The organism is Cryobacterium sp. Y62 (genome assembly GCF_002929785.1).
GTDB lineage: Bacteria > Actinomycetota > Actinomycetes > Actinomycetales > Microbacteriaceae > Cryobacterium.
In genome coordinates, this window is the sequence record NZ_PJJK01000109.1 from 57,672 (window position 1) to 101,170 (window position 43,499).

The 43,499-nt window shown below is 63.8% G+C and carries 41 protein-coding genes and 1 tRNA gene (1 of these 42 only partly in view); 18 read left to right on the forward strand and 24 right to left on the reverse strand.

What is annotated here, in order from left to right:
• The 3 genes from CXY71_RS11355 to CXY71_RS11365 all read left to right on the forward strand — a co-directional run.
• Positions 1-724: the 3' end of an SDR family oxidoreductase gene (locus CXY71_RS11355; RefSeq protein WP_104135715.1), read on the forward strand. It extends 818 nt beyond the left edge of the window; only the last 724 of its 1,542 coding nucleotides appear in the window; the start codon falls outside the window, past its left edge; the stop codon is at positions 722-724.
• Between the two features lie 150 nt (positions 725-874).
• Positions 875-1,615 carry a hypothetical protein gene (locus CXY71_RS11360; protein WP_104135716.1) on the forward strand — a complete coding sequence of 247 codons (741 nt, stop codon included), beginning with the start codon at positions 875-877 and terminating at the stop codon, positions 1,613-1,615.
• Positions 1,616-1,648: 33 nt separating this feature from the next.
• Entirely contained in the window at positions 1,649-3,007 is a 1,359-nt protein-coding gene (locus CXY71_RS11365) for an ATP-binding protein (RefSeq protein ID WP_104135717.1), read from the forward strand.
• Here CXY71_RS11365 and CXY71_RS11370 read toward each other — a convergent pair.
• Positions 2,990-4,000, reverse strand: coding sequence for a DUF2332 domain-containing protein (locus CXY71_RS11370; RefSeq protein WP_104135718.1), 1,011 nt, complete (start codon positions 3,998-4,000; stop codon positions 2,990-2,992). The two genes, CXY71_RS11365 and CXY71_RS11370, sit on opposite strands and share 18 nt — an antisense overlap.
• Positions 4,001-4,119: 119 nt before the next feature.
• On the opposite strand from CXY71_RS11370, the gene pepN reads away from it, so the two are divergent.
• The 4 genes from pepN (at position 4,120) to CXY71_RS11390 (ending at position 8,986) form a co-directional block, all read left to right on the forward strand.
• The gene (pepN, locus tag CXY71_RS11375) at positions 4,120-6,666 is read left to right on the forward strand and encodes an aminopeptidase N (RefSeq protein ID WP_104135719.1); all 2,547 of its coding nucleotides are present in this window, start codon (positions 4,120-4,122) and stop codon (positions 6,664-6,666) included.
• Positions 6,667-6,878: 212 nt separating this feature from the next.
• Positions 6,879-8,009 carry a mechanosensitive ion channel family protein gene (locus CXY71_RS11380; protein ID WP_104135720.1) on the forward strand — a complete coding sequence of 377 codons (1,131 nt, stop codon included), beginning with the start codon at positions 6,879-6,881 and terminating at the stop codon, positions 8,007-8,009.
• Between the two features lie 108 nt (positions 8,010-8,117).
• Positions 8,118-8,498, forward strand: a complete 381-nt coding sequence (locus CXY71_RS11385; RefSeq protein ID WP_104135758.1) for a globin — start codon at positions 8,118-8,120, stop codon at positions 8,496-8,498.
• A gap of 65 nt (positions 8,499-8,563) precedes the next feature.
• On the forward strand, positions 8,564-8,986 hold the full coding sequence (locus tag CXY71_RS11390; RefSeq protein WP_104135721.1) for a GNAT family acetyltransferase: 423 nt from the start codon (positions 8,564-8,566) through the stop codon (positions 8,984-8,986).
• Between the two features lie 81 nt (positions 8,987-9,067).
• Here the strand turns inward: CXY71_RS11390 and CXY71_RS11395 are convergent, their stop codons facing one another.
• The gene (locus CXY71_RS11395; RefSeq protein WP_158253068.1) at positions 9,068-9,562 is read right to left on the reverse strand and encodes a MarR family winged helix-turn-helix transcriptional regulator; all 495 of its coding nucleotides are present in this window, start codon (positions 9,560-9,562) and stop codon (positions 9,068-9,070) included.
• Between the two features lie 109 nt (positions 9,563-9,671).
• Between CXY71_RS11395 and CXY71_RS11400 the strand changes: the two genes are divergently transcribed.
• The 4 genes from CXY71_RS11400 (at position 9,672) to CXY71_RS22045 (ending at position 11,997) form a co-directional block, all read left to right on the forward strand.
• The gene (locus tag CXY71_RS11400) at positions 9,672-10,352 is read left to right on the forward strand and encodes an NADPH-dependent F420 reductase (protein ID WP_104135723.1); all 681 of its coding nucleotides are present in this window, start codon (positions 9,672-9,674) and stop codon (positions 10,350-10,352) included.
• 24 nt (positions 10,353-10,376) lie between these two features.
• On the forward strand, positions 10,377-11,420 hold the full coding sequence (locus CXY71_RS11405; protein ID WP_199184285.1) for an LLM class flavin-dependent oxidoreductase: 1,044 nt from the start codon (positions 10,377-10,379) through the stop codon (positions 11,418-11,420).
• A 158-nt stretch (positions 11,421-11,578) separates the two neighbouring features.
• Positions 11,579-11,707 (forward strand): DUF488 domain-containing protein, encoded by a 129-nt coding sequence (locus CXY71_RS22040; protein ID WP_233198265.1) that lies wholly within the window; start codon positions 11,579-11,581, stop codon positions 11,705-11,707.
• Between the two features lie 116 nt (positions 11,708-11,823).
• Positions 11,824-11,997 carry a hypothetical protein gene (locus CXY71_RS22045; RefSeq protein ID WP_233198264.1) on the forward strand — a complete coding sequence of 58 codons (174 nt, stop codon included), beginning with the start codon at positions 11,824-11,826 and terminating at the stop codon, positions 11,995-11,997.
• 24 nt (positions 11,998-12,021) lie between these two features.
• On the opposite strand, the gene CXY71_RS11415 is transcribed toward CXY71_RS22045, so the two are convergent.
• Positions 12,022-12,663, reverse strand: coding sequence for a DNA-3-methyladenine glycosylase (locus CXY71_RS11415; protein WP_233198263.1), 642 nt, complete (start codon positions 12,661-12,663; stop codon positions 12,022-12,024).
• A gap of 216 nt (positions 12,664-12,879) precedes the next feature.
• Here CXY71_RS11415 and CXY71_RS11420 point away from each other — a divergent pair, with 216 nt between their 5' ends.
• Positions 12,880-13,569: a hypothetical protein gene (locus tag CXY71_RS11420; protein WP_146072808.1), complete on the forward strand. Its 690-nt coding sequence runs from the start codon at positions 12,880-12,882 to the stop codon at positions 13,567-13,569.
• Between the two features lie 76 nt (positions 13,570-13,645).
• Here CXY71_RS11420 and CXY71_RS22465 read toward each other — a convergent pair whose 3' ends face one another.
• Positions 13,646-13,921 carry a hypothetical protein gene (locus tag CXY71_RS22465; RefSeq protein WP_104135726.1) on the reverse strand — a complete coding sequence of 92 codons (276 nt, stop codon included), beginning with the start codon at positions 13,919-13,921 and terminating at the stop codon, positions 13,646-13,648.
• A gap of 538 nt (positions 13,922-14,459) precedes the next feature.
• Between CXY71_RS22465 and CXY71_RS11435 the strand changes: the two genes are divergently transcribed.
• Positions 14,460-15,608 carry a hypothetical protein gene (locus tag CXY71_RS11435; protein WP_146072809.1) on the forward strand — a complete coding sequence of 383 codons (1,149 nt, stop codon included), beginning with the start codon at positions 14,460-14,462 and terminating at the stop codon, positions 15,606-15,608.
• Between the two features lie 45 nt (positions 15,609-15,653).
• On the opposite strand, the gene CXY71_RS11440 is transcribed toward CXY71_RS11435, so the two are convergent.
• The 6 genes from CXY71_RS11440 to gabT all read right to left on the reverse strand — a co-directional run bounded on the left by CXY71_RS11440 (position 15,654) and on the right by gabT (position 23,070).
• Complete coding sequence (locus CXY71_RS11440; RefSeq protein ID WP_104135729.1) at positions 15,654-16,301, reverse strand: FMN-dependent NADH-azoreductase; 648 nt, start codon at positions 16,299-16,301, stop codon at positions 15,654-15,656.
• Between the two features lie 89 nt (positions 16,302-16,390).
• On the reverse strand, positions 16,391-17,941 hold the full coding sequence (locus tag CXY71_RS11445) for an APC family permease (RefSeq protein ID WP_104135730.1): 1,551 nt from the start codon (positions 17,939-17,941) through the stop codon (positions 16,391-16,393).
• A gap of 6 nt (positions 17,942-17,947) precedes the next feature.
• On the reverse strand, positions 17,948-18,820 hold the full coding sequence (locus CXY71_RS11450) for a universal stress protein (protein WP_104135731.1): 873 nt from the start codon (positions 18,818-18,820) through the stop codon (positions 17,948-17,950).
• On the reverse strand, positions 18,817-20,178 hold the full coding sequence (locus CXY71_RS11455) for an NAD(P)/FAD-dependent oxidoreductase (RefSeq protein WP_104135732.1): 1,362 nt from the start codon (positions 20,176-20,178) through the stop codon (positions 18,817-18,819). The genes CXY71_RS11450 and CXY71_RS11455 overlap by 4 nt, the downstream gene beginning before the upstream one ends.
• 22 nt (positions 20,179-20,200) lie before the next feature.
• Positions 20,201-21,697 carry an NAD-dependent succinate-semialdehyde dehydrogenase gene (locus CXY71_RS11460; RefSeq protein ID WP_233204604.1) on the reverse strand — a complete coding sequence of 499 codons (1,497 nt, stop codon included), beginning with the start codon at positions 21,695-21,697 and terminating at the stop codon, positions 20,201-20,203.
• A 5-nt stretch (positions 21,698-21,702) separates the two neighbouring features.
• Positions 21,703-23,070: a 4-aminobutyrate--2-oxoglutarate transaminase gene (gene gabT, locus CXY71_RS11465; protein WP_104135733.1), complete on the reverse strand. Its 1,368-nt coding sequence runs from the start codon at positions 23,068-23,070 to the stop codon at positions 21,703-21,705.
• Positions 23,071-23,209: 139 nt separating this feature from the next.
• Between gabT and CXY71_RS11470 the strand changes: the two genes are divergently transcribed.
• Positions 23,210-24,763, forward strand: a complete 1,554-nt coding sequence (locus CXY71_RS11470; RefSeq protein ID WP_104135734.1) for a PucR family transcriptional regulator — start codon at positions 23,210-23,212, stop codon at positions 24,761-24,763.
• A 7-nt stretch (positions 24,764-24,770) separates the two neighbouring features.
• Here the strand turns inward: CXY71_RS11470 and CXY71_RS11475 are convergent, their stop codons facing one another.
• Positions 24,771-25,448 carry a hypothetical protein gene (locus CXY71_RS11475; RefSeq protein WP_104135735.1) on the reverse strand — a complete coding sequence of 226 codons (678 nt, stop codon included), beginning with the start codon at positions 25,446-25,448 and terminating at the stop codon, positions 24,771-24,773.
• Positions 25,449-25,516: 68 nt separating this feature from the next.
• Here CXY71_RS11475 and CXY71_RS11480 point away from each other — a divergent pair, with 68 nt between their 5' ends.
• Positions 25,517-26,392: an acyl-CoA thioesterase II gene (locus tag CXY71_RS11480; RefSeq protein WP_104135736.1), complete on the forward strand. Its 876-nt coding sequence runs from the start codon at positions 25,517-25,519 to the stop codon at positions 26,390-26,392.
• Between the two features lie 8 nt (positions 26,393-26,400).
• Here the strand turns inward: CXY71_RS11480 and CXY71_RS11485 are convergent, their stop codons facing one another.
• The 7 genes from CXY71_RS11485 to msrA form a co-directional block, all read right to left on the reverse strand.
• Positions 26,401-27,111, reverse strand: a complete 711-nt coding sequence (locus CXY71_RS11485; RefSeq protein ID WP_104135737.1) for a zf-HC2 domain-containing protein — start codon at positions 27,109-27,111, stop codon at positions 26,401-26,403.
• Positions 27,108-27,617 (reverse strand): sigma-70 family RNA polymerase sigma factor, encoded by a 510-nt coding sequence (locus CXY71_RS11490; protein ID WP_104135738.1) that lies wholly within the window; start codon positions 27,615-27,617, stop codon positions 27,108-27,110. Before CXY71_RS11490 ends, CXY71_RS11485 begins: the two co-directional genes overlap by 4 nt.
• 103 nt (positions 27,618-27,720) lie before the next feature.
• Entirely contained in the window at positions 27,721-28,191 is a 471-nt protein-coding gene (locus tag CXY71_RS11495; RefSeq protein WP_104135739.1) for a thioesterase family protein, read from the reverse strand.
• 11 nt (positions 28,192-28,202) lie between these two features.
• Positions 28,203-29,885, reverse strand: a complete 1,683-nt coding sequence (ettA, locus tag CXY71_RS11500; protein WP_104135761.1) for an energy-dependent translational throttle protein EttA — start codon at positions 29,883-29,885, stop codon at positions 28,203-28,205.
• A 5-nt stretch (positions 29,886-29,890) separates the two neighbouring features.
• The gene (locus CXY71_RS11505; protein WP_233198262.1) at positions 29,891-30,442 is read right to left on the reverse strand and encodes a hypothetical protein; all 552 of its coding nucleotides are present in this window, start codon (positions 30,440-30,442) and stop codon (positions 29,891-29,893) included.
• A 35-nt stretch (positions 30,443-30,477) separates the two neighbouring features.
• Positions 30,478-31,008, reverse strand: coding sequence for a single-stranded DNA-binding protein (locus CXY71_RS11510; RefSeq protein ID WP_104135740.1), 531 nt, complete (start codon positions 31,006-31,008; stop codon positions 30,478-30,480).
• A 207-nt stretch (positions 31,009-31,215) separates the two neighbouring features.
• Entirely contained in the window at positions 31,216-31,740 is a 525-nt protein-coding gene (msrA, locus tag CXY71_RS11515) for a peptide-methionine (S)-S-oxide reductase MsrA (protein ID WP_104135741.1), read from the reverse strand.
• A 140-nt stretch (positions 31,741-31,880) separates the two neighbouring features.
• Here msrA and CXY71_RS11520 point away from each other — a divergent pair, with 140 nt between their 5' ends.
• Both CXY71_RS11520 and CXY71_RS11525 read left to right on the forward strand, forming a co-directional pair.
• Entirely contained in the window at positions 31,881-32,111 is a 231-nt protein-coding gene (locus tag CXY71_RS11520) for a DNA mismatch repair protein (protein ID WP_104135742.1), read from the forward strand.
• Positions 32,112-32,210: 99 nt separating this feature from the next.
• Complete coding sequence (locus CXY71_RS11525; RefSeq protein ID WP_104135743.1) at positions 32,211-32,975, forward strand: hypothetical protein; 765 nt, start codon at positions 32,211-32,213, stop codon at positions 32,973-32,975.
• A gap of 80 nt (positions 32,976-33,055) precedes the next feature.
• Here the strand turns inward: CXY71_RS11525 and nadE are convergent, their stop codons facing one another.
• The 6 genes from nadE to CXY71_RS11565 all read right to left on the reverse strand — a co-directional run bounded on the left by nadE (position 33,056) and on the right by CXY71_RS11565 (position 39,451).
• The gene (gene nadE / locus CXY71_RS11530; protein WP_104135744.1) at positions 33,056-33,877 is read right to left on the reverse strand and encodes an ammonia-dependent NAD(+) synthetase; all 822 of its coding nucleotides are present in this window, start codon (positions 33,875-33,877) and stop codon (positions 33,056-33,058) included.
• 338 nt (positions 33,878-34,215) lie between these two features.
• Positions 34,216-34,291 (reverse strand) — tRNA-Arg (locus CXY71_RS11540).
• A 1,631-nt stretch (positions 34,292-35,922) separates the two neighbouring features.
• Positions 35,923-37,347, reverse strand: a complete 1,425-nt coding sequence (locus tag CXY71_RS11550; protein WP_146072811.1) for a choice-of-anchor G family protein — start codon at positions 37,345-37,347, stop codon at positions 35,923-35,925.
• Entirely contained in the window at positions 37,344-38,135 is a 792-nt protein-coding gene (locus CXY71_RS11555; RefSeq protein WP_104135748.1) for a hypothetical protein, read from the reverse strand. The genes CXY71_RS11550 and CXY71_RS11555 overlap by 4 nt, the downstream gene beginning before the upstream one ends.
• Positions 38,132-38,713 (reverse strand): signal peptidase I, encoded by a 582-nt coding sequence (locus tag CXY71_RS11560; RefSeq protein WP_104135749.1) that lies wholly within the window; start codon positions 38,711-38,713, stop codon positions 38,132-38,134. The genes CXY71_RS11555 and CXY71_RS11560 overlap by 4 nt, the downstream gene beginning before the upstream one ends.
• A gap of 24 nt (positions 38,714-38,737) precedes the next feature.
• On the reverse strand, positions 38,738-39,451 hold the full coding sequence (locus CXY71_RS11565; RefSeq protein WP_104135763.1) for a SipW-dependent-type signal peptide-containing protein: 714 nt from the start codon (positions 39,449-39,451) through the stop codon (positions 38,738-38,740).
• A gap of 451 nt (positions 39,452-39,902) precedes the next feature.
• Between CXY71_RS11565 and CXY71_RS11570 the strand changes: the two genes are divergently transcribed.
• Complete coding sequence (locus tag CXY71_RS11570) at positions 39,903-42,680, forward strand: LuxR family transcriptional regulator (RefSeq protein WP_158253069.1); 2,778 nt, start codon at positions 39,903-39,905, stop codon at positions 42,678-42,680.
• Positions 42,681-43,499: the final 819 nt, after the last annotated feature.

Genomic DNA, 43,499 nt, shown 5'->3' on the forward strand with positions numbered 1-43,499 from the left:
TGCTCCGCTGCCCGACGGCCCCCTGCCCGAGATCGTGTCGTTCGGCCACACCAACGATGCGCATCCGCTCGCCCTGGCTGCATCGGTCTCCGGGCATCCGCTGCTCGCGACGGCGGCCGGTGCCGGTGCCCTTACAGCGGATGATCTCACCCGGCTGGCACTCGCCGCCGGGTCTTCGTCGCTGGAGCGTCTCGCCGCTGGCACCGCCATTGACGCCGGCGGGCTTGTTCCCGACCTGCACGACGTGAACAGTTGGACAGCCAACGTCGAAGATGTGGATCCGCTCGAGATGCTCGAAGTGCAGTTGTGCAACACGACGGCACCATTTCTGCTGGTGAGCCGTCTGCGGGCCTCGCTCACAGCATCCGCGGCCCGACGTACTTATATTGTGAACGTGTCGGCGATGGAGGGCGTGTTTGGTCGCGGCTACAAGGGCCCCGGCCACCCGCATACCAATATGGCCAAAGCGGCCCTGAACATGCTCACCCGCACCAGCGCGAAGGAGATGCTGGAAGACGGCATTCTTATGACCAGCGTCGATACCGGCTGGATCACCGACGAACGCCCACACCCCACCAAGGTGCGCCTGGCCGAGGAGGGTTTTCACGCTCCGCTCGACCTGGTCGACGGCGCCGCCCGGGTGTACGACCCGATCGTGCGCGGCGAGGACGGCGAAGACGTCTACGGCGTCTTTCTGAAGGACTACAAGCCCGGCGCCTGGTAGCACCTGGCCGTCGACCACTGGGGTGTACCCCAGGCGGCCACATAGTTGGACCAACCCTTCCCTGACCGGATCGCGCCCATGGCGAGGACTCAAAGATGTCGAGTAAACCTCAGGTCATGCGGCAAAAATTGCCCCTGTGAGGCTGACCGCATGCTACACCGCCGTCTGATCACGCCGACCGTTTTTCTCGCTCTCGTCGCTCTCAGCGGATGCGCGGCCGGGCCCGTCGCAGGGCCGCCAAGGTCAGCGAGCGCGGGGCCGACAGAACTTGCCGCTACCACGGGTGTCTACACCTGTGACGATGTTGCCACCCTCGATACCGTGGCCGGCGCGTTGGCCCCCGCGGACGAAAGTATGCCGACCCCGGTGGCCGCGACGCAGCCGGGGATGGCCCTCACCGAGTATGCCGTGCCCAGCCACCTGGTCTGGCCGGCGGTAGACCTGGTCGAACGGGAACCCGCCTGCACCGGCGCGCTCAAGTCGCAGGGTAGTGCGATGGCACTTGGTGTCGACGCCCTCGACTACGAAATCTGCGATTCGTCGAGCATGGACCCGATCTGGTTCGACCGGTACGTGACACAGACCGCGAGGGTCTTCACCTGCTACGTTGACGCCGCTGGTGTCAACGGCACCTCGATCACGGTCGGCTATGACCTCGCCAGCATCGTCGACACGATGATCTCCACTCCCGACAGCCAGGCTGCCCTGCCGCAGATTGCGTTGGAAGGCGCCGTCGACGGCGAGCACGCCGTGCAGATCTGCACCGACACCTCGTCGTACTGCACCGTGATCTTTTCGCTCGGCCAGTCGGCGTACCAGGTCGAGTCACGTACCGACGCGGTCGCTGTCGCTGTCGCTGTCTCCGAAGCAATCATCGCCCAAGCCCGCTAGCCTCCTACTGCGCTACAACGACAGGAGAACGACATGACCGAGGACACTTTCGACCGAGACGTCGTGCGCGCCTTCAAACACTTCATGGAACGGGTCGTATCTGCGGCGGATAACCGGGCCGGTTCGGGCCTGACACCACTCGGCGATCGCATCAGCGCCTTTCTCGGCGCCAACGCGTCGAGGTTGCCGGTCGTGTCGGAGACCCTGACCGATCATCGCCTAGTCGACGCGGACATCGCCCTGAGCACGTTGGCCAGCGTGGATCCGGCCGCGCTTCTGGGTGTATCGGGCGGGCAGCAGCGGTTTCATTCGACGCTGTCCGAGCTCGTGGCCAGCCCGTTACAGGGCTTCGGGCCCGGACCTGTGGACTACTCGGCCCGGGCGACCGGACCGACGACAACCCGCCAGGTCGTCTCATTCGGCCTCCGACTCATCCGCTTTGACGATCAGCCGATCGCGGTGCTGCAACGCGCCGCGAATCCGCAATTCGGGCGCAATACGGCCGAGCTCGAAATCATGGCCGAGTCGCCGCACACGGTCACCGGTTTTCTGGAGCACCTGCGCGCACTCATGATCGAGCACAGCGTGCTGCGCGGGCAGGTGCTCTCGTTCGTGCAAACCGAATACGGATCCGGAGCCGGAATCACCTTTCTGGAACGACCCGTCGTACCGACGGCCGCCATCGTGCTGCCGGAGGGCATCCTCGGCACCATCACCGACCACGTCATCGGAATCGGCGAGCAGCGCCAGGTCTTGCTCGCCGCCGGGCAACATTTGAAGCGCGGTGTGCTGCTCTACGGGCCTCCCGGCACCGGCAAAACCCTCACTGTGCGCCACCTGCTCAGCGAAACACCGGGCATCACCGCCGTGCTGCTCACCGGTACCAGCATCGTGCACATTGCTGCGGCTGCCGAGATCGCGCGCACCTTTGCGCCGTCGATCGTCGTGCTGGAAGACATCGACCTGGTCGCGATGCAGCGTAACGCCACTCCGCAACCCCTGCTGTTCGAGGTGCTCGACGCCCTTGACGGACTCGACGGCGACGCCGATGTGGCGTTCGTCATGACCACCAATCGGGTCGAGGTGCTCGAGCGCGCCCTTGCCGAACGGCCAGGCCGGGTCGACCTCGCCGTCGAAGTGCCATTGCCCGCCCTTGCCGAACGCGAGCGGCTGTTCCGGCGCTATGCGGGAAGGCTGCCGTTCACCCCAGCCGCCCTCGACGCCGCTGCCCGCCGTGCAGAGGGCGTGACGGGCTCTTTCGCAAAGGAATTGATTCGTCGGGCCGTGATGACGCGCCAATCCGCCTCCTTCGGCTGGGCAACGGGTAGCGCGGCGCCGTTGACAGCGGAGCCGACGCCCGAGCCCTCCGCGGACTCACCCGAGCCAGTGTAATGACCGGCCGTGTGGCTGGGTCAGGGCGATCGGCTCGCCGTCCAGGGCAAGAATGAAAGCGGAAGCCGGAATTGAATGTGACGGCGCCGGCGCCTCCCCAAGCCGCTCCAACACCCCAGGCACCACGCTCTGCCCCTCGTTCGACAACCAGCGCACCGGCAGTCGGGTCATCTGCGCGGCGAACCGGCCGCGGTCGGTTGCGTTCAGGTAGGCGAGCACCGCGGTGTGGAACACGACAACGGTTGCCCCGGCCGGTGCCCGGGCAACGAGCGCCTCGATCTGAGCATTGAGGTCCCCCCGCACGATCTCGACCGGCTCCTGGCGGGCCACGGCAACCGCGGCGCGCAGCCGGGATCGACGGCCGTCATGTTCCGGCCAGATCAGCGCATCGAGCCAGGCTACGTCCGCGTCGCTGCAGACGTCGAGGGGATGAAGGTCGATTCCGGCCCGCCACACGATCTCGGGCATCCGCTCGGGCAGCGGCACCGGACCGCTCACGTCGCAGTCGAGCACCACCGGGTTCGCCCTGTCTCTCGGGTGCAGCATCCGCTCGCCGCCATCAGCAAACCGATATCGGTAGCTGTACCGATCGGGGTGCAGGCAGAGACCGGCGGATGCCCCAACTTCGATGATCGCGAGGGGCCCGGCGAGCGCCGCCAGGGCCGGCAACAGCACAGCGCACCGACCGGGTTCATTCGTCTGGGTGGCATGGGTCAGACAGGTGGCGGCGACGAGCGCCCAGTGCTCGCGCAGCCAGGCCGCGAAAGCCGGATACTCCCCCACCACGGCCCCGTGCAACCGGGCCGCGCTGAACACTAGGTTCGGTTGCCGTTTGACCGGCGGCAACAGATCGATCAGTTTCACTATCTCAGGATCAGCCGCAACCCCAGCGGCCCAGCGTTCGTAACAGGCGCTCATTCCGCGGGCTTCAACCTCAGCGAAGGCTCGGTAGCGTTCAGCGGTCGCGACGCCGGGATCGGTGCTCGCTCTCATGCCCACATTGTAATCATGGTTAGGCTTGCGGGGTGCGATGGCGCCACGAGCGCCAGAGCTTCACCGTTCCAAATGGAATCCGTCGCGAATCGAATCGTGAATCGAATTGGAGAACTAAGTTGCCCGGAGAGAACCTCACCCGCCTTGAAGCGTCAGAGCGCGCCGCGCTCGTCACGGTAGCGAGCTACAACGTTGTGCTCGACCTCACTACCGGCCCCACCACGTTCGGCAGCACCACGACGGTGCGCTTCGCCGCTACCCCCGGAGCCTCGACCTTCATCGATGCCATCACTGCCATGGTGCACTCGGTGACCCTCAACGGTGCCGCGCTCGACCCGGCCGTCGTGAGTGACGGCATCCGCATTCAGCTGGACGGCCTGCAGGCCGAGAACGAGCTCGTTGTCGTCGCCGACGCGTTGTACACCAACACCGGTGAGGGACTGCACCGCTTCGTCGACCCGGTCGACAACGAGGTGTACCTGTACAGCCAGTTCGAGGTGCCCGACTCTCGCCGCGTCTTCGCCGTGTTCGAGCAGCCCGACCTCAAGGCGAAATTCGCTTTTACCGTCACAGCGCCGAGCCAGTGGCAGGTTGTTTCCAACTCGACCACGCCGGAGCCAACCGACGCCGGCAACGGTGCCAGCACCTGGGCGTTTGCACCGACCCACGTGATCTCGAGCTACATCACCGCGCTCATCGCCGGCCCCTACGCCGTCGTGCGCGGCGAACTGACCTCGAGCGACGGACGCACCATTCCGCTCGGCGTGTTCAGCCGCAAGAGCCTCAGTGAATACCTCGACGCTGACTACATCCTCGAGAAGACCCGCCAAGGCTTCGCCTACTACGAGGAGAAGTTCGGTTACGCCTACCCGTTCGACAAGTACGACCAGCTGTTCGTTCCGGAATTCAATGCCGGCGCCATGGAGAACGCCGGCGCGGTCACCTTCACCGAAACGTACATCTTTCGCTCCAAGGTGACCGACGCCATCAAGGAACGCCGTGTTGTAACGATTTTGCACGAGCTCGCCCACATGTGGTTCGGCGACCTCGTCACCATGACCTGGTGGAACGACCTCTGGCTCAACGAGAGCTTCGCCGAGTGGGCATCGACCATCGCCACCGCCGAGGCCACCGAGTGGCATGAAGCCTGGACCACCTTCGCCGTGATGGAGAAGAGCTGGGCTTACAAGCAAGACCAGCTTCCCTCGACCCACCCGGTCGTCGCCACGATTCGCGACCTTGACGACGTACTCGTCAACTTTGACGGCATCACCTACGCCAAGGGTGGCTCTGTACTCAAGCAACTCGCCGCCTGGGTCGGCATCGACGCCTTCTTCACCGGCGTCGGATCGTACTTTCAGAAGCATCAGTGGGACAACACCGAGCTTTCCGACCTGCTGGTCGAGCTCGAGGCCGCCAGCGGTCGTGACCTCAGCGGCTGGGCGCATTTCTGGCTCGAGACCGCCGGCGTCAACACGCTGCGCCCTGAGATCGCCACGGATGAAGCGGGCGTCATCACCGGCTTCACGGTGCTGCAGACCGCCGCCGCCGCCTACCCCACCATTCGCCCGCACCGTCTCGCCATCGGTTTCTACACCTTCAACGACGCGCAGAAACTCGTGCGCACGCACCGGGTCGAGCTCGACGTCGACGGTTCTACAACGGATGTCCCCGCTCTCGTCGGCCAGAAACGTCCCAACCTGATCCTGCTCAACGACGACGACCTCACCTACGCCAAGGTGCGCCTCGACCCGGTCTCGGAGGCCGTCGCGCTCGAGCACCTCTCCGCGATTGAGAGCCCGCTCGCCCGCGCTCTGGTCTGGGGTTCGGTCTGGGACGCCACCCGTGACGCCGAAACCACGGCCCGCGACTTCGTGCGTCTGGTGCTGAACAATGTCGCCACCGAAACCGAGTCGACCACGCTGCGCACCGTGCTCGGCCAGGTCGTGCTCACCGCGAGCCACTACGTGGCCGAACCGCACCGCGAAGCCACCACCACCGAGGTCGCTGACGCACTCTGGACGCTCGCGCAGGGCGCGGCGGCCGGCAGCGATGCCCAGTTCCAATTCGTGAAGTTCTTCGCCGCCGTCGCAGCCACCCCCGCGCAGCTCGAGAACGTGGCGGCGCTGCGTTCGGGCAACACCGTGCTCGATGGTCTGACCGTCGACACCGACCTGGCCTGGGAGCTCCTCACCGCCCTCGTGGCCGGTGGGCGCGCCGACGCCGCTCAGATCAGCGAGAGCCTCGCGGCAGACAACACGGCGACCGGCGCACAGTCGGCCGCTCTGGCCCGGGCTGCCCTCCCTACTGCCGAGGGCAAGCTCGCCGCCTGGTCGTCACTCATCGACATCGACACGGCCGCGACAACCATCGTACGCACGACGTCCGCCGGGTTCCTGCGGGTGAACGATTCGGCGCTGCTCGAGCCGTTCGTCACGACCTATTTCGAGATGTTGCAGCGGGTCTGGGACGCACGCAGCTTCTCGATCGGCGAAAAGCTCGTGATCGCTCTCTACCCGGCACCGCTGAACAACCAGGCCCTCGCGAATGCGACAAAGACCTGGCTCGATGCGAACCCCGAGCCGGCCGCCCTGCGCCGCCTCGTGGTCGAAAACCTGGCCGGAGTCGAGCGCTCGCTCAAGGTGCAGGCTCGCGACGCCGAATAATTAGTACCAACGAGCACTGAGAACCCCGCGACCTGATGGTCGCGGGGTTCTCCTTTACCTTGGAGGTTCACAGCAAACCCCACGTATGCCGAGAGGATGCCGCTGGCAGCGTCACAGGCGCAGGGTCGCGTCGGCCGCATGGCGGGCTGCGACCGCTCTGGCCCGGGCAACTTCCCGGGTACCGCTGAGGCCCTCGGTAGACTGGCTTGGATATGAACTGGGAAACTTTCTGGGCCAACCTCGGCACCTTCATCGCTAAAATTCCGTGGACCGATTACGTCGGAAAGATCTTCGCCATTGCGGCTATCATCGTTGTCGCGTTCGCTCTGCGCTGGGCCCTGCAATTCGTGATTCGCCGGGTCGTGCAACAAATCGTCTCCGGCGTCAAAAAGAACCAGAAGGTCGACGACACTCAGGCGCTAAACGTCTCCCCTATGGCTGCTGTGCGTGTCGTACAACGCTCGCGCACGCTTGGCGCGGTGCTGGCGAACATCGTCAATGTGTTCATCCTGATCACCGCGTTGTTGCTCATCGTCACCACCCTGAACAAGGAGATCCTGGGCTCTTTCGCGCTGCTGACCGCAGCGATCGGTGCCGGCCTCGGTTTCGGTGCTCAAAACATCGTCAAGGACATACTCAACGGCCTGTTCATGGTGGTAGAGGATCAGATCGGCGTTGGCGATATCGTCGACGTGGGATTCGCATCCGGTGTCGTAGAAACGGTCGGAATTCGCATCACGCAGGTACGCGATGTCGACGGCACGCTCTGGTTCGTGCGCAACGGTGAGATCCTGCGGGTCGGCAACATGTCGCAGGGCTGGGCCCGCGTCATCATCGATCTCGCCATTCCCTACAGTTCCGACGTGGAGGCCGTGCAAGACGAGCTGCTACGCGTTGCCAGCGCCCTCGCCTCCAGCCGTAAGTGGCGCGCGTATATCCTCGAAAAGCCGGAGATCTGGGGCCTCGAGTCGATCACGGCCGAAGCCCTCGTCACCCGGCTCGTGGTCAAGACCAGGGTCTCAGCCAAGTGGGACTTCGCCCGTGACCTTCGCCTGCACATGAAGAAGGCCCTGGATGGCATGGGTGTTCCGCTGACCCCGCTCAACAGTGTCGTCATGACCACCGGCGACGGCACCATCGATGGCTCGATCATTGAACCGGTTGAGGGAGCACTCGACGCGGCCGAAGAGGCCGCAGCTGCCGTGCCCGATGTTGTAGCCGATGTGCGCACCGGCCCGGTCGCGGTGCGAAAACCCCGCGGGCCGCGCAAGGCCAAGCCCAAAGACGTGCCGGCTCCGATGAAGACGCCTGACCCCGAAGTTCGCGGCGACGGCATTGACTGACCAGTACCGAACAGAAAGCTGCACCACATGACCTCTGAACGACACCCGACCGACCGACCCAGTACCCCCGCCGGCGTACACCTGCGCGAGGGCGAGAACGGCCCCGCCGTGGTGCCCACGTTCTTCGACGAGGTCGGTGGAACGCCATTCTTCGAAAAGCTCGTACACGACTTCTACTTGGGTGTCGCAACCGACCCAGTGCTCAAGCCGATGTATCCCGAAGAGGATCTCGGCCCCGCCGAACACCGTCTGGTCATGTTTCTCGAGCAGTTCTGGGGCGGTCCGGGAACGTACAGTGAACAGCGCGGCCACCCGCGGCTGCGCCAGCGTCACGTGCCGTTCAAGGTCAATCCGGATGCCCGTGACCGGTGGCTGGGCCACATGAAAGTTGCCGTCGACGCAGCCCATCTGCCGCCGCTGCAGCAGGGCATCCTCTGGGATTATCTGGAACGTGCAGCTTTCGCGATGGTGAACAGCTTCGAGGACTAGGGGGCTGGCGTCTCGCGCAACTTCTCGACGTACGGTCATCAGATGACTGCGGTGATACTGGAACAATGAAGATCCGCGACCTAACCTCGGCAAACATCGACGCAGCGGCGGCGCTCTGGCACCAGGCTGGGCTCACCCGCCCGTGGAATTCGCCCGAGCGTGACGCGCAGCGCGCCCTCGACGGCGACACCTCCACGGTGCTCGGTGCTTTCCTTGAAGAACGCTTAGTCGGTACCGTCATGGTCGGTCACGATGGGCACCGCGGGTGGGTGTATTACCTCGCGGTAGACGACAGCATGCGTGGAACCGGGTTGGGAAAGCGGATGATGGCTGACGCAGAAAACTGGCTACGCACCAACGGTGTCGTCAAGGTTCAACTCATGGTGCGTTCGGACAACGACCTCGTTCTGGGGTTCTACGAACACCTCGGCTACGAGGACGCCAACGTACAGGTGCGCTCCAAGTGGCTTATCCAGGCAACGTCATAGAACAACCCGGCATATGTGGAACAACAAACCCGCCGACCTGCTCCGCGACGTCATCGACGGCCAGGTCGGCAAATAGCGTGCTTACGATGCGAACGACTCGGCTGCCTCGCAGGGGCTCGCCGTTGGATCGGCGCGGTGCACGCTCGTAGCCAACGCGCCAAGCAGCTCGGCCAGCCGGTGGGCGTCATCGTCGTGCATTCCCGAGAGAATGCTGGCTTCCACAGCAGCAACGCGCGTCTCGTACCGGGTGAGCACGCTCACGCCCTCTGGTGTGGCCCGAATCTTTCGGGCCCGACGATCGGTGGGGTCGGGAATGCGCTCCACCAGCCCGGCGCCTACCATACCGTCGAGCAGGTAGGTGAGCACGGTGCGGTCGATGGCCAGGTGCGCCCCGATGGCTTGCTGGGAAGGAAGGTCACGGTGAATGACCGTGGACAGCACCTGATAGCAGCGCACTCCCCCGGGCAGTCCCTCGACGGCGATCTCCAGCTGACGCTGATAACCGCGCAGAACCATCGCGAGGTTCCACCCCAGATCTCCCGGCACGGTGATTGACCGGCGCGATTCGATAGTCATACGGGTCAGCCTATCCCAAACCATGCAGTTGCATAGATATTCTTTGAGACATATGATCTGGACAACATCATATTTCGACGGGAGCAGCGCTATGAGCAGTCAAAGTGCTATGAGCAGTCAAAGTGCCAGGACCAGTCAGCACGCCACAACTATCGGTATCCTGGGCGCCGGTCGGGTTGGAACGGCGTTGGCTCGGCAGGCGCTGAAAGCCGGATATCAGGTTCGCATCGCGACCAGGCAGCCCGCAGCGGAGAACGCGCTGCTGGTCGACATTGTGACCCCCGGGGCGGTGGCGGTGCAATCTAGCCAGGCCGCGGCATCCGATCTGGTGGTACTCGCGATTCCACTGCACAAGTACCGCACGCTCAACCCGGGCGAGCTGGCCGGTCGAATCGTCATCGACGCGATGAACTATTGGGCACCGGTCGACGGCGTGTTCGATGATTTCGAGAGCGATCCGCGCACGTCGAGCGAGGTCGTCGAAGAGTTTCTGCAGGGTGCCCGGGTGGTGAAGTCGCTCAACCACATCGGTTATCACGAGCTCGAAGAAGATAACAAACCCGCAGGCATGCCGACCCGGCGGGCACTCGCTCTGGCCGGTGACGACGCCCAGGCCAAGGCAGTCGTTGAAAGTTTCATCGACCGACTCGGCTACGACGCGGTCGATGCTGGCTTCCTCGCTGCCGGCCGCTCGTTCGAGCCGGCCACCGAGATCTTCACCGGCAGTCACACCGCGAACCAGCTTCGCGCCCTCATTCAGAAGGCCCGTCCGCTCGCGGCCGCCGCCTAAGTCACCGACACAATGGAGAACACCTTGCAAATCGGCGCCTACAGCTTCGGCGATACTCAACTCAACCCCGATGGCAGCGCGCGTTCCACCGCGGAGGCGATTAAGAATCTGTTCGACGCCATCGTGCACGCCGACAAGGCGGGGTTGGACTATTTCGGCATCGGTGAACACCACACCATCTCCATGCCCGCCTCATCGCCCGGCGCGATCATCGCGGCTGCGGCTGCGGCGACGACTCAGATCAAACTCGGCAGCGCGGCCAGCATCATCGGAACGGATGACCCGGTGCGGGTGTTCCAGCAGTTCGCGACGGCGGATGCCATCTCCGGCGGGGGCCGCATCGAGATCACGGCCGGCCGTGGCTCCTCGGTCGAGACGTTTCCGTTATTCGGCTACGAGCTGGGCGATTACGACGAGCTCTACGCTCAGAAGCTCGATCTGCTCCTGACGCTCAACGCCAGCGCCACCGAGAACGTGACCTGGTCGGGAACCGCGCGCCCGTCGATCCCTCAGCTCGACGTCGTGCCGCGCCCCGTGCAGGGTTCCCTGCCCATCTGGATCGCCACCGGCGGTAGCGCACCGTCATCGGCTCGTGCCGGGCGCCTCGGCCTCCCCCTCGCCTACGCCATCATCGGCGGGCAGCCGCACCGGTTCGCGCCGCTCGCCAATCTCTACCGGCAGTCAGCCAAGCAGGCCGGCCACACCGGAGACAACATCAAGGTCTCGGTAGCGACCTTCGGCCTGGTAGCTCCGACCAAGAAGGAAGCGGTGGAGCGGATGTATCCGGGCTGGGTCAACCTCAACGTGGAGATGGGTCGGCTGCGCGGCTGGCCGGCTCCGCAGCGCGGTTCCTATCTGGCCCAGGTCGACGCCCCGAATGCCTATTTCATCGGCGACCCGGACGACGTGGCCGAACGCATCGTCGACCTGCACCGGCACCTCGGCCACATGCGTCACTTTCTGCAGGGCGACCACGGCGGGCTCCCCCAGGAGCACCTGCTCGAGTCCATCACGCTGCTCGCCACCGAGGTCAAGCCCCGCGTGAAGCGGCTGCTCGCCGCCAAATAGCAGCTGCTCGTTCTCAGCGTCGCTGCGAGAAGCCAGCGGCCGGTCGTGTCCGTCACTGCCGTGATCGCTCTGACTTCTTCGCTCACCCGACCGGCAATACTGTAGTCGTACAAAATCGACATTGATTCGACATCCAGCACCTGCGGTTAGATGGAATCATGGCCGGAAACTGTGGCTACACGATCGGGCATTCGACTCATCCGCTTGATGAGTTCGTCGGAATGTTGAAGGCCGATGATATCGAACGGCTCATTGACGTGCGCACCATGCCGGGGTCTCGTCAATGAGCCGCAATTCGGGGAAAACGAACTCGTCACCAGCATGCCGGCGGCCGGTATCGGCTACCAGCGCCTCATAGCGCTCAGCGGTTTACGGCACAGCCCGGTGGCAGACGGTGGCGATCATGTGTACGGAGGCCGTACCCTGGCGTTGTCACCGCTCGCTGATCAGAGACGCGTTGCCCGCTCGCGGACTGCAGGTTGCCAACGTGATGAGCCGCACCTCCACCACGCCGCACACCCTGACCAGTTTTGCAAAGTTCCATGGTGACCGCGCCCGGTATCCGCCCGAAGATTGATCCGCGCCAGACCCTGCGCCGGGGTTAGGAGCGGCCCGGTTTGTAAGCCGAGACCGACGAGGCATCCGCTACCCAAAATCGCCAGGGGAAGTTCGTCGCACTGCCGCCGGGCCCGCTGACGCCCACGCGTGGTCCGATCAGGTGCGGGACAACCACCCCGTCATCGGGTACGAAAAACCTCCACTGTCCACCGAAAAGATCATCACCATCGTTGGCCAGAGATGCCCCAAAGCTTTGGGCGACGCAACCGGGACCGCGCGCCAGACTCCGATCGAGAAGGGGAACCTTTCGTGGTCTGCTTTCTCGACGGCTGCGGGCGATGTCGGCTCCTTCCAGCACGTCTCCTGCTCTGATGAGACATCCGTAGGGCTGGCCTGGGTGTCCGGCGACGAGGTTCAGCGCGTGGTGCATTCCGTAGGTGAAGTAGCAATAGAGGTGCCCGGCGGGACCGAACATGGTCTTATTCCGATTCGTCATACCCCGATAGGAGTGCGCGCCGGGGTCGCGTTCACCGGCATAGGCCTCGACCTCGGTGATGCGAATGGCTACAGTGCCATCGTCATCCGTGTGTTGCAGGATGCAGCCGAGAACTTCGGGTGCGAGTTCGAGCACCTCGCGGGCAAAAAATGCCCGGTCCGCCAGATGAAATCCCGCCAACACGTCCACTCAAACAGTGTATCCGCTCTCTGCAGGCCGGGCTCGAGCGCGACGTTCAGAGCATCTGAGAATTGCGGCAACCAGGCGATTTACCCGTCGCCTCGCCCGGCTGACGGCTGCTTCTTCCACGTTATGCATCCCGTCGGCACGATAGCGTGGAACACGGGTGAAACGATTTGTTCACCTCGATAGTTGCTGGGGGTTCTTATCCGTAAATCATTCGCTGTGATCACTCTTATCGTTTTGGCCGGGGCTTTGTCGGCCTGCACGGCCACACCCCCAGCCACACCCCCAGCCATTCCCCCTACCGTCGATCCGGTCCCGTTCGAAACGGCGGCGGCGGCAGAACCCGACCGCATTCTCATCGGCGCCGAGACGACCGACGTCGTGGACGAGGACGGAACAGTGCTGCTCTCGCTCCGCTATTTTGAGAACGGCGACGAAGCCGTCACTGCCGCCATCAATATTCTCGGAGAGCCTCAGGGAACGCATCATCAGGACGGCTCGAGTCACTACCCGGAGATGGATGGGACGTCGTGGGGCGGTTTCGACATCGTCGTGAACCGCTATTCGAGCGAGGCAATGCCCACCGGGGAAGCACGCTGGTACAAGCCGGCATATAGTGTGCAGGCCACGGCGGCAAGCACAGACGGCGGTATCGCCATCGCCTCGGTGGACGAAATCCGCGTTGGAGACGCATTTGACGTTGCCGCTGAAGACCAGGATACGAACCGCGTGCACTTCGACGATGCGTTCGGCACGCGCTCGGTGGCGCTCGACCTGCCAACGTCATTCCCGGGAATCATCGCCGATGCCGGGATGGAATTGCCCTACGGCGTCATTGCCGTATCCGATCAAGGGTCAATCGACATCACCCGAATCGTCGCGCCGAAATTTCTCTTTTCACTCACCTAGGTCTGACCGAACCTCCACTTAAAGCTCATCACGTTCGACCCCGGCGACTGACAAGAGCTAACAGATACTGCCGCCCTCAGAGTCTGCGGGAGACGCTGCTTTGGTGCGAAACCCGCAAAGCTAACAACACGAGTTCGGTGTCTGTGTTCATACCCCCGTTATTCGCCATCGACATCGCAGGTGTGAACGTATCGACTGCGCGCCAATAGTGTGTCGTGAGAATCACCAGTTGCTGTGTAGCCCTGGTCATCGCAACGTAGCGATCGACCGCTCCCTCGGTTCCGGCGCCGAACGATTTCCGGTCGAGGAGCACGACCAAGTCGAATTCGAGCCCCTTCGCCAGCTTGAGCACGCATGGGCTCGTACACGGAGACAGCGGTGAAAAGCGTGCGGTACTGGGCACTGTCGGCCAGAGCCTCGAGCGCTCCGGTGACCAGATCAGCCTCGTAGGCAAACTCGATGATTTCGTCCCAGGCGACGCCCGCAACCCGGTCGTCGGCCCCAGGCGTTCGCCGGTCAGGTCTAATAAACGTCACACCGCTCGGGGCCGATCCAGACTCACCTCGCGCCAGGCACGTCACGTCCTCGCCTTTCGCCACTGCCACTGCCACTGCCACTGCCACTGCCAGTTCTAAGAGACAAGATTGGGATTACCACTCGTGACTCACTGCCGCAACGTTTTTGTGTGATGCGTGCGATCTCGAAGCAAAGATCCATTCTTCGTCACGAATGTGCCCGCGCAAGAGCGCTCCGCCAACTCCTCGTCGCCGATGCCCGCCCGCGACGGTCGACTTCGCTGAGTTGATGAGTGGTCGACGCCGGCGTCCCGACGACGGACTCGACAGAATCGAAACTGGCAGCGCGTCTCCTCGTGTTGGTACATTGCCAGCATGGGGAAAATCAGTGTCGTTCCGATCACCGTCGCTTTGATCCTTGCGCTGACGGGATGTGCGAGCCCGGTGACGCCAGGTTCATCGGGGCCGTCGACAATGCCGCCGACCATGCCATCGACCATGCCATCGACAACACCAGCAACCGAGCTTTCGTCGGCGCCCGCTTCGCGGTTCGATGTGACCTGTGCCGCCTTGGTGTCGAGCGCCGAACTGGCGGCGCTTTTCGGTGCGAACGGCTACGAGCCGCGGTTGGACTGGGCGCCAACCGTATCCCCGGTGAAGTATGCCGTACAGAACATTGGTGGGTTGAGCTGCACTTGGGGCAATGACGACGCGCCAGTCGCTGGTATTGCCAATCCCGCATATGACGAACTGACCGTACAGGTACTGCCCGATGCCACGGCCGCGCAGATCGAATTGCATGTCGGCGACCATCCGCTCGACGACGCCCAGCCATTCGGAGACTCGTCCGGGACGACCTGTTTCGCAGATTCCGGCCTGTGCACGTCTAACATCCTCGTCGGCGCGGCCTGGATCGACGTGTTTTTGCAGGGAGCAAACGTTACCGATTCGGCCTCCGGCGCCGACGTACTGGCACTCGCCTCGCCGGTCCTGAGCACGATCGCCGAACGGGTCGCCACCGCCGTTGCTTCGAACATCACGCCGGCCGTCGCCGCAGTCGCTGCACGCACCGACTGCGAAGTAGTCCTGCCCGCTGCGACCGTGCAGTCCGTCTTCCAGTCCGCCGAGCTGCCCGTGCATTCCACCTACAACAGTGGCGGTTGGGGCGTCATGACCGGAGCTGCAACACTTGCCGGTGTGACACGCTGCATCGTGGGGCCGGCCGGTTCTGACGCGTCCCTCGCCAACCTAGAGATGCTGCCGCACGGTGCATGGGCCTTTGATCTCGCCCAGGTACGAAGCGGTGTATGGAAAACCCATGAGGCGGTGAGCGTCGCGGGGGTCACCGAATTGGCCTACCTCCGGTGCCCGGTCAAAACGGTCTCGGCCTGCGCGGTCGACTTCATCGTCGGCGATGACTGGCTGCGACTGGGAACGTTCATCAACGGCCAACGGCCGGTCGAAGACGCCGACCGGGACCAGGTATTGGAGCTGGCCGGGCACGTCGCATCCGCTCTGAAATGAAGTAGTCGTTCCCACCGACGCAGCGGTGGGCCAATCGAGAGCGGGTCAGCCTAGGCGGCGAGCGGCCTGGGCAGCGGACTCGTGGGCGGCGGCCAGTTCCTGGTGCTGCTTGGCGACCTCGTCGGCGGGGGCGCCGAAACGTTCGCTCAGCGTGCGGGTGGCCACGATCGTTTCCACCGTCATTCCCAGTGCGTTCGCCAAAATCAGGCTGAGCGCGGGCAGCGCGTGATCGTCGAATTCCGTGGATGTTCCCGCGTCGTAAACCCCGCTGCGAGTCGAAACGAGCACGGCCGGGCGACCGGCCAGCGGCTGCTGGCTGGCCGGGTCGTCGAACGGAGCGGTCACCGCTGGCAGGTGGATGTAGTCGATCCACGCTTTCAAGGTCGAGGGCATCGAATAGTTGTATAACGGAACCCCGATCAGCAGCACGTCGGCCGCGACCAGTTCGGAGATCAAAACCTGCTGAAGCGCCTCCTGCTCCACGCTCGGGTTCGCACCCTCGGGGCGTAACCGGGGCGGAAAATGCAGCGCGGCATCCGTCAGGTGGGGCACTGGTTCGCGGTGCAAATCACGGTGAATGACGGTGTGATCCGCGCCGAGACTGCGCCAGGTATCGGCGAAGGTCGCGGTAACCGCCCGCGACCGCGAGGTCACGAGGTCTGCGGACGAGTCAAGCTGCAACAGTATAGGCATTCCCACAGCCTAGAGGCAGCGAGCGTGCCCACTCGTGTTGCCGTCGTCGTGGCGGCATCCGCTTTCACTAAGCGGATGCCGCAGCCCGGCTACTCCTCCCGTTCGCCGAAGCGCGGCGCAGCCAGGCTGAGCGTCTCGCCGCGGAAGAACGCCGGACGCACCTGCGACTGCACGATCATGATGACAACACCGATCAGCAGGATCGCCATGCCGAGCACGAAGACCAGACCCAGCCCGAAGATCTCGGAGCCGCTGCCATAATTCGGATCCATGCTGTCGACCAGGGTGGTGCAGAACAGCACGGTCAGGATGATGCCGCCGACCAGCGGAAACACAAAGGTGAAGAAGGCGTTGCGCACGGTGACGAACCACTGGCGGCGAAAATACCAGACGCAGGCGAACGCGGTCAAGCCGTAGTAGAAGCAGATCATCATGCCGAGGGTCGTGATGGTGTCCCAGAGCACGTCTTCGCTGACAAACCGCATGATCGTGTAAAACCCGGCCGCGACGATCGCCGAGGCGATGGTGGCATAGCCGGGGGTAAAGAATCGCGGGCTGACCTTGGAGTAGGCCGGCGGCAACGCACCGTAATGGCCCATCGCGAGCAGGGTGCGGGCCGGGGATACGAAGGTGGACTGCAACGAAGCGGCCGAGCTGGACAGCACCGCGATCGACATGAGCACCGCGAACGGTCCGAGTGCCGGGCCGGCCAGGGCGAAGAACATGTTGCCTTGAATCTCCGGGTTGCCGAGGCCCACGCCGACGCCACCAACGCCAGCGAAAGAGATGGCCGCGATGGCGACGAACAGATAAAGCACCATAACGATGATCACGGTGAGGGTCGCGGCGCGGCCGGGCGTCGAACGGGAACCCTTGGTCTCTTCCGACATGGTCAGGGTGACGTCCCAGCCCCAGAAGATGAAAATCGACAGGCTCAGTCCGGCAGCGAAGGCGGAGAACGAGGTGACGGCGAAGGGGTTGAACCACGACAGGGAGACCGGGGTCGGATCGAACGCCGAGCCGTTCGCAATGTGCACGAAGGCCATGATTCCGAAGCCGACCAGCACGATCAGCTGAAAGCCGACCAGCCAGTACTGCACCTTCTGGGTGGTCTGCATGTCCCGGTAGCTGATCCAGGTCGCGATCAGAATGAAGACCAGGCAGGTTCCGACGTTGATGAACGGGTTGCCGGCGAGCCCCGCGATCTCGGCGCTGTTGGCAAAGATCTGCGAGAGCATCAGATAAAAAAAGTCAACGGCGATGCCGGCGAGGTTACTGAGCACGACGACGGTCGCGGCGATGAGCCCCCAGCCGGCCATCCAGCCGATCCATGGCCCGAACGCCCGCGTTGCCCAGGTGAACGACGTGCCGCTGTCGGGCATGGCCTTGTTGAGCTCACGATAGCCGAGGGCGACCAGCAGCATCGGAATGAACCCGGCGACGAAGATCGCCGGAAGCTGCAAACCGACTTCCGCCACGGTTGGGCCAAGTGCGCCGGTCAGCGTGTAAGCCGGAGCGATGCAGGAGATGCCGATGATGACGGCCCCGACCAGTCCGACCGAGCCAGCGCTGAGGCCTTTCTTGGAAATGCCGCCGGCCTTCTGTTCAACGGCGGCACTGACGTTGAGTTCTTGAGTCATGGGTTGTTAGTCCTCCGCTGTGACGGTGAAATCACGGGGCACCACGATCAGTGGCACCGGTAGTTCGCGCAGCATCTTGGCCGCGATGGAACCCAGAAAGATGCGATGGGGCTGGGCCAGCCTGTTGGAGCCGACCAGGCAGATCTCAGCCGGATCCCAGGGCAAGCCGCGCACGGCGTGCTCAATGCTGCTGCCGGAGGCGACGCTGGCCGTCACCTCGAGTCCGTCCATCAGGTGGTCGGTGGCGTAGTCAAGCACTGCCTGGGCATGGTCGGCGGCGAGCTGGATGGTCCGTGCATCGGCGCCGGGACGATCGATCGCAACGAGGGACACCAACCGCAGCGGGGCATCCACTGTGCGCGCTAAGAGGATACCGGCCGTCAGTAGTCCGTCGGCTCCCGCCTTGGTGCCGACGGCGCAGGTGACGCGGCCGATCGGTTCGTCGGTGCCCATCACCCGGGTGCCTTCGGGGGCAAGCGCTACGGGCACGTGGGAAGAGTGCAGCAGGCCGTCAGCGACGCTGCCGATCGCGAAGCGTCCGAGCAGGCCGTGGGTGGCCGCGCCGACCACGATCAGGTTCGCCTGCAGCCGGGCAGCGGCGGCGAGCAGCCCCTGGGTGAAGGAATCGGCGTGTTCGAGGTGGGTGCGCACCAAAATTCCCGCTGGCACGAGGGTGAGCGCTTCGGCCAGCCATCCCTCAGCCGTCTCCAGCAGCAGCCGGTCATAGCCGGGATCGTTGGGGGTGAGCGTCGCCCGGTCCCCCGCGTTGAGCACGAGTACCACGTCGAGTTCGGCGCCGGGCGCACGAGCGAGACGCACGCCGAGGGCGAGGGCATCCGCTCCCGCCGGGGTGGCGGTGTAGCCGACCAGAAACCTCATGCATCCACCCGGGTGGCAAGGATCGCCGCTGCGGTCTCCTGCCCGACCCGGATCGCGCCGTCCACGTGCTGGTAACCTTTGCCAGCCATGTCGCTGCAAGAAAACCTGATCGGACCGACGGGGCTGCGCAGTTCAGCGCCGTACCGGGCCAGTCCGCCCATGTCGAAGCTCGCCGCGTAGGCGCCGCGGGTCCACTCCTCGGAGCCCCAGTCGCTTTCGTAATAAACGACCGGGTGCAGCGCCTGCTCGCCGTAATAGTGCGAGAGCGACCCGAGAATGCGGGCCTTGCGCTCGAGCGCGGTCAGCGCGAAGACAGCATCCGCTTCTTCATCGGAAACGAAACCGACGAGGGTACCGCGCGGGTCTTCAAAGTTGGTGTTGTCGTATGCCTCGTGCACCAGCTCGTACGGGCTGAATGCGGTACCCGAGAGGTCGTCGGCGCGCCAGAACGGCGTCTCGTAGACGGCGTGTACCTTGATCACGAAGCCCATAGAGAGGTGCTGGTGCAGTTGCTGCTGGCGGCGTGGCAGCGGCGGGTTGAAGCTGATCCGGCTGATCAGGGGCGGCGGAACCGCCACGATGGCGTGCCGGGCCGTGACCGTCATACGGTCGGCGACGACGGTGACTCCGGCGTCCTTCCAGGTCAGGCTGCGCACCGGCTGCCCGAGATAGACGTCACCGCCGAGCTTTTCGGCAAGCAGCAGCGGAACCTGTTGCAACCCGCCGACCACACGCTCGTCAAGAATAAAATCGGAGTCGACGAGATTGCTAAACGACCCGGCGCTCGCCGCCATGAGCAGGGCCTGCAGCGCCGAGAAGGCGTGCGCAGGCTTGGTGAGCATGGCTCCGGCAATGAACATGCCGATGTTGTCGCGGGCTTCCTGATCGTCGGTTTGCGTTTCCAGCCAGCGGCTGAATGAGATCTCGTCCAGTTCTTTGGCAAGCGGATGCTCCCACGGTCGATCCGGGTCGATTTCGGCCACGAGGGCGTCGAGTTTGTCGATCAGGCCGACGATCTGCGCCTCGGTGCCGGCCGGAACCGGAAAGATCTCGCCGTCGAACCGGCTGACCACGCCGGAACCGTTGATGTACACGTTATGACCGGCCCGGTAGCGGGGGTAGGTGGCGAGGCCCAGCTCGGCCAGGGTTTCCTTGAGGGCGTGCTGGTCGGGAGAGACCCACTGGCCGCCAATCTCGAGCATGGCGCCCTCGATCTCATCGGTCCACAGCCGCCCGCCGACCCGATCGCGGGCTTCGAGCACGGCCACGGTGAGGCCCGCTTTCTGCAACGCCGTGGCGGCGGTGAGACCGGATGCCCCGGCGCCGATAATGACGACGTCACGATCAATCGTGGTCATGGTTGCTCCTGTGTTGACTGGATTAGGACGAGGGAATGAGGGTGTATTTGGTCGAGAGGTACTCATTGATGCCTTCAAGGCCGCCCTCACGACCGAGCCCGGACTGTTTGACACCGCCGAATGGTGCTGCGGCGTTGGAAACCAGGCCGGTGTTCAGGCCCATCATGCCGGTGTCGATACTGTCGATCATACGGTGCCCGCGGGTGATATCAGTCGTGAATGCGTAACCGATCAGACCATATTCGGTGTCGTTTGCCATTTGAATGGCCTCTTCGTCTGTTACGAAGGTTTGAATACCAACGACCGGTCCGAAGATTTCCTCCCGCACGAGGCTGCTATCGGCGGCAACGCCCATCAGCACGGTAGGGGCGTAGAACGAGCCGGGCCCATCGGGGCGGATACCGCCGGTGAGCAGCGTGGCACCGCGCGCGAGGGCGTCCTGCACGAGGGCAGCCACGTTGTCGACGGCCGCCTCGCTTACGAGCGGTCCGAAGTTCACCGTAGGGTCGGTTCCCGGCCCCGACACGAGGGCGTTCACCCGCTCGGTCAATCGGCGGCCGAATTCCGCGGCGATCGACGCGTGCACGATGAACCGGTTGGCCGCCGTGCAGGCCTGACCGGTGTTGCGAAACTTCGCGAGCATGGCGCCGGTGACCGCCTGCTCGAGGTCTGCGTCGGCTAACACCAGGAAAGGGGCATTGCCGCCGAGTTCCATCGAGGTGCGCAGCACGTTTCGGGCGGCCTGGGTGATCAACGTACGCCCGACGCCGGTCGACCCGGTGAAACTGAGCTTGCGCAACCGAGGGTCGGCGATGATCGGGGCCGATACCGCCTGCGACTGGGTCGTCGTGATGACGTTCACCACGCCGGCCGGAACGCCGGCATCCGCTAGCAACTGTACGAACAGCAGCGTAGTCAGCGGGGTCAACTCCGCTGGTTTCACGACGACCGTGCAGCCCGCGGCGAGCGCCGGGGCAATCTTGCGGGTGGCCATCGCGAGCGGAAAGTTCCACGGCGTGATCAGGTAGCACGGGCCCACCGGACGCTGGGTGACGACCATCGTGCCGGTTCCCTCCGGGGTGGCACCGTAGCGGCCGCTGATGCGCACGGCTTCCTCGCTGAACCAGCGCAAAAACTCGCCGCCGTAGGTGACTTCACCGTTGGCCTCGGCGATCGGTTTACCCATTTCGAGCGTCATGAGCGTGGCGAAATCCTTCCGACGCTCCTGCAACAAATCGAAGGCGCGGCGCAGGACCTCGGCGCGCACCCGGGCCGGCGTGGCCGCCCACGCATCCGCTGCCGCCACCGCGGCATCGAGGGCTCGGGCACCATCGGCGACGGATGCGTTTTGAATCTGTTTGAGCACCTGTCCGGTCGCCGGGTCGGTCACCATAAACGGCTCCCCCGTGCCGTTCACCCACTGGCCGTTGATGTAGAGCTGGTCGGGCACGCGGGCCAGCAGCGTTGCGCTGTGCTGTGCTCTGCTGCGCTGCGCTTCCGGTTCTCCGGTGAGGGTCACGGCGCTCACGCGGCGGCTAGGGACTCAGCGAGAACGTGAAGGCCTTCGAGCAGCAGATGGTCCGGAATGCTCAGCGGCGGCAGAAAGCGGATGACGTTGCCGTACGTTCCGCAGCCCAGCAGGATGACGCCCTGGGCGTGAGCGGCGGCGATGACCCGACCGGCCAGGGCGGTATCCGGTTCCCCTGTGGTCGGGTCGACGAGTTCGATGGCGATCATGGCCCCGCGACCGCGCACCTCGGCAATGCGCGGATCGACGGCAGCGAGCGCACCAAGCCGCTCATGCAGGATGGCTCCGATTGCGACAGCCCGTTCGACCAGGTGGTCGCTCTCGTAGGTGTCGATGGTAGCGAGCGCCGCGGCGCAGGCGAGTGGGTTGCCGCCATAGGTGCCGCCGAGGCCGCCGGCCTGGGGCGAATCCATGATGTCGGCGCGCCCGGTGACGGCCGACAGCGGCAGGCCGCCGGCGATGCCCTTCGCGGTGCAGATCAGGTCGGGCACGATGCCCTCGTGTTCGCAGGCGAACATCTGGCCGGTGCGGGCGAAGCCGGTCTGAATCTCATCGGCGATGAACACGACCTCGTTGGCCCGGCACCAGGCCAGCAGGGTGGCCAGAAATCCCGCTGCTGGAACGATGAAGCCGCCCTCGCCCTGAATGGGTTCGATGATAATGGCGGCGAGGTTGCTCGCCCCGATCTGCTTCTCGATCTGCAAGATCGCACGCTTGGCTGCCACGACGCCGTCCAGACCGCCATCGCGCAGCGGGTACGACATGGGCGCCCGGTATACCTCGGGGGCAAAAGGCCCGAAACCGTTCTTGTACGGCTGGTTCTTGGCGGTCAGGGCCATGGTGAGGGTGGTGCGGCCGTGATAGGCGTGGTCGAAGGCCACGATCGCCTGCTTGCCGGTGAAGTGCCGGGCAATCTTGACGGCGTTCTCCACCGCTTCGGCGCCGGAGTTGAACAACACGCTGCGCTTCTCATGGTCACCGGGGGTGAGGCGGTTCAGGGCTTCGGCGACCTCGATGTACGAGTCGTAAGGCGCAACCGTGAAGCAGGTGTGGGTGAACTGGGCGAGTTGGGCGGCGACGGCTTCCACCACGCGCGGGGCGCTGTTGCCGACGCCGGTCACGGCGATGCCAGACCCGAGGTCGATCAGGGAGTTGCCGTCGACATCGACGAGCACTCCCCCGCCGGCAGCCACCACGTAGATCGGCAGGGCGATGCCGACGCCGGCGGAGACCGCCTGGACCTTACGTTCGCTCAAGCGACGCGACTTCGGCCCCGGAATACTCGTGACCAGCTTGCGCTCCTGGGCCAGCGAAGGGCCACCGAGCGGTGTACCGGTGGGGCGAGGGGTATCCAGGAGGGTCATCAGAGTTTCCGATCTAAAGCGACGGGCGGCCTCGCGGCACGATGCCAATGCCGTAATGCTAGGCAACGCCAGGCCGTCACGACATAACCAGGTTGTATAGTTGGGGACACCGTACTAGCCAACTTGTATAAGGCCCGTCATGCTCCCCACCCTGCGTCGATTGCTCACTGACCCAAAGCTCGGCCTGACTCTCCTCGGTGAGCCCGAAGCGCCCCTGCTTGAGCGAATCGTGGAGTGGGTGCACAGCTCCGACCTCGTCGACCCGACCCCGTTCCTGTCCGCCGACCAGGTGCTACTGACCACGGGCACCCAATTCGGCTCCGATCCGAAAGCGGATGTCGACTACCGCCCCTATGTGCAGCGTCTGCGTGATCGGGGCATCGCCGCGCTTGGTTTCGGTACTGAAGTCATTCGAAACGGCACCCCGGAGGGGCTGCTCGCCGCTTGCCAATCGCTTGGCCTTCCCCTGTTCGAGGTGCCGTATCGCACGCCGTTCATTGCAGTGGCCCGCACGGCCGGCGATCTGGTGGCCGAGGATCGCTACGCCGGCGCGACCTGGGCGTTGCGCGCGCAGCGGGCCATCGCGCTCGCCGCGCTTCGCCCCGACGGCCTGAGTGCGACCCTCGCTGAGCTGTCGAATCAACTGGGGCATTGGGTCGCGCTCTTCGATGCCAGCGGCACCCTCGACCGGGTGTTTCCACGGTCAACGTTCACCTCCGCCGCCGGCATGCTCGGGACCGTGCAGCACGAGGCCCGTCGCCTGCTCGCGCGCGGCCAGCGCTCGAGCAGCAGTGTCAAGGCCGGCGGCGAGACGCTAACCCTACAGACCCTCGGCGGGCACGACCACCTGCGCGGTGTGCTGGCCCTGGGCGGACCGCGTGCCCTCGACCAGGCCAGCACCGAGGTCGTCACGAGTGTGATCGCCCTCGCCGGTCTCGCCCTTGAGCAGAACAACGCTCTCGATCGCGCGCAGGGGTTGCTGCGTTCCGGGCTGATGCACACCCTGCTCGGTGGTGACCAGAAACTGGTGGACCAGATTTCCCGACAGATGTGGGGTGCACTTCCGGTCGAACCGGTGCTGGTCGCGGTCGTGGACGTGCCGGACGCGCGCCGCGATGCGATCACGGAGTATTTGGAGCTCCGCGTTGACGACTCCCCCGGGCAGCTGTTTTTCGCCCGCCAGGAGGAGACCATCGTGCTGTGTCTGCATCTGGCGGGCGCCGGCATCCTCGTAAATCTGTGTACGCTATTTGAGTTGCACGCCGGTCTCTCGGAGCAGACCGAGTATCGCCAGCTGCCTCGGGGCCTCGACCAGGCCCAGCAGGCGCTCACCCGTGCGCGGGAGGGCGCCCCGGGCGTGACCGGCTTTGACGTCGTCGCACGGCAGGGCGTACTCGCGCTGCTGGCCAGGACGGATGCCCACGAGGTTGGCCTGGCCACCCTCGCCCCGGTCCTGACCCACGACCAGACCCACGGCACCGAGCTTCTCGCCACCCTGCGCGCCTGGTTGCTCTGCAACGGGCAGTACGGTGCCGCTGCCGACCAGCTCGGGGTGCACCGGCACACGGTGCGCGCCCGCATTCTGCAGGCCGAACTGTTGCTCGCCCGCGACCTGGGGTCGTTTCCAGCGCGCGCCGACGTCTGGGCGGCCTTGCTCGCCACCGACAATGCTGCGGAGAATCCGAGCCGCTAACCCGAGATCAGGCCTGGAGAGTCCAGGGCTTGCGCCGCACCAAAACGTGACCGCGACTCGTGCTGAGACGGGTCCACAGGCCCGACTCGTAGAGCTGCACCGGTTCGTCGGCGGCGAGAAAGCCGAGGCTGAACGCGGCAAACCCGGCGCCGGTCGGCACGAATTCGAGTCCGTCAACCTGACGGCCCCAGACCTCGGCGCGCACTCGTTCGACGATCATTTCGCCGGTTCCTTCCGGAATCGCCGCAGCGACCTCGTCGATGCCGGCGCGGGCGGCGGCTTCGAGACGCGCGGCCGTCGTCTGCCCGTGCCGGTCCCAGCCCCCCTTGGGCGGCGAAATTCCGGCCCAGGTCACGGTGTTCACCTCGAGGGGAACGGTCACCGTCACCGGGAGGGTCAGGTCGCTGGTCGTCGATTCGAGCCGTTTGAGGCGCTCAATAAGGGAGCGCACCGGCACGACCTTGTCGAGATCGACCGGCGTGGTCAACGCGAAGGTGCGTAGGCCAAGCACGGTCGGGCTGGTATCGAGCAGGCCGCGCGGGTAGAAGATCGCGGTGTATACCGCGATCACCCCGTCCGATGCGATCAAGCGCACGGAACCATCGAGAACGCGACCGGACCGCGACAGAAATACAATCAGATCGCTGAGGGACTGGGAATCGGTAAGAGTGAATGACTGGCTCATCACCTTCTAAACTACCAAGATGCGTCACGACCGTTGGCCGCGCACGCAAACTTGCCCGAGGAGACAGCATGCACAAGCCGACGGAAGGCCTTCTGGCTGTTCTCGATCTGACCGACACCGGAGCCCGCACCAACGAAGATATCTTTACCGGCCCTTCCCAGTGGATGCCTCTGGGTCGCGTCTTCGGCGGGCAAGTGCTGGCCCAGTCCCTCGTCGCCGCAATGCGTACCGTACCCGATGAACGCCACGTGCACTCGATGCACGGCTATTTTCTGCGCCCCGGTGATGTCAATCAGCCGATCACCTTTTCGGTCGAACGCATTCACGACGGACGCTCGTTTTCGACCCGCCGCACCCAGTGCTATCAGGACGGCGTACCGATCCTGTCGATGATTGCCTCGTTCCAGGACGCCGACAAAGGCCTGGAACACCACATCGAGATGCCGACCGACATTCCCGACCCGGAAAGCCTGCCGACGGCATCCGATTCTCTCGCGCACATCGACCATTCGGTGGCGCGTTACTGGGCCAGTGAGCGCCCCTTCGACATGCGCCACGTTCCCTCTCCGATCTACCTCAAGGTCAACGGCGAGCACACCTCGCGTCAGGCCGTGTGGATGAAGACATTTTCGCCGCTGCCCGACGACCCCGACCTGCATCGCGCCGCGCTCGCCTACGCCAGCGACTACTCGATCATGGAACCGATCATGCGTCGGCACGGCGTCGCCTGGGCCTCGCCAGGCCTCAAAGTCGCGAGCCTCGACCACGCCATGTGGTGGCACCGCTTCGGACGCGTCGACGAATGGTTGCTGTACGTGCAGGATTCGCCAAGCGCCCAGGGCGGTCGCGGCCTCGCCACCGGCAGCATCTTTAGCCGCAACGGCGTGCTTCTGGCCACCGTGGCGCAGGAGGGCATGTTGCGCGTGCCCATCATTCTCGAATAGTTCAGTAGCTACCAGCTCGGTTTGGACTCCAGCAGCACGCGCTCGTCGGGCATCCAGCGAATGTCCACGCTCGCAATCGCGTCTTCGGCGACATTCATGGTACCCACGGCGGTGATCGTGGTACCGGGACCGGCAATCCAGCTGGCAACCAGGCTCTCGTCCCCGGCGGTGTCGGTCACGAACAGGGCGTAGGGCTGCGGTCCGAAGTCGTTGCCGCTCTTGGCATAACTGCAGTTCGCGTCGATGCGGGTACCCCAGTTTTCGCCCGTCAGGCGAAAGCTCGCGGTGAGCGGACTCGGAACGACGGCGGTCATGGCGACGGCCGGTTCCCTGGCACTGGTGACTCGCTGGTCCAGCCAGCCAGGCACAATCAGGGCAGCGGATGCCGCAATCGCGGCGGCCGTCAGCATGGCCCCTACCGTGAGCAGGCGAGCCCGCCGGGAGCGGGCCCGGGCCGCTGCCAGCAGCCGGGGCAGCAGCTCGGCGGACGGCGATGTGCCCGAATCCACTGCCGCACCGGGCGCATGACCGAGCTGCACCGCTTGATCCAGGGGTACCAGGGCGAGCAGCCCGGGCAGCCCGGCGAGGTGGGCGACGGCCTGACTGCAGGCGGCGCAGTCGTTGAGGTGCCGTTCGTAGTCTCGTCGGTCGCCAGGCGAGAGCGCGCCGAGTACGTAGACGCCGTCCCAGTCTGAGTATCGGTCGGCAGGACTGTTCATCGCTCCGTCACTCCTCGCTCTTGCAGTGCGAGGCGCAGAGCTCGCAGACCATAGTGCAGCCTGGATTTCACGGTTCCTTCGGGAATATCCAAATTTCGTGCGGTCTCCGCGACGGACTGGCCTTGATAGTAGGCGCAGACGATGACTGCCCGATGATCGAGCGAAAGGTCGGTGAGGGCATCCGCTATCAGCCAGGCATCGAGTAAGGCGTCGGTTTGATCGTCGGTGGGCAGTTCGGGCAGCTGGTCGGTCGGCATCTCATGCCGGGCCCGGGCCGAGCGTCGATCGTCGATCACCAGGTTTCGGGCCACCGTGAACAGCCACGCCCTGGCCGACACCTCGGTCTGATCGAGCAGGCGCGGCCGGCGCCAGGCGCGCAACAGGGTCTCCTGCACCACGTCATCGGCGAGGGCGGTGTCATGAGTCAACCGCACTACATAGCGCCACAGAATAGGCCCGTGTTCGTCGTGAAGGGCACGCAATAGTTCGGCACGCTCATCGGCCACGGCCCACCTCCCCCGCTTAACACGCAGTGGACGCGTGTGTGGTTCAGTACAACAACGGTTTATTCACGGAAACTCTAGCCCACGTTCTGCCCTGCGGGACGGGTCAGTGCCGGGCGAACTCGATCGGGTCGTCGAGGTAGGGAGTCCAGGCGGCGCGTTCGGTGTCGTTGATGCGGCGCGGGCGTTCGCTCGTCGCATCGACGAGCACGATGGTCGTGCTCGCCCGCGCATACAGAACCTCCGGCATGACGCTCTCGGGGCTGTACACCTCATAGCACACGTCGAGGCTCGCGCCACCGAGCTTGCCGATCCAGAGACGAACGTCGAGCGGCTGACGCAGGTAGGGCACCGGCGCCAGATACTCGATCTCCTGCCGGGCGATCAGTGTCAGGGTCGCCGCTCCCGGACGTCCGTCGAGCACGGCCGTGCTCGCGCCGATCGCCCCCTCGTCTTCGGTCACCCAGAAGGCCAGGATGCGCGCCTCTTCCAGCAGGCGCAGCATCTCGGAGTTGTTGACGTGACCGTAGGCGTCGAGGTCGGACCAGCGCAGGCGGATCGGTACGTGCAGCTTCACCTTTTTATGTCCTAATCGCGAGTGAGCTTGCGGTAAGCGGAACGGTGCGGCTTGGCCGCATCGGGGCCGAGACGCTCGATCTTGTTCTCTTCGTAGGACTCGAAGTTGCCCTCGAACCAGTACCAGTTGGCTGGGTTGTCGTCGGTTCCCTCATACGAGAGGATGTGCGTGGCCACCCGGTCAAGGAACCACCGGTCGTGCGTGATCACCACGGCGCAGCCGGGAAACTCGAGCAGCGCGTTCTCAAGCGACCCGAGCGTTTCGACGTCGAGGTCGTTAGTGGGCTCGTCGAGGAGCAGCAGGTTTCCGCCCTGCTTCAGGGTAAGAGCAAGGTTCAGACGGTTGCGCTCACCACCGGAGAGCACGCCGGCCTTCTTCTGCTGGTCTGGACCCTTGAAACCAAAGGTCGAGACGTAGGCGCGCGAGGGAATTTCGGTCTTGCCAACCTGGATGTAGTCCTGGCCGTCGGAGACAACCTCCCACAGGGTCTTGTTCGGATCGATGCCGCCACGGTCCTGGTCCACGTAGGAGATGTTGACCGTGTCACCGATTTTCAGCTCGCCACCGTCGAGTGGTTCCTTGCCGACGATGGTCTTGAACAGGGTGGTCTTTCCCACACCATTCGGGCCGATAATGCCGACGATGCCGTTGCGCGGCAGGGTGAAGCTGAGATTGTCGATGAGCAGGCGCCCGTCGAAGCCCTTTTCGAGCTTGGTCGCGTCGATGACCTGGGCACCGAGCCGCGGGCCGACCGGAATCACGATTTCTTCGAAGTCCAGCTTGCGGGTGCTCTCGGCGGCGGTGACCATCTCCTCGTAGCGAGCCAGGCGGGCCTTCGACTTCACCTGACGGCCCTTGGCGTTGGAGCGCACCCACTCAAGCTCGTCGGCGAGACGGCGTGACAACTTCGCATCCTTCTTGCCCTGCACGAGCAGTCGTTCCTGCTTCTTTTCGAGGTAGGTGGAGTAGTTGCCCTCGTAGGGGTAAAGGTGTCCGCGGTCAATTTCGGCGATCCACTCGGCAACGTGGTCGAGGAAGTACCGGTCGTGGGTGACGGCGATCACGGCGCCGGGATACTTGGCCAGGTGCTGCTCGAGCCAGAGAACACTCTCGGCGTCGAGGTGGTTAGTGGGCTCATCGAGCAGCAGCAGATCGGGCTTTTGCAGCAGCAGCTTGGTCAGCGCTACCCGGCGCTTCTCACCACCGGAGAGGTTGGCGACCTCGGAATCGCCCGGCGGAGTGCGCAGGGCGTCCATGGCCTGCTCGAGCTGGGAATCGAGGTCCCAGGCATCCGCTGCATCGATGGCTTCCTGCAAAATGCCCATTTCGGCGAGCAGTGTGTCGAAGTCGGCGTCGGGTTCGCCCAGGGCAAGGCTGATCTCATTGAAGCGGTCGACCTTGGCCTTGATCGGCCCGACGCCCTCCTGCACGTTTTCGAGCACGGTCTTGCTCTCGTCGAGCTGCGGTTCCTGCATCAGAATACCGACGGTGTAGCCCGGGGAGAGTCGCGCCTCACCGTTGCTGGGGGTGTCCAGACCCGCCATGATCTTGAGAATGGTGGACTTTCCGGCGCCGTTGGGGCCAACCACACCAATCTTGGCACCGGGAAAAAAGGACATGGTGACGTCGTCAAGAATCAGCTTTTCACCGATCGCCTTGCGAGCGCGGACCATTGAGTAAATAAATTCGGCCATAGTGTTCACCAGTCTATTTGTCGACTAGACCCAACCAGACACAAACCGGTCGACAGGATCGGCGCGACCACGCTGTGGAAGCCGTCGCTGGCCGGGCCGATCTGACCGATCAAGCATTCGCCGGCGAAGCGCACGGAGAATTGCACAGAGTCGGCGACGAGATTGGCCTGGGTACGATCGAAGGTCACTTCCATCGCGCTGCGGTCAAACCCGCCTTCGACGAGGGCGTCGATGTAGGCGCGACCGTCAGCAGAGGGGTCTGCTTTGGTTACCGCCGCGGCCAGAAAGTTGAAGTAGACCAGATTCTCTCCCGCGGTTCCGGTCGGTACCAGCGCCGGGTCGGGTGCTGGCGTGGCCGAGGGTGTCGGTGTCGCCGGAGTGGCGGGAACAGCGGTCGTAGTGGCGGGTTCTGCCGGGACACCGGTACACGCGGTCAGGGTGACGCCAAAGATCAGCGCAGCGCCCACCATGGCAGCGGAGAACCGCGAGCGGCCGGCGCGCCGACCGACCGCCCTCACAACGGACTGATCCTGCGGATGTGGTTCTGCCAAGCTCACGTACTGCCTCCCCCGGTCCACGTGCGTGGACGATGTTACGAGTCTAAACGCGCAAACGAATCACGGTCGGCGTCGGTCGCGTCCGGAACGAAACCGTCTGCAGAACCATCTAGTTGCCTGAAGTCATCCTCGTATGCGGTGGCCGATTCGGCAGATTCGGCGGATTCGGCCGGTTCCGACTCGGTCTGCTCCGATTTAGCGCGGGCCGGTAAGCCAGCGCGAACGGGCGTTGTGGTGTACCAAGCTAGGTCATGGCCAATGGCGTCAGCGACGATATCGACATCCGTTCCTGAGCGTTCCGCATTCGTCCAGTTGCGAACGAAGAGCTTGCCCGTCACTACCACATGCTCGCCCTTGCTGAGCGACTGGGCCGCATTGGTAGCCAGGTGGCGAAACGTACTGACGGTGTACCAGCTGGTGTTGTCGTCGACCCATTCGTCCTTTGCCCGATCGAAATGGCTCTGGCGAGACGCCAGACGAAAGGATGTGATCGGGGCTCCGTTTTTGGCAAAAGTGCGGCGGGGAACGGTGCCAATGACTCCGGATATCGTGATGCGCTCGCTCATGGTTTCTCCCGGCACGATGTTCGCGTGAACACGATCGCTGGGCGCCGAACAGGGAGCCGACGCACGCGGCCCGGGAACAACAACTCGTGCCAGTCTTCGTTGTTCCCGGGTCGCACACTGCGAGTGTGCCGCCCCACGACACAGTGGTGGGGCAAGTCGTGCGAATCCGTAGAGAATTCCCGCTCTCGAGGAGCTGTGGAGAAGAAGCTAGCCGACGAGATACTCGGAGTAGGACTTGCGAATCTTGTTGACCTTCGGCACGGCAACGGCCATGCAGTAGCCCTGTCCGGGGTTCTTGTTGAAGAAGTCTTGGTGAAGGTCTTCGGCTTCGTGGTAGTCACCGAGCGGTTCGATTGTGGTAGTGATGCCAGCGCCCCACCACTCACTTGCCCGCTCTCGGGCTGTCTCAAACAGCTGCTTCTGCTCATCGTCGGTGTAGAACATGGCCGACCGGTATTGGGTACCGACATCGTTGCCCTGCCGATTGAGCTGGGTCGGGTCGTGCAGCGTGAAAAACACGTCCAGGATGACGCTGGCTGGTATAACCTTCGGGTCGAAGGTCACCGCAACGGCCTCAGCGTGGCCGGTACGGCCGGTGCAGACCGCTTCGTAGTCAGGGTCGGCGGTGGTACCGCCGGTGTACCCCGAAACGACCTCGCTCACACCGCGTAAGACCCGATAGACAGCATCGAGACACCAGAAACATCCACCTGCGATCACAAAAGTTTGCACTCCTCCACCCTAACTCGTCCAGCGTCGCCCCCGCAGGATGCTGCGTCATTGCTGCCGCCTGTTCGCCGAAAGCGGATGTCGGTGGTCGCCCATACGGTGGAGGAAACACCAGCGGCCGGCCGAATTCAGAAGGAGCAATCATGACATTTCTCATCGCACCGATCGCCAGCATTCGTGGCCGTGATTTCATCGCAGTGCGCGAGGGATTGTGGCGCGTCGTCGATCCGGTTGGCGCTGTCATCGGCTATCTCGAACGCCGGGCCGGCGTCGACGGTGAGCGGTATAGCGCCCGAAGAATCGTTTTCGCGACTCGCACGCGTGATCTCGGCGCGTTCTGCCGCATCGAAGACGCTATCGATTGTTTCCGTTAATGCTAATCGCTGCCGCATCACACCCATTGGTCCCAAATGAGTGGGGGCACGCCGAGGCTGGTCCCGCAGAACAGAAACTGCGCGGATAAAATCCTCGACATGGAATGGTGGAATAGCTTCGTAACCTGGCTCACAGACGTCAGCACAGAACCTGTGGTTTTCAGTGCGATCGTCTTCATTGGTGCGATTGTCATCGCCAGCGTGCTGGCGGCGTTGATCTCCCGGGGGGCCGTCAAGCGGCTCCTCACCCAACGGGATCGGGAGATCAAGGTGGCCGCGATCGCCGCCCTCGTCGATGCCGCCACCGAGGCATCCGTTTGGAATTCGCTGACCCCGCAGGAACAGGTCATGAGCGACCGGGCGGTCGGACAAGCCGACATTCAGGTTCGACTGCTGCCGATCCGCGGGTCGGGCATCGCCGCGAACTGGGCCACCCACGAGTTGTACGAGCTCAAGCGCACCTCGGCCACATTCGGATACCAGCTGGAACCGGCTTTGGTCGAGTTTCGCGACCGCTTGGTGGAGTGGCAGAACAAGCCTGGGCGCGCCCGCAAAATCTTCCAGGGCGATCTCGATCGTTGGAAAGCCCAGAACTCCGGCGCCGAGAAGAGCCTGCTGGCCGAGCAAGACGCGTGGGTTGCCCAGCAGCACCACGACCAGCACAGTGCGGCAGAACCCGCGCCCGCACCGGTGCGAGCGGCACCGCTCACTCCTGCGGCGGTCAACCGTGCGCCGGCATCCACTTCGACGGCGGCTGCGGCCGACGCATCAACGGAGACCCAGCGTCTGCTCGACGACGTGAACAAACTCGAGGTGCGCAGCACAGACCCGCTCACGCGTTCGTCCTCCGCACCGACCATCTAGAGGTCAATCAGCACAACCTGAACGAGCCGGTCGGCGCTGTCGCAGCGCTGACCGGCTCGTTTTTTGTCGCGCTGGGACGCTTATCGCCACCAGTCGTCAAACAGCGCGGCGGGCATCCGACGCTTGTGTTCCGTGCTGAGGTAGCGTGCTTCGATTGCCTCGGCCACTTCGTCGTCGACCGGCTGACCCTCGAGAAAATCATCGATGTGCTCGTACTGCAGTCCCAGATTCGCTTCGTCGCTCTGACCGGGCGTGTGGTCGAGCAGATCAGCGGTCGGGTCCTTCAAATAAAGCCGTTCGGGGGCCCCGAGCTCTATCAACAGGGCGCGACCCTGGCGCTTGGACAGGCCGGTCAGCGGCAGAATGTCGGTGCCGCCGTCGCCGTACTTGGTGAAGAATCCGGTAACCGCTTCGGCCGCATGGTCGGTACCGACCACGAGCAGGCCGAGCTGGCCGGCGAGCGCATACTGCGCGATCATACGGGAACGCGCCTTGACATTCCCCTTGGTGAAGTCGGTCATCGCCACGTCGAGGCTCGCGAGAAATTCGGTTTCAAAACCCTCGACGGCGAGTTCAATGTTGAAGGTAGCCTGCGATTGCGGGCGGATGAATTCCAACGCGAGTTGGGCATCCGCTTCATCGCGCTGAATCGCGTACGGCAGGCGCACGGCGACGAAGGTGGCCGGGTGCCCCTCGGCGACGAGTTCATCGATGGCGAGCGAGCATAACCGGCCGGCCAGGGTGGAGTCCTGACCGCCACTGATGCCGAGCGCCAGGCCCGCAGCACCGGTGCGCTTGAGGTAGTCCTTGAGAAATTTCACCCGGCGGTGTACTTCGGCGGCAGGGTCGATGGTGGGTGAGACGTTGAGTTCCGCGATGATTCGCGCCTGGAGTTCTCGCATACTTGAATCTAGCAATCCTCGAGAATTAGCGCTGCCGCCTCAACCGGAAGACGCCGTGAGACCTTGGACTTCACGTCGATTCGCGCCACACTGAAGTCGGTAGTATCAACAACGATCGGGGTTAGTCCGAAATGGCGCAGTCAGACGAAGCACCGCTGGCCTTGACGATTGTCGGGCTCTTGTACCTGGGTCTCGGGGTGTGGAGCGCAGTGACCCCAGGCAATGTGCTTTTCACGATTGGGATATTGGGCTTGGGCGTTATTCAGACGATCTACTTTGGCCGAAGGTACGTCCAGCAGCGGCGCAAGCGCACGTCATCCCAATCAGTCCGCTAACGGTGGTGCCCCCGGTAGGAATCGAACCTACGACAATCGGATTAGAAGGCCGGTGCTCTATCCACTGAGCTACGGGGGCGAATTGTACATTGAAAGCCTACCGGAGGTCGGTGGAGACCCGGACATCCGCGTGATTACACGGGAGTTGCGGGTTCGTTGTGTACCGCCAGAGCTTCAAAACGGACATTTCGCTCAGGGAGCTCACAGATCATAGAATTAACTAGCCCTTTCCCGGAACAACCACAAGAGGGCCCACTCGAAGGTATACCTGCCCGTACTGTCGATTTCAGGCACACGGAGGGCATCATGACCAGGGCAAAGCGAAAAACGTCAAGCGCGCGTCATCAGGCGCAGGGTCATTCAAATGGGACGCAAAACGTGGGCTCTGGGTCGGACTAGAACGCTGCCACCCGGTCCAGACGGGAAAGCACGCGGCATTGCAGTGACCGTTGTAGATGAAAAGGCAGCCCGAGAAAAATTTGACACCGCACACGCAAAGATGAAGACCGGTATCGTACAGCGCACCCGGAATCCGACCCTAGCCGCGTATTTCGGGGAGTGTCTGGATACGGTGGCCATCCGTCCACGCACCCTCGATTCATAGCGAGCCAGCGTGCTGCTAGACATAATCCCCGCCATTGGGAAGATCCGAATCACGCAGCTCGGATGCGACGACGTATTAGAGATGACGCAGGGCATGACGAAACGCGGCCTTTCCTCCACAACCGCGCGGAACGCCCATCCGATCCTGAGCACATCCCTGAGCACATCCCTGAGCACATCCCTGAGCACATCCCTGAGCACATCCCTGAGCACATCCCTGAGCACATCCCTGAGCACAGTCCTGAGCGCAGAGGTCAGCCGGCGCCTCNGTCCTGAGCGCAGAGGTCAGCCGGCGCCTCGTGGATTGGAACCCGGCTACCGCGATCGAACGCCCGAAGGCAGCCGTAGTCAAAAACGCACGTGACCATTGCGCAAACAAATACTGTTATTGCAGCGGTGAAAGACGAGCGTCTAGCAGCCAGGTGGTTGCTGTTTCTGCTGACCGGATGCCAGGAAGGAGAGGGGCTCGGCCTTACGATCGATCGTGCAGACTTGACGCCCGGAAGCGAAACTCTCGACCTCGCCAGGCAACTTCAACGCCTCCCCTGGGCGTACGGAACAGGCTGGGTGGATCGGAACACAAAGAGGGCTGCGTGCGGCCGACTGCACGGCGCGGACGGCCCCGGCCGGCTTCGAGATGGAAGCGCTTGCCGGTGCACTCATGCTCACACGCCCAAAAAACTGCGAGCTCCAACGGGCGCGTGCCGCTCGCCTCCCGCTGCTCGAGGTGGTCGCCGCCGCCATGCGGCAGTGCTCATCGAACACAATCCGCTTGGCCTCATGTTCACATCGCCCGGAAATATTCGGCGGCTCGTCGGTAACCCGCTCTTTGACGGCGGGGCACCATGAAACCCCAGCGCGTGCAACCTCGGCTGGCACGCTGCTCTGGTGAAAGCCGGGATAGAAGCGCTTAGGACACCTGTCTATGCCCTCCGGTCCACCCGTCACTCCGCAACAACAGTGCTTTCAGCGATGGGGGTTCCACTGGCGGTTCGAATGCAGATGACGCTGCGTGAGTAGCCGGGCTCAGCACCGATCTCGATAGCCGTTGACCTTCGCGAGACATCACCTGAGCCCAAACCGCGCCGCGCCTAACGATCGACGGCGCTACTGCAGACGCGCATTCGCCCCGGCCGATGCCGTTGCGAAGGTGACTGTCGCGAGCTCCGATCCGGTCAAATAGCCGAGTAGCCCGATGCGCAGGGCGCTCACCCGATATTCGGCGCTCGACGCCGCAGTCGCGGCTGTGAACGCCGCTCCCGTTGGTGCATTCGGCTGATCGGGTTGCACGTTGACGGTGAGTGACAGCACCCCAGGAAGTGCCGAGAACACCCCGTTCAGGGTCGGCGTGAGCGCAGTGACCGTCGTGTTCAAAACGCTCGTCAGACTGTTCAAAGCGGCATTCAGGGTATCCAGCAGCCCGGTGAGCACGTCCAACTTCGCTTTCTGCAATTCCTTCGAAATTGCCTCCGTCCACGCCGTGACCAGGGTGGTGACCTGGGTAATGGCGCTCTGGACTTTGGTGGCATCGAGGCCGAGCGCCGTGTTCGGCGCCTGATCGTTCAGACCTGACCTCATCACACTTGCCAGATCCATCGTCACGGTGCCCTCGCTGAGATTGACGGTCATCGTGTCGGTTACTATTACCGGGTTCTCTAGCAGCGCCCTGGCCGCCACGACTGACGTGTGAGACGGGAGAATTGAATCCTCAAAGGACAACACCGTAGAAGTCGCGCTCGCGAGAAGGTCTACCAGCACCGGTACCTGTGTCACCAGGTTGAGGCTCGCGATCTCATAGTTCCGCACGACGCCACTCACCGTGCCGTCGCCCCAGATCTCGCTTTCGAGCGCCGTGCACCAGTCCAGCTGCGCCGACGCCGCAACCGCCCCGATCAAGAGCGAGGCGCTCGCGACTCCGGCAGGAAGCACCGACGCCAGATTGAGGCTCGCTGCCGTCGGTAGCTGCGTATCCTGTGTCGTCGGGGTGAAACCGATGCCGCCCGAATTATTTAGGAGACCGGATGCCCCCGCTGACGACCCCGTGTTGCTCACCTGGGCATATTCACCGAGCATGCCAGCCGCGCCTGCCGGCAGTGCCGTGGTCAACCCTGTCAGATCGAGCACATCCTGTTGCAGCACAGACACCGTGAGCGGGTTCGTGAATGTGTCAGTGGTGGTATCGGGGTCGTTGGCGTCGGGGTGCTGGGCTGAGGTCGGCGTTACCTGTGCCGCGGTATCGCCGTTGCGTGTGGCCTGCAGCCCGTTGATACCCACGACGGGGCCCAGGCTCGCATCGGTCAGGGTCGCATTCAGAAACTTGCCCGACGCCGTGCTCGAATACCCGGTGTCCGTGCCACAGCTGACCAGGTCGGTACCGAGTGATCCCTGGGCCCATTCGGTGTCGGTCCATGAGGCCACGCTCAGTGCGATGGTCGGCGGATTGGTCGCGGCAAGCAAAGTCGCGACCACGGCCAGGCCGAGCACGGCCGCCCACGCTGCCCGCCTGCGGGGTCGGAGTGAGTGCCCGCTCATCGCACAACATCGTCTGCGGCTGGCATTTCGGCGAATCGACGGATCATTGAGACAACAATGCCGAGTGCGAGGACACCGACTGCGACAAGAACCAGAGCCAACGCATCGATCCCGGTCAGGGCAAGATTATCGCCGCCACCCGCCGAATACGACCCGCCCGGTGTTTCCATTGCCTGCCCAGTCGACGAGTTGTCCCCCGCGGCGGTCAGGCCGATTCCAACTTCACCGCTTAGCCCCATGAGATCGTTGTCGGCCGTCTCGGGCGCGACGTTGAGAGACAGTGCCACGAGCAGGTATTTTCCGCGGGCTTCAGAAATCCCGGCCAGGTCGTAGAAGCCGCTGACAGACGAATTATCGTCAAGGGGTGTGGCCACAAGCACGTGTTCCCGCTCGTTGGTGCAGCTCGGCGTGGTCTCAAGGTTCGTCCACGGTTCGCTGCAGCGGTCGATCACGACATTCAGGCCGCGTGCGTTGATGGCGAGGTCGCCGCTCTTGCGAATCTCCAAAACAAGGGATCCAGTGAGGCCCTGGGTCACGGCGGCGCCGATCTGCCAGTACACCGGTTTGCCCGGCGTCAGATTGAGAACCACATCGTGGGGCAGGCTCGAGGTCAGCTCCAGAATCCCCGGCTGCGACACGGTCGTGACGGTCTGGATCACAGCGACGGCGCGCACCGACAACAGGCCCAGCCCACTCACCACGGCCACGGCGGCAACAAGAGCTACCGCCAACAGGCCGCGCCGGCGCGCCGGAGCGATCCCTCTCGTTGCCGTGCCGCGGACTGTCACCGTGTTTCCTGACGTTCTCTCGTTGAGTTGATGCTTTCCTGCCGCGAATCAATCACCGCTGCCTCGCGCTCTGGGCGCGACGGCCAGAAGGCCCAGACGATGGCGAGTGTGATCAGCAGGGTGGTGACGCCTATGAACAGGGGGGATTGCATTGTGCGCAGAGCAAAGCCGAATCCGGGAAATCCGATCACGGCCCGCTGCACGGTCTGCACGATATAGGCATCGCGGTCGACCGAGGCATTGGCATCACCCTGCAAGGTCAGTGCGCGAGCGGATACGTCCCCTGAAATTTCCTCGATACCCACGATCCGGTGGGTAACCGGCAGATCGTACCCGGGCCGGGCAACCGTCACGATATCGCCAATGACGAGGTCGGCCGCTAGAACATCTTCTTCGACCACGATCGCCGATCCGGTGGGCAGACCAGGCGCCATCGACCCGGTCAACACGACCACAATCGAAAGCGAAAAAATACGGGTCAGCACGAACCCGACGATCGACAAGAGTCCCGCCACACCGGCGAGGGTGAGCAGAACATCCTTGACGATTGCGCCGGCATTACGACGGGGCAGTCTCACGCGTGGCATCGTTATATCAGCAGGTTAGCTCGAGACGGCAGAGAACTCCCAGGCCGGCGCAACAGTACGCCCCTGCAAGTTGAGACTCTGATTGGTCTGGGCGTTGCTCGGCAGGGTGACCTTGAAGCAGTAGTACTGCGTGTTCGCACTAGCCGCTGATAGGGCCTGCGCGGCGGCTCCGCCCGTGGTGCTCAGCGCTCCGTTAGCGATCTCCGTAATAACAGGAGTAGTAGTGGATACCACAGTGCTGGCATCGCAGGTGAACGCCGTTTCCGAAACCCACACTTGCAGCGTGAGGGCACTCCACAGGGCAGCACTCGCGTCGACGACGGTGACACCGGCCGCGGCAACGGCCGGCTCCAGCATCAGATTACCGGCGACCGAGTTGGTGACCGTGCGCAGGGCGACGGGAGCGTAGACCGAATCGCCGGGAGTGAGGCTCAAAGCGCCAAGACCAAAGGTGAGCGCCTGGCCCGGGTTCGCTTCGTCCTGAACGAAAACGGCCGTATTAAAGGGGGAGGAGCTGACATTCTGCTCAACCTCAAAGATGGACGTTCCAACGCCAGCGCCGGTACCACCGGCACCACCACCGAAGACCCATTCGGTGTCGGTCCACGCGGCCACGGTTGCCGTCGTTCCAAGACCGAGTACGGCACCACCGGCCAGAATAGCCATAATCTTGCCACGCCTGGCGCGCTTGCGTGCCAAACGGCGGGCGGGTGTGATGTGTAATTTCATGCTGTGTCCTTTGGTTCGACTGGTTTGGTTCGACTGGGCTAATTCGATGTAACGAAGCAGGCTGATCAGTCCGGTCGTCGATCGTGCAGCCACCCACGTTAGGTGAGGTTTTTCGGCGGGAGGGTCGTTTCACGCCGAATCCAGTACCTCAACCAGTCAACTGACGGGTAAATCAGTGATGCCACCTATTTATCCCAGTGGGGTTTTGGCAGAAACCCAGTAGCGCGGTGCGGGAACCCAGTAGACGACGGCTGCAAGCGCACGGAAGGCTGCAGGTATCGTGGAAAGAGCCCGCCGGGTTACCGTACGTGGTGGGGTCGAGATCCGTGGGGGCGGCATGAGGGTTGAGCGACACAGCACGGTATCGAACAATTCAGCTGCCTCGCCCCGCGTCATCGGGATCGATCGCCACCCGCATCAGATTGTTAACCGTCTGAGGTCGGAAACCAGTGTGGTGATCTTTGGGCCGCTCGGATTCGGTAAAACCCTCCTGATCGACAGCGTCGCGCGGCGCCTGAGTGAGACCTCTCCGCGGCCCGTGCGCATCATTGGAACCATGGGTACCAGCAGCGAACCCTTCGGTTCCTTGCTCAGCGGGCCGAACCTCACCCTCGCCGAGGCGCTGGCCGGTGCGAGCGTGACCACCGGTCGAATTTTGAGCTATTTCCAGCAGGTTTGCGCCGTCGACCGGCCAATCGTTCTCGTTGACAATGCCCACCTGCTCGACGCCCACACCATGCGGAGCCTGAGCCAATTGGTGGCCACGCACGCCATCACGCTCCTCGCTGCGAGCGACCTGGCACCACACGCCGCCCTCCTGGCGATCGACAGAACAACCACACATCTGCTCGCTGAACTCTGGATCAAGGGCGACGTCGAGCGCATCGACCTGGAGCCACTGACCGCGCCTGAGTCTGCCGATTTGGTGCAAGAGTTCGCACCGGGCACGCAATTCGACCGCGTCACGCAAGCACTTTTACACGACCGCAGCGGCGGCTCCCGGGTCTTGCTCCGCGAGCTCACGGCCGAGGCCGCCCGGCAGCAGCCGCCCCTGTTCGACCTGAACCGCACCGCTTTCGCGTTCCTGGTGCTATCTCGGCGCATCACCGATTTGCTGACCCACCAATTGCTCGATCTGGCCCCGGCCCAACTCGTGACGCTCTCGCTGATTGCCGCGCTGCACCAGACGACGTACGCCCGGGCGCTGATGCTCAGCAACCCGGCTGATTTGAGCGACCTTATTCGGCGCGGCCATGTGCACCACCTGTCAGGCCAAGGCAACCACGTGCAGGGTCACACCATGCTCGCCGAGGCCGCTCTCGCCCAGATCGACAGCGCCCTGCTTCGTGAAACCACCGAACGTTTGGTGGGAATGTTACTTACAGACCGCAGCCATGGGCTCGCCACGACCCCCGCGGAGGCCCAACTCATCGCGAAGAGCTGGATTCAATGCTCCGACTTGGAACCCGGCGTATCGGAGAAATGGGGCCAGGCCGTCGTCGCCGATATTCTGCTGATGGCCGCCCGCCGCAGCCGCAGCGTCGGCCAGCCCGAGCAGGCACTCCTCTACGCCGGGCTGAGTCTGGGGATCGAACCAGGTCTCAAATCGACCATTGAGTATTCTCGTGCTCTGGCTGCCACAGGTCGATACTCGGCAGCCTTGGCCATCATCGCACCGGCCGATACGCTCGTCGTGAGACCGTCGGACGGCGTCAAGCTCGTGCGCTGGTTAGTTTCCCTCGCCAAGTTCTCTCCCCTGACTGCGGCGGAATACGCCGCGTTCAGCACCCGGGTCGCCGGTTGGCTTGCCGGCGATATCACCATGCGTGGCGAAGGCGAATATATTCGCCTCACCCAGGCCATGCAATGCATGGACTGGGTCCGGGTTGCCCGAGAGGGCGAGTTCATCGCCAACAACGCCGACTACAACGTCGTCACCCGCATTCGCGCGGCGTGCCTGAGCAGCATCGGCCACGCCCACGAAGGGCGCACCCAGCACGGCCTCGCCTTGCTCGAACTCGCCACGACCCTCAACCGCCGCGACCGCGGACAACGCAACGCCGACATTTACTCGAGTGAAGGCCTGGCCCTCGAAATCTTTCAGAGCAAGGCGGCCCTGCGCTGCATGAGCGGTCTCAATGTAGCGAGCCTCACGGACGAGTTGAACCGGTGGATCCTGGTCTCCGTCGCTGACCACGACTTAGGTAAGTTGGGCATTCTCGGGTTCATCTCTGCGCGGCTGTTGGATTTTCGAGGCGACACGGTCGGAACGGAGGCCGAACTACGAATGGCCCATGCGAACCTCATTAGATCCGATCCCTGCGGCTGGCTGCCCTGGGTGCAGAGCCTGCACGCGAGTTCCCTCGCCCGGATGGGACTCATGCAGGCCGCCGCCGCTAAAATGGCGTGCGCACAGGCATCCGCTGAGCCGACCGGCGATGACGCACTCTCGCAATTTGAGTCCGACTATTCCGACCTGCAATTCTTGATGCATTCGGGGCGAATCGTTGCCGCTCGCGGTCTGGCACATCGTCTACTCGAGTCGGCCGATGGACAGGCACCGCTGATCCGGTCATGGCTGTTCGATACCTTGGTCGCGCTCGGCGAACCCACCGCCGACATCGCGGTGCACCTGGAGCGAATCGCCGCAACGACGGACTCGCCTATCGTACTCGCGATGGCCCATCGCACGCGTGCCGCCGCAGCGATCGATGCCGAAGCGATGGACGGCGCGGCGAGCCACCTGGCCGAACTCGGTGCCTACGGAATGGCCGCCAGCGCCAGCATCCATGCCGCACGCCTGCACGAGCAACGGGCCGATTCGCTGTCCGAGCACCGGAGCCAGGCCCGGGCCCGGGCCGAACACTATGCGGCGACGAGTGGGTCTAGCGGTGAAGACCTGCGCCAAGCTCCGGAACGTAGCTCGCTCGACGCGCTCACCACGCGCGAACGCGAGATCACCACGCTGGCCGGGCAAGGTCTGAGCAATCGGGAGATCGCGACCAAACTGTATCTCTCGGTGCGCACCATCGAGTCCCACCTCTACCAGGCCCGCATCAAGACCGGGCAGAGCCCCCGCGGTATCGGGCGGGAGCCTGACCCTTCCCCCGATCTCAGCGATGCCTATCCCCTGGTCTCAACCGCCTCCGGTCCAGCGCAATTCGACACGCTTGCGCATGGTGTCGCGCGGCAGCACATCGACCACGGCCGTCACGGTCATGTCGTGTAGTTGCACCGGACGTCGACGGCGATGAGAAAAGCCGTTTCCCGACATCTCCCGGTCGCGATGCGCACGAGCAACTAGCGGGGCACGCGGGTCGCTGCGTCCCGGACCGGCCAGACGCGGGATACACCCAACGAACGAAGACCACCGTCGAGGACGAGATTCCACGTTTTTCCTCTGAGCCTGAATCTACCGGTCGGCCGGGGATGAGGTCTTGATTTCGTTCTGATTCTGCTTTTAAGCTGTGGGCGCGGTTGAGCGGTGGACCTCGATGCCTTGGGGGTGTCACTGGGGTTTCCGGTTGCGCCCGTTAGGGCGGGGTGATTCGGTGGCAACGCAGCCGGGCGGGCTGCAGGCGCGGATAAATAGTATGCTCCAGCCGTCTTCTCAGAACCAATGTTCGCGACATCCGCCAAACGGCAGCCGCGTAGAAGAAAAACACATCAGAGTGTCTCAAAAACTTGACGGGCGCCGTTGTCAGGATTGAGCCACGGCAAACAGTGGGCATTCATCGAGGCCATGGAACGCAGCGAGGCGATTGTGGACGTTGAAAACCAATCAGCGCAGCTACGATGACCTCGTCGGTTGCGGCGGTCGGTCTGGGGACACAGCGCTCATTAGAGGCTCTAGAGACAGCCCTGCACCTCCGTGGACCCCGGTCCAGGGTCACATGGGCCACGGTTGAAGATGCAAGCGAACCTTTGATTGTGTGTCCTATGCGGTGCTTCGGGACGAGAACGACTCGGGTGTTAACGCCAACTGAAAACAGGGCCAGAAACGCCAACTGAAAATAGGGCCACCAACCATCATGGAAGGTGATCAAAT

Excerpts from the sequence above, each read along its gene's own strand:
- CXY71_RS11565 (WP_104135763.1), bottom strand. The coding sequence starts at position 39,451 with ATGAAATTACACATCACACCCGCCCGCCGTTTGGCACGCAAGCGCGCC.
- ettA (WP_104135761.1), bottom strand. The coding sequence starts at position 29,885 with ATGGCCGAATTTATTTACTCAATGGTCCGCGCTCGCAAGGCGATCGGT.
- CXY71_RS11470 (WP_104135734.1), top strand. The coding sequence starts at position 23,210 with ATGCTCCCCACCCTGCGTCGATTGCTCACTGACCCAAAGCTCGGCCTG.
- CXY71_RS11435 (WP_146072809.1), top strand. The coding sequence starts at position 14,460 with ATGGGGAAAATCAGTGTCGTTCCGATCACCGTCGCTTTGATCCTTGCG.
- CXY71_RS11480 (WP_104135736.1), top strand. The coding sequence starts at position 25,517 with ATGCACAAGCCGACGGAAGGCCTTCTGGCTGTTCTCGATCTGACCGAC.
- CXY71_RS11380 (WP_104135720.1), top strand. The coding sequence starts at position 6,879 with ATGAACTGGGAAACTTTCTGGGCCAACCTCGGCACCTTCATCGCTAAA.
- CXY71_RS11445 (WP_104135730.1), bottom strand. The coding sequence starts at position 17,941 with ATGACTCAAGAACTCAACGTCAGTGCCGCCGTTGAACAGAAGGCCGGC.
- CXY71_RS11475 (WP_104135735.1), bottom strand. The coding sequence starts at position 25,448 with ATGAGCCAGTCATTCACTCTTACCGATTCCCAGTCCCTCAGCGATCTG.
- CXY71_RS11390 (WP_104135721.1), top strand. The coding sequence starts at position 8,564 with ATGAAGATCCGCGACCTAACCTCGGCAAACATCGACGCAGCGGCGGCG.
- CXY71_RS11485 (WP_104135737.1), bottom strand. The coding sequence starts at position 27,111 with ATGAACAGTCCTGCCGACCGATACTCAGACTGGGACGGCGTCTACGTA.
- CXY71_RS11360 (WP_104135716.1), top strand. The coding sequence starts at position 875 with ATGCTACACCGCCGTCTGATCACGCCGACCGTTTTTCTCGCTCTCGTC.
- gabT (WP_104135733.1), bottom strand. The coding sequence starts at position 23,070 with ATGACCCTCCTGGATACCCCTCGCCCCACCGGTACACCGCTCGGTGGC.
- CXY71_RS11520 (WP_104135742.1), top strand. The coding sequence starts at position 31,881 with ATGACATTTCTCATCGCACCGATCGCCAGCATTCGTGGCCGTGATTTC.
- CXY71_RS11450 (WP_104135731.1), bottom strand. The coding sequence starts at position 18,820 with ATGAGGTTTCTGGTCGGCTACACCGCCACCCCGGCGGGAGCGGATGCC.
- CXY71_RS11550 (WP_146072811.1), bottom strand. The coding sequence starts at position 37,347 with ATGAGCGGGCACTCACTCCGACCCCGCAGGCGGGCAGCGTGGGCGGCC.
- CXY71_RS22045 (WP_233198264.1), top strand. The coding sequence starts at position 11,824 with ATGTGTACGGAGGCCGTACCCTGGCGTTGTCACCGCTCGCTGATCAGA.
- CXY71_RS11455 (WP_104135732.1), bottom strand. The coding sequence starts at position 20,178 with ATGACCACGATTGATCGTGACGTCGTCATTATCGGCGCCGGGGCATCC.
- nadE (WP_104135744.1), bottom strand. The coding sequence starts at position 33,877 with ATGCGAGAACTCCAGGCGCGAATCATCGCGGAACTCAACGTCTCACCC.
- CXY71_RS22040 (WP_233198265.1), top strand. The coding sequence starts at position 11,579 with ATGGCCGGAAACTGTGGCTACACGATCGGGCATTCGACTCATCCGCTT.
- CXY71_RS11370 (WP_104135718.1), bottom strand. The coding sequence starts at position 4,000 with ATGAGAGCGAGCACCGATCCCGGCGTCGCGACCGCTGAACGCTACCGA.
- CXY71_RS11395 (WP_158253068.1), bottom strand. The coding sequence starts at position 9,562 with ATGACTATCGAATCGCGCCGGTCAATCACCGTGCCGGGAGATCTGGGG.
- CXY71_RS11510 (WP_104135740.1), bottom strand. The coding sequence starts at position 31,008 with ATGAGCGAGCGCATCACGATATCCGGAGTCATTGGCACCGTTCCCCGC.
- CXY71_RS11365 (WP_104135717.1), top strand. The coding sequence starts at position 1,649 with ATGACCGAGGACACTTTCGACCGAGACGTCGTGCGCGCCTTCAAACAC.
- CXY71_RS11525 (WP_104135743.1), top strand. The coding sequence starts at position 32,211 with ATGGAATGGTGGAATAGCTTCGTAACCTGGCTCACAGACGTCAGCACA.
- CXY71_RS11440 (WP_104135729.1), bottom strand. The coding sequence starts at position 16,301 with ATGCCTATACTGTTGCAGCTTGACTCGTCCGCAGACCTCGTGACCTCG.
- CXY71_RS11400 (WP_104135723.1), top strand. The coding sequence starts at position 9,672 with ATGAGCAGTCAAAGTGCCAGGACCAGTCAGCACGCCACAACTATCGGT.